We start from the raw sequence: 56,696 nt of genomic DNA, 5'->3' as shown, positions 1-56,696 counted from the left end.
ATGTATCCTCTTTGGAGGAGCGCATTGAGATGGTTCAGGAGAACTATGCTGAAGGCGAGCAAACAAGGATTGCAAATGAGCTTTCCAGACTAAATGAGAGAAAGGCATCACTTGATTCCAAAATGACTAGCATAATGGCTGAATTTAGAGAAAAATCATCAAAGCTTGCATCCCTTAATGCTCAAGAATCAAAAGAAGAGAGCACAATACGTAACCTTAATGATGAAATTTTAACATTGGAATCTGAAAAACAAGATTTAACATCACGAATTGCAAATCTTGAACAAGAGAAAGTTGCAAAGAATGAATCCTTAATCAAACTAAGAGAAAAAGAACAAGAATTAATTTCTACTTCTGGAACATCTGTGTCTCAACTAAAAGAATATGATGATAAATTAAAAGAACTAAACGATCGTGACCGTTCATTGACTAAAGACATCAATTCATATGAACGACAAACTGATTCCCTATCTCGTGATCTACGCGACCTAACCGAAAGTGAAACCAAACTCAATAAATTATTAGAAACATTTGGTTTTGATGAGAGTATCTCCACATTTGATGTAGAGCCTCTACTCCTCGCATTATCTTCGGAACAAAGATCATTAACAGCATTAAATGCAAAAGCACCTGAAACATACATTGAAGTATCTGATGGATACCGTTCAATGTCTACTAGAAAGAATTCCTTAGAACAAGAACGTAACTCCATTGTAAAATTCATTGAAGAAATTGAAAAAGACAAAAGACAAACCTTCCTTGATGCATTTGATAAGGTGGATAAGGAAATACGTCACATATTTACAAAAATGACTGGAGGAAATGCTTGGTTAGAGTTACAAAATGAAGATGACATATTTAATACTGGAATTTCTTACCTTATCCAATTCCCAAACAAGCCAAAACGTGAATCAACATCAATCAGCGGTGGTGAAAAAACACTTGCTGCAATTGTATTTGTTTTGGCATTACAAAAACTAAAACCTTCTCCGTTCTATCTATTTGATGAAGTTGATGCACACCTTGATGCTCCAAACTCAGAAAGACTCTCTAAAATTTTAGAAGAGCGTTCCAAAGAAAGTCAATTCATTATGGTATCTTTGAAAGACTCTGTTGTACAAAAGGCCCAACTAATCTATGGTGTTTATCCAAAGAATGGTGTTTCTCAAGTGGTCACTTACAAAGACAAACGATTACCATCAATGGCCAAAACCTAGATTTCAACAAAACAGGCCACTTTGCGACCAAATTTTGATTCTAATTTAGGTTCATCCTTGCATTTTTCAATTGCATATGGGCATCTTGAACGAAATCTACATCCGTGATATTGCTCAATCTTTCCAACTGGTTCATTGATGCGAATTTTTTTCTCTTTGTGAAGGTTTTCTGGATCTGGTTCTGATATTGCATCAATTAATGCCTGGGTGTACGGATGTTTTGGGTTCAAAAGAACTTCTTTGATTGGACCTTGTTCAACAATTTGTCCCAAATACAAAATTGCAATTGTATCTCCAAAATATTTTGCCGTTGCTAAATCATGTGTAATGTAGATAAATGTAATCTCATATTTTTTCTTGAGTTCCTCCATTAGCTCTAACATTTCTGCTCTAATGGAAACATCCAACATAGATACAGGTTCATCTGCAATCAAAATTTTGGGCTTTAATGCCAAAGCCCTAGCTAAAACAATTCTTTGTCTTTGTCCACCTGATAACATATGGGGATATTTATTAACAATATTTTCAGCAGGTTCCAATCTGACTTCTTTTAAAACTTGTAGCACCCTTGCTTCAATCTCTTTCTTGGTTCCAAAATTATGTATCTCTAATGGTTCTGATATAATATCTAAAATTTTCATTCGTGGATTAATTGAGTCATATGGATCCTGATGGATCATTTGACATTGCATTCTAATTTTATTGATACTTTTTTGTTCATCAGTGATTTGCTGTGATTGAAAGATGACATTTCCTTCATCTGGATGAATTGATTTAAGAATTAATTTTGCAATTGTTGTTTTTCCGGAACCTGATTCTCCTGCAAGAACAAACACTTCTCCTTTTTTTACTTCAAATGAAACGTTATCTACTGCGTGTACCGTCGATGACTTTGAAGTAAAAACACTCTTTTTGGTAAAATATTTTTTTAAATTTTCAACTTGTAATATGTAACTCAATATCATGTGTATATTTTTGCAGTATATCAAGAAATTGTACAAAATTTAGGATAAGGCATTTATTTACAAAAAAATTCACTTTGAATACTTGCACTCAACAATATTACAAGAATTAGGCTACAATCTGCATGAGGTTAATCCTAGATTACATTATTTTAAGCCAAATACATCAAAAACAGAAAAAACATTTGCTGAAGAGATTTCGTACAGTTTAACCCAAAATTCAAAATTTATTCATCCAAAATTCTTCTATGATCAAACCGGCTCGCGTCTCTTTGAGCAAATCTGCCACCTGCCAGAATACTATTTGACCAGAACTGAAATTTCAATCTTACAATTTCTTAAAAATGAACTACCGCAGTTCTTAGATAAATCCTATAGGTTAGTTGAATTAGGCAGTGGCTCATCCACCAAAACAAAACTATTGTTGGACATATTGCATGATTTACAAGAACGTGTAGAGTATTTTCCAATAGATATATCTGATATTCTAAAAGAAGGCTCTCAATCTTTATTGGAATCATATGAAAATTTACACATTACTGGGATAATTGACACATACGAGGGTGGCCTAAAATTTATCAAATCATTTGATGATACACCAAATCTAATTGCATTCTTGGGTTCTAGTTTTGGAAATTTTGAATATGATGATAGCATAAGATTCCTTCATGACGTAAATTCTACAATGAAACAATCCGATTTGTTTTTAGCTGGAATTGATCTTGTCAAGGATAAAAAAATACTTGAAGATGCATATAATGATTCACTTGGGGTTACTGCACAATTCAACCTCAATGTTTTACAGAGAATCAACAATGAACTTGATGCAAATTTCGATATTGACAAGTTTTATCACAAGGCCGAGTTCAATGAGAAAGAAAATCGAATTGAAATGTATCTTCGCTCAAAAGAAGTACAATCTGTAAATATTCCTAAAGCAAACTTGAGTATTGATTTTGTTAAAGATGAGTTAATTCACACTGAACACTCTCACAAATACACTGTATCTCAAATCGAAAACATGATGGATGCAACAAATTTTGAAATTAAAAAAATATGGCAAGACCCTTGCCAAAATTATTCTATGGTTCTTGCATCAAAGATTTTCTAAATATCTTGAGCGCATCTAAATCCTGAAAACAACCATCTTTCATCTAGTCTGAAAAAATTCCTGTAACTAGCTCTGATTGACATCTTTGGCGTACCAAAAGAACCCCCTCTGAGAACTTTTTGATTTGTAAACCACTTGTCATTATATTCATCAAATCCCGATTTGAATCCTGGATATCCTACAAATTCTGATGATGTCCATTCCCAAACATCGCCTATCATCTGATAGCATCCATAGTGACTTTTCCCTAATTCAAATGAACCAATTTCTGTAGTATTCCATATGTATGACTCTAGCAAATTTGCGTGATCTTCTGTTGGCTTTTCATTCCCCCATGGAAATAGTGTTTTTCTTTGTTTGTTCTCATCCCAACAAGCTGCTTTTTCCCATTCTGCTTCAGTTGGGAGCCTTTTTCCTGCCCATCTGCAATAGGCATCAGCTTCATAGAAGCTTACATGGCATACAGGTTCGTTTGGATTAATTTTTCGTTTTCCCAAAAAATCATGAGTCTTCCACTCTCCTTCCTCGTGTAACCAGTACATTGGCGCTGTCCAATTATTCTCTTTTACTTTTTCCCAACCATCAGATAACCATAATTTGAAATTTTGATACCCGCCATCTTCTATGAATTTGATATAATCTCCATTGGATACAGGCACTGAATCGATTTTAAAATCATTAAGGTACACCTGGTGTTCAGGTAATTCAATATCATAACAAAACTCATGACCTGAATATCCCATAGTGTATAGTCCACCATCGATTTTGATGGACTCTTTTGTGACATGAGTAGAATTTTTAGGTATGTTTTTTTGAATTGGTTGATATGCATCTGCAAGTAGATGTTGTAAATCATATACCAATAATTCTTGATGTTGACATTCGTGGTTCAGACCCATAATAAACAAATTTTTGACTTTATCATCTGCAGAATTTTTTTCAAGAAAATCCGAAACGCGTTTGTTAATAATATGATAATACTGAATTATTTCATCTACCGTGGGTCTGGAAATAATACCTCTTTTGTCTTTATCATGTGGTTTTCCAAATTGTTGGTAATACGAATTGAGATACTCTGAATATTTTTTTGAATAAAACTCATAGTTATCAGTAATTTTGCTTAAGATCACTTCATACAACCAACTAACATGTCCCAAGTGCCACTTTGGAGGGCTCATGTATGGCGCAGTCTGCACTACATAGTCATCTTTTTCTAAATTTTTTACAAGATTTAATGTCCTATTTCTTGTTTCGATAAACTCATCTAATATTGAAATCTGTTCTGACTCTTCTGATACTACCGTCATGATTTTCAAAAAACCATTTCAGACTATATATTTTGGGTTAATATCCTCTGGCAAATAATGGCATCATCACGCTTTGTTCGTGACAAAAAATACATTTTTTTGTAGAATCTTCAGAATCAAAAGGAATCACTCTGATATCTGCTCCTGTTTCCTCTTTGATTTTCTCTTCACAGGACTTTTTTCCACACCAAGGTGCCTTGAAGAAACCTCCTTTCTCAATATTGTTTTTTAGCTCATCGTATTCTGAAATTGTCTTAATCATGGATTCTAGAATTTTTCTTCCTTCTTGGAGCATAGCATCTTGAATATTATCTAAAATTGCGGGAATTGAGTCAATAGCAGAAAATTCAACATCTATTTTTTCTTTATTGTGACGTTTTGCAATAACAACTTTATTCTTTTCAATATCTTTTGGACCTATTTCTATTCTGAGTGGTATGCCTTTTAATTCCCAATCATGAAACTTGTATCCTGGCGTGATCTCTTTTCTATTATCTACGTGAATTCTGAGATTTTTTTCTTCTAACTTTTCTTTTATTTCTGTGGCTTTGGTCATAACTTTGCTCTCATCCTCATCTGAATAATAAATTGGAACAATTACAATTTGTATTGGAGCAACCTTTGGCGGCAAAACTAATCCTTTATCATCACCATGTGTCATTATCATTGCCCCAATTAGTCTCCATGAAACTCCCCATGATGTCTGCCATGCATTATGTTCCACATTATCCTTGTCGGCAAATTTGACATCAAATGGTATAGAAAAATTCTGTCCGAGAAAGTGTGATGTTCCCATTTGGAGTGCTTTACCATCAGGCATCATTGACTCCATCGTTGTCGTGTACACAGCTCCAACAAATTTTTCTTTTTCACTCTTAACTCCTGTTATTACTGGAATAGCTAACTCTTCTTCTACAGTTTTTTTATAAATTTCAAGAATTGCAAGCACTTCTTTTTCAGCTTCTTGCTGTGTTGTGTGTACTGTATGCCCTTCTTGCCATAAGAATTCTGATGTTCTAAGAAAAGGTTTGGTAGCTTTAATCTCTGCACGAAGTGCAGTGTTCCAGAAGTTTATCTTCAAAGGAAGGTCTCTCCAACTTTTTATCCATTTTGAGTACAACGAGTATGCCAATGTTTCTGAAGTTGGACGTAATGCCAGTCTATCTCCAATCTCATTTTCACCAGAATGGGTTACCCAAAAAACTTCTGGGTTAAATCCGGAAAAATGTTTTTTTTCTTTTCCTAAAAGTGATTCCGGAATTAATACTGGTAGGAATCCATTGCGAATATCTCGTTTTGAGAATTTTTCATCAAAAGTTTTTTTTAATGATTCCCAAATGGCATAGCCATCTGGTCGTAGCACGATTAATCCTTTTACTGGAGCGTAATCTGCAAGATGTGCTTTCAGTACTACTTGTGTGTACCATTCACTAAAATCATCATTTTTTTTGGCAGTTATGCCTACTTCCTTGCTCAAGCTGTTTTTTGATGAGAATTTTCACTAATGAGCCTTTCGTGGATAGTTATGACTTTAGTTATTTCAGAGGGTCCCCTTTACAGAGTACGTTTCCCATAACCCTGCTCTGGAAATTTGAACAAACAAAACATTGTATGAAATGCGTACCGTCACCTAAAATTGGGCAGTCAACATATTCTTGTTTCATTCGTTTGAGCATTTTTGGACTAACTCCTTTTAACTTTAATTTTCCTTTATCGTCCATCATTCCGGATTCCTTTAATTCTGCTTTTACATTATCTGGAATCTTTTGTCTTTTCTCAGTTGATTTTACTTCCACTTCGTATTTGTGTTCGAGTTCATCCATGAAAAATAGCATAATTATGTTCGATTTATTACTAGCGGTCCCGATCCAAAATTGAATTTAAACTTTAATATAATTAATTTTTTGAGATGAAATCAGAAAACAATTGTTGGCAATTTTCGATGTTGAAGGCGTACTCTTTGATGCTGAATACTTGCCGATTCTCGCAGAAAAATTAAACAAAGAAGACGAAATTTGGGAAATTACAAAAAAAGGAATTCAAGGAGCTATTAACTGGGAAGAAGGTCTTAAGACTAGAGTTGAAGCATTACGTGGTTTAAGCTATGAGACATGTGAATCAGTTGCAAATTCTTTACCAATAATGACTGGTGCAAAAGAGGCTTGTAGAATTCTTAAATCTGCTGGATGGAAGATTATGGCAGTATCTGGCGGTTTTACAATAATGACTGATAGGTTAAAAGAAGAATTGGACCTTGATCATGTTTATTCAAATGAATTGATTTTCAAAGACGGAAAACTTGATGGTGTCAAGATTCATGTTGATTCTGATAAAGCCAAATCCGCCAGAATCAAAATTAGCGAATGGAATGAAAAAAAAGACGATATTGTTGTAGTTGTGGATGGTGCCAATGATATCAAACTGTTTGATATCTGTGGATTGGGAATAGCATTTCGAGCTCAGGATAAAGTTAAGGACCTTGCAACAACCACTCTTGAAGAAAAGGATCTGTCAAAGATTCTCGATATTATCAACAAACATTACAATATGAAATTAGAAACCCCGACTTTAGCATAAATCACATTTTATACTCTGAACTATTTTACAGATCATGCAAGTAATCCCGATAAAAATCAAGCATGAGATAGAAGAAAATGAAAATCTTGTTAATTTAATAAAAAATTTCAAGCCTGCTATAGAAGATGGGGATATCTTGATTGTATCGCAAAAAATTATTTCTAAAATGGAAGGACGTCTTATTCATCTTAACTCTGTAATTCCATCTATTCTTGCTGTAGGAATTGCATCTTCTTATGGTAAAGATCCTAAATTAGTTCAAATCATTCTCTCTGAATCAAAGCGCATTATACGCATGGAAAATGGAATTTTGATTGTAGAGACAAACTTGGGTTATGTCTGTGCAAATGCTGGCGTGGATGAGAGCAATATAGAAAAAGGATTTGCCGCCTTATTGCCAAAAAATCCTGATGAATCTGCAAGAAAGTTACGTGATGACGTACTGTCTGCTACAGGAAAAAATATTGGAATAATAATATCTGATACATTTGGTAGGCCTTTTAGAATGGGACAGACTGATTGCGCAATTGGTATCTCAGGTCTTGATCCAATAATTGATTATGAAGGAAAACAAGATTCATTTGGAAAAACTTTACGTGTTACTGCAATTGCAATTGCTGATGAGTTATGCAGTGCCGCAGAATTAGTTAGAGGTAAAACCCAAAATTGCCCTTTTGCAATAATACGGGATTTTAAGTATGAACAAACCAATGGAAACTCTTCTGGGTTAATTCGTAAAGAGAATGAGGATTTGTTCCGTTAAGTTCGGACAAAGATTATAACATATATGTACTGATTTTTTTTAAACAGACTATCTTGGAGCAATTAAGGGCCGAACTTCATTGTCATAATGAATTCTCAAATTTTCATGTTGGTAAACTTGATGCGCCGTATGATTGTAACATTACCATACAAGAACAAATTGAAAAATCATATCAGCTTGGTCTTGACTCTCTCTTTGTAACTAATCATAATACTTTGGATGGATACAGGGAACTACTAAATTACAAAAACGATCATGAAAAATTCAAAAATATTCAAATTTACCCTGCTGAAGAAATTTCTACTAACGATGGATCTCATATAATCGCATATGGAATATCTGAACCAATTAAATCTGGTTTATCATTTGAAGAAATTTTAGATGAAATAAAAAAACAAGATGCCATATCTTCTGCTCCTCATCCGTTTAGCCTTTTAGATGCGCTTCGGGATAAAGCACAAAATTGTGATTTGATTGAGGTATTCAATAGTAATAATGTTGATGTTTTGGCAAATACCAAAGCCACTATTTTTGCACAAGAGCACAACATTACAGGAGTTGCAGGAAGTGACTCACACGTCCTTTCAACTTTGGGTAGGTGTGTAAATGTGATTGAATCTGAGAATAACCTGGATTCCATTTTATCTGCGATGAAACATAAGAAAATATCTATTCAACAAACTGGTTATGCTACTGCTAAAGAAACAATTGATCACTTGCGGTACAAAATTGATAACTCTACTGAATTCATTCATGACTATATGACACAGTTTTATCCAAAATCAAAAAAAATTTTTTCATTACTGCTAGAATTATTTGAGCGAAATCCTAATAGCTACCTGTGGATTTTATTTTACAAATTTGCAATTTTTGCAATGAAGAGAATATCTCGTAAAATAAATTTCCAAGATTATGATCCTTTTCCTATGAAAGACAGAAACATCAGTTCAATGTTGAAGATGGCATTTTAATGTAGGACAAGCTAAACTCGAATAGATTTTAATATGACAAAACGTGATTAATGTTGTATAATTAACATGTCAGAATCAGAAAAAAAATTAGATGCCACTGGTTTGTTTTGTCCAGAACCTGTCTTTAGAACAAAAATTGAAATTGAAAAAATGCAAGTAGGTCAGACTCTTACAGTTTTGGCTGACGATCCTGCTGCAGAAGATGATATTTCCAGATGGGTTACAAGAAATGGCCATCAACTATTAAGTATGAAAAAAAACGATAATGTAATTGAATTCTCCATTAAGAAAGTGAAATAATAATTGGCAACAAAAACAGTATCTGATGAAGAAGTACTCAGTAGAGTTGGTAACACTCCTCTTGTAAAATTAGAATCTCTTTCATCTGAAAATAAAGATTTTTTTGCAAAACTTGAAGGTCATAATCCATTTGGTTCTGTAAAAGACAGAGCTGCGTATTGGATGATAAAAGATGGAGAAGAAAAAGGAATTCTAAAACGAGGTCAGAGTATAATCATTGAACCTACTTCTGGAAATACTGGAATTGCCCTGACTGGAATAGCAAATTTACTTGGATACAAAACCGAAATTGTAATTCCTGAAAAAGCTAGCAATGAAACTAAAGACATCATAAGATCTTTGGGTGCCAAAGTCTATGAGACAAGTGATGATCTATGCCCAAAGGTTGGTGCTGGAACTGATCAAAGCATTGCGTTAGCAACATCTATTGCATCATCAAGACCTGACACATATTATTCTCCAAACCAGTATGCAAATGAAGCAAATTTCATGGGACATTACAAAGGAACCGGTCCTGAAATTTGGAAACAAACTGAAGGTAAGGTGACTCATTTTTTCACTGGTGTTGGAACTGGTGGAACGATAACCGGCATTGGGACTTTTCTTAAAGAAAAAAACCCTAACGTGAAGATAATTGGCTGTCAACCCCAACAAAATCACCTGATACAAGGATGGCGAAATTTTGAAGAATCTGCAAAGCCTGACTTGTTTCTAAAACGTGAAAATGTAGTGGATGACTGGATATCTGTGACAAATGCTGAAGCCTTTGCAGTTGTAAAAGAAGTATTTCTTAAGGATAAACTCCTAATCAGCCCATCATCTGCAGCAGTATATGCTTCGATGAAAAAATATTCTATAGATGATAATGCATGCGTCGTTGGTATATTTGCCGATGATGGTAGAAAATTCAAGAGCATTTACGCTCAGCAGAATATAATGTCAGAAGATGAATTTGATAAAAACCTGACTCAGGCAAAACATCTTTCTGATATTGTCTATATGTGATTAGCTCCTTTCTAGTTTGTCTAGCATACTAGTAAGTGAAAATGGTTTTTGAAGCACTTCTAGTGATTGTTTGAGGTTTTCTGGCACCTTTAGTAAAGCGTCAATATCATATGCAGATGCAAAGATTATTCTTTGCTGAGGTGTCTTCTCAAGAATCTCTTTGGCAACCTCTGCACCGTTTTTCTTTGGCATGTTATTATCTAATAATATTGCGTCAAATGGAGGGTTTTCAATTGAATCAAATTCACTTAATTTTTGTTGGAATTTTTGAATACATTCTTCCCCATCTCTTGCCAAGGTAACATTGTGGCCATTTTTTTCAAGTATTTTGTGGTACTGTTGTGCAGTAAACAAGTTATCCTCAGCAACTAATATGTTCAATTCAACTTGTATCGTAAGAAAAATGCAAATTAATTAGAGTTTGTTTAGTTCAGACAGACAATCGAATCCATTAGTTTGGAATTATTTCCTGCTTGATTTCTTGTTTTATGGGAATGATTATTTCAAATTCTGCACCATGATCTTTTTTATTTCTTGCAGAAATTTTACCACCATGAGCTTCGATAATTCCTTTACACAAAAATAATCCCAATCCCGTTCCACTTTGATTTTCTGAATCTAGATTCTTTGTCACAAATTTTTCAAAAATGTTGGGCAAAATATCTTGAGGTATTCCTTTTCCTGAATCTGAAACTAGAATCTGCAATTCATCTTTTTCCTGATTGACATGTGATGTTATTTCAATGGTGCCTTTTGAAGTGAATTTCATGGCATTGTTGAGCAAATTTCTAAGAACCTGCTCAATTCTGACTCTATCCAAGTTTATCTCGATATTCTCATCTAATTTTTCTTTAATTTCAATTTCATTTTGATTAAGCTTGAATCCTTTTGTGACCCCTAAAATTATGTCATTTATTCTAAGCTTTTCTAAATGTAGGATTAATCGATTGCTTTCTAATCTACTAACATCTAAAACATCATTTGCTAGATCCTGAAGTTTTTTTGCAAGCTCAGTGACTCCATCCCATGCTTCATTTTGATCAATATCGCCAGATCTTGCAAGCTCTGCAAATCCAAAAATTGGTTGAATGGGGCTCTTTAATTCATGTGATGCAATTCCAATAAACTCATCTTTCATTCTGTCAAGCTTTTGGAGTTTTTCATTTGCATTTTTCAGTTCTAGTGTTTTTAATTCAACTTCCTTTTTCAAATCACTATTGATTCTGCTTAGAAGTAAGACCAATGTTCCAGCAATTGCTCCTACTATTGTAATTATGATTACTTGACCAAATAATGCATCAGATTCATTTTGTGAAATCTGCACAGTTGTATTATCTACATAAAATGAAATTTCATCGGACATGACCTCTAAATTCTTTTGAATGTTCTGACCTTGACTAATCAAATTCACTCTTGATGATTCTATCTCTTGAGAATTTAGGCTAGTGAGTTTTGATAATGTATTTCCGGCTTCAATATCATATATTATATGATCATTTCTTATCTCTCCAATTCTTTCATCTAAAATTTGGAAATTTAGATTTGATTCAAATGTATCTGTGGTTTTATGACCTGCTTGAATAATTTTTTTTGCTTTGGAAAATTCAGAATCTATTATTCCACTACTAAACCAAAACTCTTCTTTAGCTTTATTGACCAATTCTTCATTACCATTTAATGTATGTGTGAAAATTTTTTCTATGTTAGAGTCTTGACTTGCTTTTTGATGTCTGATATTTGATAACGTGTCTTGCAATGGTGAATAACTCTCTGCAATAGTAACTATGTCTTGACTTATTTTTGACATCTGATAAATTCCAAACATAATTGCAATGCCTAGTAGTAAAATCATGATTCCTATCATCCCTCCAATTTTAAAACTAGTTTTTGTGTTATTTGCTAGCAAACCTTAGATTACAAAATAACAAAAAATGGTATCTGTAGATGTTTGTTCTTTCTGAACACACTACGCTGAATTACTGAATTTTTGCTTACTCTTCACCAAGATATCTATCGACATCAATTGCTGCCATACAACCATAACCTGCAGCCGTAATCGCTTGTCGATATCTATGATCATGAACATCTCCAGCAGCAAAGACTCCTGGAATGTTTGTCTCTGTCCTATTTTTTAAAATAATGTAGCCTTGCTTATCTAAATCAATTTGATTAGTAAATAATTTTGTGTTAGGATCATGGCCTATTGCTACAAAGACAGCTCCTGCAGTTATTGTTTTATTTTCATTATTTTTGGAATTTTTCAGAGTTACTTGCTGAACTTTTTGGTCTCCCTTGATCTCTTCTATCTCTGAATTAAAATGAAAATTGATTTTTTCATTATCAAATGCTCTCTCTTGCATTACTTTACTTGCACGCAATTCCTCTCTTCTGTGAATGATGTGTACTTTGGTAGCAAATTTTGTTAGAAATGTTGCTTCTTCCATTGCAGAATCTCCACCTCCGACAACTACTATCTCTTGATTTCTAAAAAATGGCCCATCACATGTTGCACAGTATGATACTCCCTTTCCAGAAAATGACTGCTCACCTGTTACTCCTAATTTTCTTGGACTTGCCCCTGTAGCAATTATTACTGCTTTTGCTTCATACTCTTCAGTTGCTGTTAAAACCTTGAATGGTTTGTGTTTGAAATCAACATTAACTACTTCATCATCTATGATTGTAGTTCCCATTCGTTCAGTCTGTTTTCTCATTGTAATCATTAAATCTGGCCCCATGATTCCATTTTCAAATCCTGGATAATTCTCTACATCTGTAGTGTTGACTAGCTGTCCTCCCGGTAAAATTCCTGAAAGAATTAGCGTGTCATGTCTTGCACGAGAACAATATATTCCTGCAGTGTATCCTGCAGGTCCCGCACCGATAATTATTACATCAAATTTTGTCTTTTTTTTGTCAGGCATCTTTGGGGAATCTTCTTTTCGTTCTAAAACTGTGGAACCAGAAGAATCTGACATCATGTTTCAACGAACTTTTTCATTAATTTAAGTCATTCACAAATTTTCTAGTATTCTTTGATGCTTATCACAAAATCTTCCTACTTCTAATTGTGAATATAGGAGGTCTTTTTGCCAATGGGCATTGTGTAACCTACATTCAAGTGAATCACAAAATGCCTCACCTGTGATATAGTAAAACATTGCTTGCAAAACATACCCCTCTACAATCTTATCAAGACGCTTATCGTGATATTCTAGATATCTTCCAGAATATTTTCTCTTTACTGATTCCAAGTTTAACCCCTGTGTCATATTGGAAATTAATTCCATGTAATACTCTCTAGGTTTTGCAGGAGCTTCAATAATTCCAGTTGTCGAGATAATTGATGGATTCGAACCAATCAAGGCTCTTCCATGATATCTATAATCATTGTAATCATAAGTACACATTAGCTTATTTGTAAACGCAATGTGTAGGTTTTCAAAGGTCTGCTCTTCTTTAGGAATTAATTCTGAAATAATATTCTGAAACTCAAATCCATCATACATGATTATGTTTTCTGTAGTGGCAGAATCTGATTCGTTTCTTACCTCGAACTGTATTTCTTCCTGAGTTGGATAGTGTCTTTGAAAAGGTCTTCTTGGATTAAAAACTCTACACGAAGCAATTCTTTCTGCAATAGTATCATCTCCAAAACTTAGAATGTTTTTCTGAATTTTTACATCAATGCCAAATAATTCTTTGATAAAATCTGAAATGTGTTTTATGTCTATCTCAGGAACAGAAGGTTCATCATAAAGAAAAACTTGTGATATCTTCAACCTAAATTATACTGATTATGTTCCTAATTCTTTTATCTTTGCTGCAGTTATCTCTGCTGCTCTCTTGCCTGAAAATAACATGGAGCCAAATGTAGGTCCCATTCTTGCTAGTCCGTGAGTTTCAGTAACTGACATTCCTGCAATCACCAGTCCTGGAAATATCTCACCAGTCTTTCTAACTACTGCATCTTCACCTTCTGCCACATACATGGGATTCATTCCTTTCCATTCTACTAAACCCCTATCAACTAGACGTTTTACAGCTACTGAATCATGACCTGATGCATCAATTATCATCTTTGCTTCAAGTGCAACAGGATCAACACATGTGATATTTCTTGGTAATGCAGATACTGGCATCCAGTTAACTACAATTCCAGCTACTCTTCCGTCTTTTAAAACAAGATCATCAAATTTTGTAAGATTCAAAAATTTAACACCTGCATCACATGCACCTGCAATTAATTTTGAGACTGCGTGTGGGCCTGGCGTTAGATACAACCCTTCCCCAACTTTTTTGTATGGAATTCCTAATTCGTCCCAAACTTTTTGTGCTGGTTCTCTGACTGTAACTGGGTTCATCATGTATCCTCCCAACCAGTATCCTCCTCCAAGATAGTTATTTTGTTCAATCACTAAAACTTTGAAACCCATATTTGATAATTCCCTACTTGCTGTTAGTCCTGCAGGCCCTGCACCGATAATTATGACATCAGACTCTGCTCTGTCCATGAAAACTGAATTAAATTCTGCTGCTATTGCTCTGGTAATGTCTACTTCGCGAACATCGGTAAAGATCTTTTCATCTTTTTGAGCACTAGTAGCTTCTTGCATGAAAATTTACTTTAGTCAAACACATTAATACTTTCGCAAAGATTTTTGAAAAAAATTAGGTTCTACTAAGATGTAATTCCTTCTGGTGACTAGTTGTAGGCAAATAAAGTGCAAATTTGAACTCATTCAGGCTAAAATTCCTCGTTTCAAAAATTTATATCCAAACTCAAAGCAGTTGCCATTAGTATTGACAGTATCTAATCTAAAACAATCTAGACCCGAGTCAACCTTACCTAAAATTAACTGGGCTAGAATGGAAGAAGCTGATAATTTTGCAAAAACTGTAAAATTATTCAGACAGGGAAAATATGATGAAGATAGTTTCAGACGCTTCAGATTACAACATGGTGCATATGGTACTAGGATGACTAGCGATTATGCCATGGTTCGAATAAAACTCCCTGCAGGAGAAGTTTATCCAAATCAACTCGATAAAATTGCAGAACTTAGTGAGGCGTTCTCAATTGGAAGTGCACATTTTTCCACTCGTGAAAACATTCAGCTACATTGGGTTGTTTTAGAAGATGTATCTGAAATTATGCGTGGATTAGCAGAAGTTGGATTAACTTCTAGAGAAGCATGTGGTAACTCTGTAAGAAATGTAATGTGTAGCCCACTTTCTGGCGTTTGTTCTTCAGAAGAGTTTGATGCAACACCGTATGCACTAGCAACTGCAAAATTTTTACTCCGAAATCCCATGAATCAAAACCTTCCTCGTAAGTTCAAATTCAATTTTACTTGTTGTGAAGAACATGGAATGGTACGAATGGTAGATGTAGGATTAATTCCACAAATTAGAGAAATTGATGGAACAAAGCAGCGTGGCTTTAAAATTTTCTTAGGCGGTGGTCTTGGCAATAGATCCTTTGTTGGTCATCAATTAGAAGACTTTACTCCTGAAGATGATTTGCTCTACACTTCGATTGCCGTTATTCGAATTTTTGATAGACTTGGAGATAGGAAAAATCTTGCAAGGAATAGAATGCGTTATCTTGTTAATGACATGGGTTGGGAAAACTTTCAAAATCTTGTTCTAAAAGAAAGAGCTATTGTTCGCGCCACTCAATCAGTTATTGTTGATCTTGATGTGGATACAACTCCAAATGAAATCAAATCTCCTATACGAGTCAGTGATGAATCTGGAACTCCAAACTCTGATGGATATGCAAGGTGGTACAAAACAAATACCTTCAAACAGAAACAAGATGGATTCCGAACCGTATTTCTCACACTCGAAGCTGGTGATATTACCGCAAATCAACTTCATGCTATTGCTGATATCTGCAGAAACTTTTCCTCAGAAGGAATGGGACGTGCAGGATTTAATCAAAACATTGCATTTCGTTATGTGCGCGAAGATGATCTTCCTCGATTGTACTCAAAATTACTTGAAGTAGGATTGGCAAACTCTGGTGGTCTAACTATGGCTGCCCCAATTGGATGTTCAGGTACAACCTCGTGTAATTTGGCACTGACTAATTCCCATAGGCTTGCAAAAGAGATTCAACGTAAATTCTTAGAACTAAAATTTGATGAAGATAATGATCTACGTGATTCTACTATTAAGATAAGTGGATGCCCTAATTCATGTGGGCAACATGGGATTGCAACTATCGGATTTTTCGGTGGTGGAGGACGAGTTGGAAAAGACATGTATCCGAATTATCAGATGTCCCTTGGCGGTCGTTCTGATGGTGAAACAATGCTTGGCGTTAACTGTCTTCGCGTTCCTGCAAAACGAGTTATTCCTGTTATTTTAAAGATAATTGAGATCTTCAAGAAAAACAAAAAAGACAATGACACTTTAAAGTCGTGGATACACCGTGTGGTGTCCGGCAATGAATCATCTGAGATAAAGTCTGTAAATGATATCAAAAATGCATTATCTTCTCTTATTGCTCCTCCTACAAAGAATGAGGATGCAGACTTTTACTCTGATTACGGAAGTGGTGAGAACTATCACACCAGAACCGGTAAAGGTGAATGTGCTGCTTGAGTCAACAAAAAAACACTCGAATTACAATCGACTCTGATTCGTTGCGATCTGAGATTCGTGATAAAAGTGTAAGAGTAATTGACGTAAGACGAGAAGAGGACTATAAACAAAATCATATTCCGTCATCAGTAAATCTCCCTCTTGCAAATTTATTATCTGATGATTCTCCTGAACGCGTTTTAAAATTATTTCAAAACATGGGCATTGATGATGAGACTCCAGTTGTGGTGTATGATGATACATTTGGCGCACTTGCATCTCGTGTTGCTTGGACATTGGAGTATATCGGACACAATGAGGTTTCACTTTTAGATGTCACATATGGCCAATGGAAATCCCTTGGTCTTGAAAATGACTCTCAAACTCCATCTGTATCATCAAAATCACACAAATTATCACTGCGTCCAGACATTTTGGCAACAGCTGACTATTTGGAGAAATCCAAAGAAAAATCCGATGTAACACTATTGGATAATCGTGAGCGACTAAACTATTTAGAACAACATATTCCAGGAGCAATTAATCTCCCTTATAGAACACTTGCGACAAAGGAAAAAATTCTCCGTCCAAAAGATGAAATGAAAAGATTACTTGAAAATCGAGGAGTTACTCCAAATTCTGAGATTATTACTTATTGTGGTAGTGTTGGCACTTTGTCTGGTTTGGCGTACTATGCTCTCAAATCAGTAGATATGCCAAATGTAAAGTTGTATGTTCGCTCTTTTAAAGAATGGAAGAGTTTGGAAAAACCTATTTCAAAACAAGAATATGCAAATTACTGGGATCTTTCAGCCGAGTAATTAGGCAATCTCATTTCTGAGTTGCTTTGTAACTGATACTTCGATATTATCAAACATTGTTAGCATTTTTGTTTTATTATCTTTGATGTAATCTAATCCATGATCTTTTAGTCTGATTTTCCAGAGACGAATTTCTCTATGCTCTTCAAAGAACTGTTCAATCATTTGCTGTCCGCATTTGTCTGTGTTGATAAACGAATCAAAAATTTCTAGCGTCTTATCTACATCTTCTTCTTCAATTGATGCCTTTACTTGTTGAATTGCTTGACTAAGCTCTTTGAGATTTTGCACAGCACCTGGCAGCTTCTTCCTTTTAATTCCAAGCAAACTTTTCTTTTCTGTTCCAACTTTACTGGCAATTTCCGGCGCTAAATCATACATTGGTATTTTGTGTAATCCTTCTCGTTTTTCATTTTTTACAATTAATCCTTTTTCTAATAATTTTCTTAATGATTCTTCTGTGTCTGCTTTGTTTAGAAATGTCGTCCAAACTATTGAACCAATTGTATGGTATCCTTGTCTAATTGATTCTAAAACTACAACTTCGATTATTCTTCTAAATCCTTCCTCGACTCTGACATTTGTAAAGTCTTTATCTTTGACTGCTTTTCTTGCATTCTTTACATCAATCTCTATCGAACGCTTTAGTGCATCAATTGATTCTGGTATCTGTGACAACAATGACAGAAAACATGCTTTGTTGTACCATGCCATACCATAAGTTGGATCTGACTCAATAGCTTTTTCAACACTGTTCAAAGCTTTTGAATAATTCTTTTGTTCATAATGAACCAAAGCTTTTAGATTCCATGCTTCTGCATTTGTTACATCAATATCTAAAATTCGATCATAGACCCTTAATGCTTCGGCATGATCATCTAGATGGAATCTAGCATATCCTAATTTTAGTAATGTTTCTACATGATTGGGATCAAAACGTAATGCCTGCTCAAATGCTAGTGATGCCTCCTCTAACTTTTCATCTGCCATTAGATTGATGCCTTTTTTGAATAATTTGCGTCGTTGATAGTCAGAATCTGTGAGACTGGTCTCCTCCTTGTTTGATATCTCGTTCTTATCTGGCAGCTCTGGCTTGGATTTTTTTGAAAAAGGCTTTTTCATTCGAGACTAGAAGCCATTTTTCTAGTTAAATACCATTACATGGGTTTTTACAAAATTTAGCCTTAGAATACTCAAATCCTGTTTGAAAATACAGAAATACTTCATATTTACATCATCGATAGTGTCTAGATCTAACGATAAATTAGAAATTCAGGGTTCTGCACCATTTAGGCAATCTGGAGTATTTGAAGTAACTATCTCATTAACTGATTCAAAACCTTCTGAAGAAAGTATTCGTGCTAAAAATTTCCCTACTCTCTGGAAAGATAACTATCACTTGCGAGTAAAGGATGGTCAATTTACTGAAACGTTAGGAACCTCATCAAAACCCATTCCGCAATCTGTCCTTGATTCTGAATCCGTTTGGGTTGTCATAATGGATCAATTCTCCTCTTTGCACACCGTTTTTGAAGTTAAAGTTGGCAAAAGTGATTCAAAGAAAACAACTGATGAGCCAAAACCCGAACCAAAACCATCAACTCCATCCTCAAAACCTACTCGTTCTAGTTTTTCAGAAAAGACACTTTCTGATTCATTTAGTTTATCAAGTGACAAGACTATTTCAAATCAACGAGGTTTACCCGGTGGAAAAGGACCATCTGGTCCACCTGGTCCACAGGGTGACAAGGGTCCAACGGGACCATCTGGTCCACAGGGTGACAAGGGTCCAACAGGTCCTCCAGGTGAACGAGGATCTACTGGTCCACCTGGTCCACAGGGTGACAAGGGTCCAACCGGTCCAAAAGGAATTACTGGTGATAAAGGAGACCGGGGTGACAAGGGTCCAACCGGTCCACCTGGTCCACAAGGTGAGAAAGGTCCGATAGGACCTGCAGGTGAACGCGGTCCAACAGGTCCACGAGGTCCAATTGGAGAGAAAGGTGACAAGGGCCCACAAGGTTCATCTGGAGAGAAAGGTCTAACAGGTGAACGCGGTCCCCAAGGTGGTAAAGGAGAAACTGGTCCACAAGGCCCATCTGGTGAAAAAGGAATTCAAGGCCCACCTGGTGAAAAAGGACCTAGAGGTCCTGATGGCCCAATTGGAGAGAAAGGCCCACAAGGTCCACCAGGTCCATTAGGTGAACCCGGTCCTGAAGGCCCACAGGGTGTAGCTGGTGACAAGGGTCCACAAGGTCCACAAGGTCCATCTGGTGAGAAAGGTCTAACCGGTGTTCCTGGTCCACAAGGAGAGAAAGGCGAGAAAGGTCCACAAGGACAGCAGGGAGAGAAAGGCCCACATGGTCCACCTGGTCCACCGGGTGACAAAGGCCCACAAGGTCCACAAGGTCCACAAGGTGAACGCGGCCCACAAGGTGCACCTGGAGAGAAAGGCCCACAAGGTCCACAAGGAATTCAAGGTCCACAAGGTGAACGCGGTCCGTTGGGTCCAATTGGTCCTGCAGGTGAACAAGGTCCACGTGGTGAACAAGGTCCAGTTGGTCAGGCAGGTCCTAGGGGTCCACCTGGTCCACCGGGAGAGAAAGGCCCCTCGGGTGGTATGTCTTCTGAACAAAAAGCATTATTCAAAGAACTATTGGAAATTCTCACAAACAAGAATATTATTACTACTGAGGAACAAATCAAACTGATGAGCTACCTGTACTAGTGGTCATCTTAAAATATCAAAACGCTTTTTACAAATCATGAGTGAAAACAAAGAAAAAATTGAATTTAAGATGCTTGATTACTCAAGACTCGAAAATGAATTTGTATCCTTTAAGCTTGAAGATGGGACTATTGTTAAAGTCAAAGTAGATCTTGACAGAGTTGGGAAAGCAACTAATTTTACAAATCCTGATGGAACGCCACACTATGCAATTAACACATCAGTGAAACTATCTATAATTCCATCTGAAAGAAAATTCTCTGTAGAAAAAACTTCTGTGAAAGGAAAACAATCGAATCCACCTGGTCAGATGTTTAGTTAAAAAACAATTAAGAATTTAGAAAAAGGTAAACAAATCGTCAACTAATTGACGATTGTTAATTTTTTGACGAATTTATCGTCGTCTTGCTCTTCTTTTTGGAGCAGCTTTCTTTTTGCCACCAGTTGACTTTCGTCTCTTAGCGCCGCCTTTCTTTGCTGCGGTTCTCTTTTTACTGGGTGCTTTTCTTTTAGTAGCTGCTTTTCGTTTTGGAGCTGCTCTTCTTTTTGGAGCTGCTTTTCTTTTTGTAGCCATTGAGATTTCGACATTTTCATTACTTTTCTATAGTTAAAATGAAGAAAATTACACAAAATGATAACAATTTATCAACGAAATTTTTTTGAAAAACAAATTTTTTTGATCGTAAAATGATCAATAAACACTTTCAGCTGATGGACGACGACCTGGTAACCAACTTGTATGGCCACAAATTGTGCATTTGAAACGCCTTTTACGTTTGTAAGTTGCCATTTCAGGTAGAAAAATCAGTTCTTGTCGTGTTGTATCGATGCAAAACTTACACCAACGTTGTTCAAAACTCTGATCCATCTTATCTTCATTTTTCTTATCTTGATTACTTTTTTCCAAAATAATTACCGTGATTTGATAATTGTTAAAACATCTTCATCTTGTAAGACATGAGTTATTCCAACACGTTGACCGCCAAACTTTACACTTTTTCCCCATACCATTGCATAACGAAAATCTTTTCTCATGTTACGATGAAGTTTATCACAAATATCTCCAATCGTGGAACCGTCTCTTGTGATTAAAGGTTCTTTAAAGTCTGTTTCTCCACCTTTTGGTCTCATGTAAATTCTAATGAAACGGAGTTTTTCATAAATTCGCTCTTTTAGCAAATCAATGTTTACATTGGAATCCGCTGAAACCTCAATAAAGTCTGATTTAATTTTAGTTCTTAATTCCTTTAGAAATGTCTCATCTACTAGGTCGATTTTGTTGATGATTGTTAGGGCCTTGGAATATGTTTTACTACCTGAAATAAAATCAATTAACTGCTCTGATGTGATATCTTCCCTGATGACTACCCTTGCACTAGTCATTCCATAGACATTCAAGATGTCCTTTAGAAGTTTCTCAGACATTTTTGTGAGTTTAATCTGTTGTGCAACTGCTATACCTCCGGTGTGAGTTTTTTCTACAACAATATTTGGGGGGTCTTGATTCAGTCTGATTCCTATATTGCCCAATTCGTTTACAAGCACATCTTCATGATATGGTTGAAATACATCTAAAACCAAAAGAACCAAATCCGCATTTCTTGCTACCGACAAAATTCTTTTTCCTAAACCCTTCCCACTTGATGCTCCTTTAATAATTCCAGGTAAATCAAGTACTTGTATGCGTGCACCTTTGTATTCCATCATTCCTGGTACTACTGTTAATGTTGTGAATTGAAATGCACCTACTGCAGATTTTGCACCCGTAATTCGATTCAGTAGAGTTGATTTTCCAACACTTGGTAATCCGATAAACACAACTGTCGCATCACCAGCTCTTCTTACATCAAACCCATCTGTGGTTGAGCCTTTTTTTGATTTGCCTTCTTCTTGTTCTCGTTTGAGCTTTGCAATTTTTGCACGTAATAATCCCAAGTGATGTTCAGTGGCCTTGTTGATCTGAGTCTTTGCCATTTCGTCTTGAATGGCCTTGATCTTCTCTGGAATTCCCATTAGTTGTTTGACCTCCTTTGAAATACTATTTTGGATTTTCGAATTACAGTTTTTATTCTTGATGCCGGAATTGATTGAAAATTATTTGATTCTAAAATAAAATCATCTAAATTCATCTCTATGTCTTGATTGTAATCTCTGTAAATCACTTTGTAAATGGAAGGTTTATCTGAAAACCTAGCTTTACTAAAAATATCATCAAGAATTCCTTTTTTTGTCATGTTAAACATATCTTTTTTTTAGTTTTGAATATTTCTTTACGTAGCAAATATTATCTTCTTTAATTTTAGTCATCCTATGACTCGCAAAACTTTTGCAGTAGATATTGACGGAACTATTACTGAAAATGGAGGGGGAATAATCCATTTGGAGGCACTAAGTGCACTAAGGCACCTAAAGAATCAAGGGCATAATGTGATCTTTGTATCTGGTCGTTCCTCCGTAGAAGCATATCTTTTATCAGTATTTGGTGGAACGACTAACATTGCTGTAGGAGAAAATGGAGGTTGCATCACGACTGGCTCAAATAAGCACATATTGTTAGGTGACATCAAAATATGCAAAGATGCATTGTCATTAATTCAGTCAAAAATTGAAAATGTAGTTGAAAAACCAGTTTTTCCACGATTAACTGAAGTAGTACTTCAAAGAACATTTGATATAGAATCTGCTAAAAAAATTCTTGCAGAAAATAACTTTGATGTGATATTATCAGACAGCCAATATGCATTTCATATTAATTCGCATGGGATAAACAAGGCTACGGGATTTGAGAGGATTATGAAAGATTTGGACATAAAACCTAATGATGTAATTGCAATTGGCGATAGCGAAACCGATATACCGCTATTTGATCTTGCACACACTAGTATAGCATTGGGAAATTCTTCTGAACTTGTTAAATCAAAAGCGTCAATAATAGTGTCTGGAAAATCCGGAGATGGTGTCATTGAGGCATTGGATAAACTAGCGCCAACATTTACGGAGTCTTGATATTGTCTATGAGAAAAATCCTTGAAGAAATTGAATCCACTCTTGGAGTAATAATAAAAAAACTTGGATTTCCAAATGTTTCATTTAGTGTGGAGCCTGCAAAGCCAGGCTTTGGAGATATCTCATCCAATGTATCCTTCTTGCTAGCAAAGGAGTTGAAAAGAAAACCATTTGAAATATCTCAGACTATTTCTCAAGAATACAATAATTCCCCTGGAAATTATGTATCAAAAGTTGAACCTCATCCATCTGGTTTTGTTAATTTTTTAATAAAACCAGAACAACTTTGTAAACTAGTTTTAAAAAATTCAACCACTTCTGATTATGGGCATATTGACATCGGAAAGAAGCAACGGATAGTTGTTGAACATACGAGTGTCAATCCAAACAAAGCACTCCACATTGGACATGTTAGAAATATAATCATAGGAGATTGTGTTTCTAGGATTCTCAAAAAAGCAAATTATTCTGTAAGCGTTCTTAATTATGTTGATGATTCTGGACTACAGGTTGCAGACATTGTACTTGGGTTTACCAAATTAGGATTTCCAATTGAACCTCCGTCTGGGCAGAAATTTGACCATTATTGTGGGGATGAAGTATATGTAAAAACTACAGAAAAATACCAAAATGATCCAAAGCTAGAGGAAGAGAGAAAAAACATACTAAAAGAGATTGAAGAGGGTGTATCTGATACTGCTAGCTTTGCTGATTCTGTGACAAAAAAAGTTCTCGCATGTCAACTTGAAACATGTTGGAATATGGATGTATACTATGATTGTCTAAACTTTGAATCACAAATAATTCGTTCAGGTTTATGGAAAAAAATATTTGAAAAATTACAAGAATTAAAACTAATTGAATATGAAAACGATGGAAAAAACAAAGATTGTTGGGTAATCCGTGGTGATGGTAAAGAAGAAGACAAAGTAATAGTACGAAGTAATGGCACTGCCACATACATTGCAAAAGATATTCCTTATGCAGCATGGAAATTGGGTTTGCTTGATGATCCATTTTACTATGAGAAATATCCTGTACCACAAACAAATGATAGAGTCTTGTGGCAAACTACTCTTTCCAAAAATAATAATCAAAAACAGAGCTTTGCTGGAGATAAAGTAATTACAGTAATTGATTCACGGCAATCCAGATTACAAAATATCATCACTTCACTAATGTCACAATTCAAATCAAATCCTGATGCATATGTTCATCTGGGTTATGAATCGGTGACATTAAGCTCTGATACTGCAAAAATCTTGGGAATTGATACTCAAGGAAAACAAACACAGATGTCAGGCCGAAAGGGTCTGTATGTTAGTGCTGATTCTGTATTGGAATTACTCCAAGGCAAAACATTTGAAGAAACAAAAAAGCGAAATCCTGATCTTGATGAGAAAAAACTCGATGAAATATCTAAAAGCGTTGCCATCGGAACTCTGCGATATGAGATGATTAAACAGGATCTTGATAAAATCATAACTTTTGATCTCACAAAATCCCTTAGTCTTGAAGGTGATACTGCACCATACATCCAGTATGCAAATGCTCGCGCTGTTAGAATTTTAGAAAAGTCCGGCATGAAACCTGATTTTGATGTCTCTTTTGATGATCTTTCCAGTCCATATGAGGTTGAACTTGTAAAGAAAATTGGAATGTATGATATTCAAGTTCGTGATGCTGCCAAAAACTTTTCACCTAAGGTAATAGCTCGTTATTGCTACGACTTGGCTGTAACCTTTAATGGCTTTTATGAAAACATCAAAGTCCTTGATTCTCCCGATTCAGGAATAGTTAATCAAAGACTTTGTCTGGTTGAATCATTTAGGAACACAATATCAAACGCATTGGGTCTTTTGGGAATACCTGTTACCCAAAAAATGTAAGTGTTGAATCTGTCCAGATTGAACAAACTAGTAGATAATATTTGAAATTGGAGATTTATTTTGTTATAAAATGGTGGACACTGGCCAGTTGATGGTGCAAAGAGATTCATCTGTGAAGAGATGCTCATTTTGCAATGATTCCTTAGAACTAAAAGAAGGTGTAGCGTTTTTTGATAGAAAATGGTATCATGATTTGTGTTGGTCAAAACTTGAGACGAAGGGTGTTTCGACTTGACTAAAGTAATTGTCGTCGATGATGACCGAGACACAGTTGAAGTTTTTTGTGAATATCTTGGCATAAAGGATATTCAAGTATTGGGAAAAGGATTCAGTGGAAAAGATGCTGTCACTCTTTACAAAGAACTTAAACCTGAAGTTGTTTTACTTGATGTAATGATGCCAGATTATGATGGATTTTATGGTTTACGAAATATTCGCGAATTTGATCCTCAAGCAAAAGTGATCATGGTAACTGCAGATTTAACATCTGATACTGAAAAGAAACTACAAGAACTAAACGCATCTGCAATTCTGTACAAACCATATGAAATTGATAGTGTAGTTTCTACTATCGATAGAGTGAGCAAAGGCGAAATGTTACTAGAAACAATATAATTAGAAAAATCCTAATAACCTTGACTAATTTAGTAAAGTAATAATGAAAATTCTCATTGCTGAAGACGAACCAGACTTACTGGTTCAGTATAAGACAATTTTAGAAGATAATGGACATAATGTGATAATTGCAGAAGACGGTCAAATAGCAATTGACTTTTACAAAAAAGAGTCTAGCAAGTTGTCTTCTGATGATGAGGATCAAACCCCCTTTGATGTAGTGATTTTGGACTATCAAATGCCTGAGAAGAACGGATTGGAAGTAGCACAATACATTCTATCATCTCATCCAAATCAACGTATAATATTTGCATCAGCTTATGTCCAAGAAACTTTGGTTGATTCCATAAAGAATCTAAAACAGATAGTTGAGCTTCTGCAAAAACCATTTGGATTACAAGCTCTTGTTGATACTATTGAGGATAAAGAAATCTACGATGAGCTTGCAAAGCTTAACGTTGATGTGAAAAACCTAAAGGACCTAAATCCAACTCATGCTCAAATTCGTGATTATCTGACTGCCTTACAAAAACTCCAGAAGGGTAGAACGTTTTAGCACAATCAGTAGGTTCTTATCTAAAAAATAGTGGCAAAAAAATATGAAGATTAAACAAAAGTCTTTGGTTTTGTTTTACTATAATCCCTCCAAAAAATGGCTGGCAAAGATTTCAAAAAATGAACAACTTCATACCCACATTGGAGTCATAAAGCATGCAGATGCAATTGGTAAAGAATACGGTGAGCGACTAGTCACAAACAAAGACAAGTACGTGTACCTTCTTGAGCCTACCACGCATGATCTTATTATGAAATTTCAGCATGGTACACAAATCGTGTATCCCAAGGACCTAGGATACATTGCCGCTCGTTCAGGTCTAAAAGATGGGCAAAAGGTAATTGAGATTGGAACTGGAAGTGGTGCACTCACCACATATGCTGCAAGTATAGTAAAGCCACGTGGACATGTCTATACCTATGATGTAGATGAGTCATTCATGAAAATTGCAGAGAAAAACATCACAAAGGCTGGCATGTCAAAGTATGTTACTATGAATAAACTAGATTTGAAGGTAGCCAAAAAAGTTCCTGTCATTGATGCTGACCTTGCACTAGTTGACCTTGGAGACCCTTGGACCGTTATCCCGCAAGTAAGAAAGATGCTAAAGGGAAGTGGCGCTGTATTTTGCATCTGTCCAACCATGAATCAACTTGAAAAGCTTACAATGTCATTAGTAGAAAACGAATTTACAGATATTGAATCAAGTGAACATATTTTGCGTACAATTGATGCACGCGAAGGAAAAACAAGGCATTCATTCCAAGGGATTGGTCACACAACATACCTATGTTATGCAAGAAAGGCATTTTTTGACAGAAAGGCACGAAAGACTAGCAAAAAGTAATCTTTCCTAGACTTACATCATGTCTGTACGATTCAGACAAACTAATCCTAATAGAATTTTATAGGTATTCTAAATTAATCCGAATTGTCTGAACAAAAAGATTCTCGTATTGGTTCTTCAGGTTTATTGACTCAGATTGATCGTAAGATAAAATCACTTGCAAAAACAAAGGAAGAATTAGACAAGAAATCACAACAAATTCCAAGACCAAGCTTGATAACCGCTCGTGATCTGGAAAGAATTGATTTCTCTGATGAATTATCTAAAATAAAAGAAGTTCAAAGAGAGCGACTCTTAGAGGATATGTCTCAAATTCTCAATGACAAGATTAAGGAGTTGGAACAAAAAGAAAATGCGGAATTAGAAAAAGAAAAGGTCTTGGAAAATCTAACTAATGCTTTAAATGAAAAAGTTTTCCAACTTGAAATCTCTAATCGACTCGTTTTGGAGCAAAAAAAACGCTCAGATGAATTAAACTTACAATTACAAGAAACCATAAAAAAACTCAATGATGCTGAAAAAGAGCTCAAAATCGAAAGAGATTGGTTAGCAGACCAAGTTGAAAAGAAATCCCTTGAGGTATTAACAACCATTGATCAATTAATCAAGGCTGAAAACAAGTAAAAAACAAGATTTATTCGTACACTGTATATTCCAAATACTATTGGTCTCAAAAAACATCCAGGCAGCTGCTGTAAAAAAATTCATCCCTGCTAGAAATTCTAACTCTAGGAAAGGCGATAATGGAACAGTACTAGTCGTTGGGGGAAGTTACATCTATCATGGTGCACCAATTCTGTCTTCACTTGCTGCATTACGTTGTGGAACTGATCTAGTTTACACTGCAATTCCAAAAGTAAATGTTCAATCTACCAGAGCAATATCTCCAAATCTCATTGTTATACCACTAGTTGATCAAAAATTAACTCGTGGTGCAGTAAGAAAACTACTTGGTCAAATTCCAAAAAGTTTGGATTCTGCTACAATTGGAATGGGCTTATCTGTTCAAGACAATGAGGCACTCAAAATTTTAGTAAAGTCCCTTATCGACTCAGATGTGAGATTATCCCTTGATGCCAGTGCTTTAGTTAGTGATGTTCTTCCATTAATTTCAAATACAAATTCCGTAGTGACTCCACATGTAGGTGAATTCAAACGACTCTTTGGAGATTCTCCCCCATCTAATCTAAAACAAAGAATAAGCATGGTGGAAAAATTTGCAAAGGAATTTTCAGTAACCATTCTTCTAAAGGGCTCTACTGATGTCATTTCTGATGGCAAGAACACATACCTAAATCCAAAAAAGACTCCTGCAATGACAGTTGGCGGAACCGGTGATGTATTATCTGGATTAGTAGCAGGAATGCTATCAAAGAACAGAAATTCACTAGAGTCTGCAGTTGCAGCCACCTACATCAATGGGCAGGCAGGAAAGATTGTTCAACGAAAAGTTGGACTACACATGACATCAATGGACCTAATTGATGTATTGCCTCAAGCAATGAAACCATTTGATCGAATAAAGTGAAGAACATGAAACCAATTTTACAACAAGTTGATTCTGGAATGAATTCATTGATATCTGATTTACAGAAACTAATTCGCCAACCAAGTGTTTCTGCAAAAAATGAAGGAATAGAAGAATGTGCAAAATTATGCAAAAAAATACTTGAAAAACATGGGATAAAATCAGAGTTATTACGTCTTGGAAAGGGAGTGGCACCAATTGTGTTTGGAGAAATTAAATCCAAAAAAAATCCAAAAAAAACACTACTGTTTTACAATCATTATGATGTCCAACCTGCAGAGCCCTTTGATTTGTGGGAACATCCTCCATTTAGTGGTAAAAAAATAGGCAACAAAATTTTTGGTCGTGGCTCGTCTGATGATAAAGGCGAATTAATCACCAGAATTAAGGCAGTTGATGCATTTTTAAAAAAAACTGGTGATGTACCTTGTAATATTAAATTCCTCATTGAAGGTGAGGAAGAAACTGGAAGTGCAAACATTGATGCATATCTAAAAAAATTCAAAAAGAAATTTGCCTGTGATGGTGTAATCTGGGAATTTGGTTATGTTGACTCTAAAGATAGGCCAATTGTTGGACTCGGCATGAAAGGACTCTTGTATGTAGAACTTTCAGTTAAGGAATCCATTAGAGATGCTCATTCTAGCTTGGCTGTTTTAATAAAAAACCCTGCTTGGAGATTGATTGAAGCAGTACACTCTTTGCGTGACTCTAATGGAAAAATTCTCATCAAAGATTGGTACAAAGAGGCTGAACCACTATCAAAGAATGACATCAAACTGATTAATTCTGAACCTTTTGATGAAAATTCCTTTAAGAAGGAATTTGGAATAAAGTCATTTCTAGGAAACAAGTCTGGGCTTGAAGCAAAAAAGGCTCTTGTTGGTGATCCTACCTGTAATGTGGCGGGATTCATATCTGGCTATACTGGAAATGGTGCAAAAACTGTACTGCCAGGTGAGGCAATGGTAAAGATTGATTTTCGACTTGTTCCAAAGATGAATCCGAAAAAACAAATTCAACGATTAAAATCTCACTTGAAAGCAATAGGATTCTCAGACATTTCTGTTAAAGTATATCATGGTGAGGCAGCTGCACGTACTAGTCCATCAGATCCTTTTGTCAGTCAAGTGATTGATGCAGCAAACAAATCTTATGGCAAATCTATACTGAATGTATCAAATGCTGGAACGGGACCCATGTACTCTTTTGTAAATGTGTTAAAGGCACCCTGCATATCTATCGGAAGTACTTACATGTTTGCAAGAATTCATTCACCAAATGAATTTACAAGAATTGATTTGTTAAAAAAGACTACCAAATGCATTTGTCACATAATGGAAAATTTTGGAAAAAATTAATGGATTGGTCTTGGAATTTTTTTGATAATGTTTGCTAGTGAGACTCTTCCCGGTCCTGCTACAATAATTACAAGACAAGATGCTAGTAAGATTAGATCAATCTCAAATCCGCCGTCTCCAGTTAAGCTCTTTGCTCCTTTGACGTGAAATATTGCACCCATCATGATAATTGATAGCATACCTGCAGAAATTCTCGATAGCACTCCAATAATCAATAGTATTCCTGGAACCACTTCAGCTAGTGCAATTGGAATTTGCATCTCTGCTGGCAATCCCATGTTTCCTAAGAATCCGGCAAAACCCGGATTGAATTTCATCATTCCATGAGCGATGAAGATCACCCCAATTGCAGATCTTAGGCCCATGAAGGCAATATCTGCAAGCTTGTTTTCACGAAATGCTGCGTCTGTCATTAGTCTGCTAACGATTTAACAATCTATAAACCATTACTGCTATTTTTTTGGAAAATCTGAAAAAATGTAGAAAACCCTTTATTATGCTCCAAAATCACTTGTTTCATGTCATACATGTACATGCCAGGCGCTACTGCCGTTGGAATTACTTATGATTCTGGTGTTGTTTTTGCTAGCGAGAGAAGGATCGCTTATGGTAACTTTCTAGTCAGCAAAACTACAAAGAAGACATTCCAAATTACTCCCAAAGTCGGAGCAGCATGTGCAGGACTGGTTGCTGATATGCAAATTTTATCATTACAGATATCTGCCTTGGCAAAGATTCGCAAGATGGAACTAAAACGAGATGTTCCACCAAACTCTATTGCAAAGATGATGTCAAATATGATGTATGAGAGAAGATTCTTTCCATTATTGACACAAGTAATCGTTGGCGGTGTTGTGGACAAACCAATCATCTATACTCTTGACCCCTTGGGTTCGGTTTTGCCAGATGAATATGCCGCAGTTGGTACTGGTGCAGAGATGGCACTTGGTGTTTTGGATCCACAATTTAAGGAAAACATGTCCGAGCAAGAAGCAGTTGATCTAGCTGTAAAAGCAGTTCGTTCTGCTACAATGCGTGATTCATTTAGCGGTGATGGAATTGATGTCTTGGTAATTAACGCAGAAGGCTCAAAAGAGATTCAACATACAGCAAACTAGTTTTTTATCGCAGTTTTTCCAATTTCCCAGTACTTGTCAGAGATGTAATGGATATTTTTTACAACTTCTCCCTTCTTCATTGATTCCATTTCTGAGCTGTCTATCAGAGCTTTTCCTACTGCAAGAAACTTGTGTTGTGATTCTTCTATGACGCAAACAATTCTGTCTTTTTGAAATTCACTGTAACTTCTAATCCCTGGCCGCATGACATTTGCTCCATTACACATGAACTTGACTGCCCCCATATCGACCATCACATGTGGGAATTTTTCTAAAATTGACGTCTCTGACAGGAATGGGAGATACTCATTGCCTATCTTTAGTGCTACAAATCCTTCACCTGAAATTAATTGGGCATCATCCTGAATTTCATAAACTCGAAGGTTTTTTGATTTTGGAATGTCTATGTCCCATTTCTCTCGGATATCTGTCAGGATATCATTTGTTTCACTTTTTGATACTAGATTTGACTTCAAGCCCTTACAATCTCTTTTCTAATATCTATCAAGTCCCTTAGGATAGAACTGGCAGTCTCGATTCCTCCTGCTCCTTTTCCAATGATTGTCTGTGTTCCCGAATGCTCAGAGGTAAATGCAATTGCGTTTAGAGTTCCATTTACGCACAAAGGATCATCTGTAGATATCTCAACTGGGGCTACTTTCAAATCATTATCGCATGATGCAATCAATTTTACCGCACAGTTATTTTTCTCTGCATTTTTGATATCTTGCGTTGTCACGTTTCGTATTCCTGTTCTATTTACATCTGGTAACGTTACCTTCATTCCCATAATCCAATTTGCCAGTATCACAAGTTTTGCTGCAGCATCTAATCCATCCAAATCCAAGGACTCATCTGCTTCTACGTAACCCTTTGATTTTGCATCCTTTAGTGCTGTATCAAATGACATCCCATTTGCCATGTTTGTCAAAATGTAATTTGTAGTTCCGTTTAAGATTCCTGCAAATGATGTTATTCTTTCACCCCTGAGACTATTTTTTGCATAATCTAGAATTGGTGTGCCCCCACCTACTGTTCCACTAAACTTTAGAGATACTTGATTAAATGTTGCAAGCTCTAAGAGTGAAGGAAAAGCAAGTGCTAAAGGTCCTTTATTGACAGATATTACGTGCATCTTATGTTTCATTGCAGAAATTATGTGTGACATGCCAGGTTCTGCATCTTTGTAATTACTTGCAGTGGTTTCAATCATTACATCTGCATCTAAGCTAGAGATTAGATCCAATCCTGAAAGATTATTTTTTGTTTTACCATAATTTTTTACTGTTCCAAATTTCTTTTTTGTTTCGACAAGCTTACTCAAATTTAATCCTGCAGAATCCACCGCACTTCCTTTACTATCAAATACTCCAACAATTCTTGGTTTTAATCCATATTTTGCGTAAAGATCATCTGCACGTGATTCAAATAATTTTGCTAAACTCTGCCCAACTACTCCAAATCCACACAAAATTATTCGCATTATGTCACAAAATTATATCGCATTAATTAAGATTAACAACGCATCATTGTTCTGATTAATCTTTTTTCTCTAAATCCAAGGATGCAGAGTTGATACAATATCGAAGATTTGTTGGATTTGGACCATCATCAAATACATGTCCTAAATGAGCCCCACATTTCTTACAATTTACTTCAGTACGTACCATTCCATAAGATGTATCAGAAATATACTCGATATTCTCATCAGATACTGGTTTCCAAAAACTTGGCCATCCTGTTCCGGAATCAAATTTGGTATCAGAATCAAATAATTTTTCCCCGCAGCAAATGCACCTGTACATTCCTTTGTCTTTACAATCAAAATATTTGCCAGTAAATGGTGGCTCTGTTCCTTTGTTAACACAGACATCATATTGTTCTGGTGATAGTTTTTCTTTGAGCTCTTTTGGTGGGATCTTTACAGTCATGTTTGTAAATTATTAATAATTTTATTTAATGTTTTTTCGTTTTTCTTCTGTCCTTTTTTCTGATTCGAATCTTTCTAACTCGTATTCATTCATGTCTGCAAATTTAATTATCTTTGCAAGTGTTGGATGAGCTTTGTTAATTTGCTTGAACATGTCTTGAGCTACCTTTCTATAATCTACATGTCCTTGCGGAACAGTTCTTAGTTCTATTAGATGAGCTGCCTCTCTGAGATTTAATCTCATAAAGTATGGATAATTGTATGCAAAATTTACCACGTACTGAGCTTGTTCTGGATACTTTGTTCTGATTTTATTAAAAACATTTTTTGTTTTATCCATGCATTCTTTGTATTCCTTTTCCATATTTAGAATTGAAATCTCTTTTGGGGTAACATATCCGTGATCTGTGGTCAAGAGTTGTCTTTCAAGAGTTAATGCACGATGCCTGTGAAAATCTCTGAACATTCCAAAATTGTTTATCAGATCAAACGTATAGTTCGTCATCTCAAATGCTCTAGATGGTCTATGACGCCTATTTTTTCTTAATTTTGCTAAAGATTCTATGATCTTTTTCTTTTTTGTGACGGGTATCTTCTTTACTGCATCAAGTATTATTTTGTAAGTCAAACTTGGTGATTGTTCGTATAATGATGCAGAGATGATTTTATTCATTGCACTAGTCTCTGATTCATACTCTACAAGTTTTGTAATTGATTTTGTTGAGATATTTTTTTGAGATAATTCCTTTGCATTTTTCTTTGCTAATTTCTTAATATCATTTAGGTAATCTTGCAGTGCCTTACCATACTTGTCATTTGAGCGTCTGACAAATGATTTGATTGTAGTATCCAATTCTACCTTGATTTTTGAGGCTAAATCTTGCTCTTCTTTGAGATTTGAGCTGTAAAGAATTGTCAATAGATATTCAAATGCTCTTCCATTTCCAGTAATTCCAACATTTGTTAGCGTTGATGCTGGCAGCAATCCTCTAAGTATGTCAAGTGCTTTAGCTTTTGTGGAGCCATTGTAAATCATATTTGCAGATTTTATATCCTGTTCGTTTTTTAATTTTGAAAATAATTTTTCTTTTCCATCATTGGAATCTTTGAATGTGTATTTCTCAATTGGAAATTTTTCTCTAACGTATTTTATCATTGGCTCAATACTTTTGGAATACACATCAAAAGAAAAATTACATGCATCAATGTAATCGTCAGCAAATTTTGTTTTCATTAAATCTGGATCTCGATAAAATCTGTATTCTCCATTTACTTTTTTGTTCCATGTTACATATCGTGAAGATTTTTCCAAGTATGATAGACCAATTCTTCTATCTTCAATTTTTTTAACTGCAATATTTGATAGACCTTCAATTGCAATCTGTGCCTCACCAAGCTCTGCAACTGAATCGTCTCCGTACTCAATTAGCACTCTATTGTAAAATTCCTCTCCCCTGTTTTCATTTTTTAAAAACTCATCAAGAAAGACGCGTCGCATGTTTTTGTCAGTTCTACTATACCTTGACATTAGTGCACCGCGATCAACTTGTCTTGGAGTGATTATTGCAAAAACAGAATCGTCCGTGTTTGAAAAATGATCAGCTAGGATCTTTTTTTCTTTATCAGAAAACTCAGACAATACGACTTGAGAGTAATCTAATTATTAATTTCTATTTCTTTCCTATCTGGATCAGATCTGGTGCTTTTGTGCTTTGCATTCCTTTTGATTGCCATCTAAGTAATACTTCTTTGAATGCATTTGCATCCTCTTCACTTTCAGTATACATTAGCATAGTTACCCATCTCCCTTTACCAGCTTTTCCGCCAACTGAGTTCATCCAAAACTTGCTTGGCAATGTCTGCATAGCTTTGTTGTCTGCATCCTTGGAAATCTCTTTCCACCGATTTGCAACAAAATCCAGAATCTGGACTAGTTCATTTCTATCTATCATGGTTCATCTAAAACATCGAGGATTTTAATATCTTCCAGAAATTTTGATTTAGTTAAATTATTCTTACTAAAACTGGAAACCTTACTAACACAGTCTTGGTTATATGTACAACTAGAGTTTTGCGCATGAGCAATGACGATATCGAGATAATCGGTAAACAAGTCAAGGACATGTACGGTACCTCCATGGGAAAGGTAATCGGAACAATAACTGACATTGACGGAAGCATTCAAACAGTTGGCGTAGACTGTGGTTCACAAGGGCTCCAGCAAATTCCTTTTGAACAATTGGTTGCACAAGGCAATGTAGTTATTTTCATACCAAAATGGAGACTCGATTCACAAAGACTATTGCGCGAAAAAGGTCTAACCCTGCGTCGCCTCAAAGCTCTGATGGAAATTGTTTCACAAAACGATGAAATGAAGGATGATGCCGAAGTCATTCATGAAAAGTACAAGGCAAAACTTTTCACATTGGGTGAGACAGAACACGAAATCACAGCTAAACTAGAAGCAAGACTTGCAGAGTTAGATGAGCAAATGAAGGCAGTTAAGATGCTGGTCTTCGATGCTAAAGTGCAATACAAGAGCAACGAAATTTCTGAATCTGTGTTTGAATCAGTAAAGCGCGAAACTACTGATCTAATCGAACACATAACTCATGAGAACGCAGAAATTTCAAATGTTCAAAGAAGAATCAATGATCTTGAAATGGAGGTTCAACAAACACTGGAATCTCCAAAGCAACATTTGCAAGATTCAGCCGTCTCATATCTTGATGATAGCTCCAACATAGAGTCAAAGCTTCCTGAAGCACCAACACATGAACCAACAACTGCACCATCAGATACACCAAAAGAAGCTGAGCGTGCACCACAAATACCAAAACCACCCCAACAGGTGACACCAATCACATCTCAACAAAAAGCACCCCAAGACGACTGGCTTGCTAGAATGGAAGCACAATAGTTTTTTTTTAAACTATTTTTTTTAACATTTAGATAGTTTATTCTATAATCCATTTCATGGTTGAGACATTTAACATTGGTCTTGGAAATAATGACACTCAAACACGTAAACGCGCAGAATTTGACTTTTCTTCTTTTTGGGCAGAGCAGGCAAAGAAACTGGATTGGTTTGACGACTGGGATGTTACACTTGATTGGAATCCTCCGTTTGCAAAGTGGTTTGTTGGCGGAAAAATTAATGCTTCATACAATGCATTAGACGTTCATCAAAAGACCAAATCAAAAAAGACTGCAATTTTTTGGGAGGGTGAAGATGGAACTTCGAGAAATATTGCCTATGAGGAAATGTGGATCATGGTTCAAAAATTTGCAAATGCCCTCAAATCACTTGGCGTCAAAAAAGGTGATAGAGTCACAATTTACCTTCCTATGGTGCCTGAATTGCCAATTTCCATGCTTGCATGTGCAAGAATTGGGGCAACACATACTGTAGTGTTTTCTGGATTTTCTGCAACGTCTCTTGCAGACAGAATCGAGGATTCTAAATCAAAGATTGTAATTACTGCCGATGGTGGTTTTCGAAGAGGCTCTGTAGTTGAGCTAAAATCTGTAGTTGATGAGGCAATTGCAAATAATGATTCTGTGCAAAATGTCATCATTTTAGAGAGAACAAAAACTCCAATCAAAAAAAATCCTAGGGATTTACTGTGGAGTGATCTGATGAACTCCTCATCAGATGATTGCCCTGCTGAAAAACTAGACAGCACTCATCCTTTGTTTATACTATACACTTCTGGCACTACTGGAAAACCCAAGGGAGTCCTACATGGAACTGGGGGGTATCTCACTCATGTTCACTCTACATTTGGGTGGGCATTTGACATTAAAGACTCTGATGTCTTTTTTTGTACTGCAGATATTGGGTGGGTTACAGGGCACAGCTATGTTGCATATGGGCCTCTGCTACATGGTGCAACTCAAGTAATCTATGAGGGAGCACCTGATTATCCGTCTCCATCAAGAATGTGGGAGATATTGCAAAAATACAAAGTTACAATATTTTACACAACCCCAACTGCGTTGCGAATGTTTATGAAATTTGGAGATGACATTCCAAACTCCTTTGATCTTTCTTCCCTAAGACTACTTGGAACAGTGGGGGAGCCAATTAATCCTGAAGTTTGGAAGTGGTACTACAAAACTATTGGAAAGGAAAAATGTCCAATCATTGATACCTGGTGGCAAACTGAAACTGGTGGAATGCTGATCTCTCCATTGCCTGGGATAGAAACAATTCCACTAAAACCTGGTTCTGGTACGTTGCCAATTCCTGGAGTTGACATTGCAGTTGTTGATGAAGAAGGCAATGATGTAAAACCAAATACAAAAGGTTACTTGGTAATTCGTAAACCTTGGCCTGGAATGTTGCTTACTCTTTGGGGTGATGATACAAAATATCAAACAGTTTATTGGTCAAAATACAAAAACTGCTACTATCCTGGGGATTATGCGATAAAAGATGAGGATGGATATTTTTGGTTGCTTGGACGTGCAGATGATGTTCTCAAAGTTGCAGGACACAGAATTGGCACTGCTGAGCTTGAAAGCAGCATAGTTTCACATCATGATGTAGCTGAATCTGCAGTATGTGGGATTCCTGATGCAATAAAGGGTGAGGTAATCATTGCATTCGTTGTCCTAAAAGAAGGCATTTCAAAATCAGAGGATATACTGCGAAAGGAGATTGTATCTGAGATTCGAAATGGAGTGGGACCAATTGCTACTCCTGAGCAGATTTACTTTGTTTCTAAATTACCAAAAACTCGCAGTGGAAAAATCATGCGTCGATTACTAAAAGCAATAGCTAGTAAGGAAAAGATCGGCGATGTAAGTACACTTGAAGATGGAGCTGCGGTAAATGAAGTCCAATCTGCATTTGATGAACTCCAAAAATCAATTAACAAAAATTAATTTCAAAATTTCTGAGAATTTTTAGAGCTGTTCGTTCTGCACAAACATCATGTTAAACTTTTAGGGGTTACTAGAAAATATGAAAATCATTTTGGTCCTCTTTTTGGTTGCTGGAATGATTCTCATACCCGGAACCGCTTTTGGATGGAAATCCATCTCATATGAAAAACAATCCTGTTCAATAGAATGTAGTACCTCTATTCAGAGCATTGATCATGCGGCACCTATGAATTTCATTTTATTGGGAGTGTTTTCTGTGATAGGACTGGGAATATTCTATAAAATTTCTAGAACCGGCAAGTTTGATGTGTTTACTCTCAATTGCGATGAATGTGGGAGAAAGACTAATGGTCTAAAATGTCCATACTGCCAGGCAACAAACCAAAGATTATGAGAAATTTCTTATCTCAAATGCCAATTCTCTAGATTTTTCAAGAGCCTGTCTTAACTCTGAGTGAATCTTTGATAATTCATCTTCTGAAGCATCATATTTTTTCTTCATCTGGTATTTTTCTGCCAAGAATTCTACTTCTTCTATACTTCTACGTAATTCCCACTTTAGTCCCATGATTTTGTGCTTTATCCAGTCTTTGCCGTCTGTATTTGGGTTGACAAAATAATCCCCAATATCCATAAGATGTATTCTAGAATAATTTGATTTAAGTAATTAAGCCCAGACCTTTTCTCTAAAGGTCCATCTCTTATTTAGAATAAAGTTGCTAAACGCTGCAGTAATTACTGCTAATACTAGTGCAATTGGATATGATAATCCATTACTATCTACAAGATAAAACACCATACCAAGCTGAACTAGTGCACCAAATGAGCTAAACGCAACAAACTTTCCATATTGTGCTGCTGTTCTCTTTAATCCAAAGTCTCTATCTCCAAATGTCCATGCTTTGTTAAGGACAAAGTTTGATGTCATGGATAATGCAATTCCAATCATGTTTGCATGAAGATACCAAAGCTCTGATGGACCACTTGCAAATAGTAGTGATGCAATAAAGTTAACTGCAAGTCCTGATGCTCCGACTGTAAAGAATCTCGCAGCCTTTGAAAGGAATTTTACTGATGCTCTCTTTTCGTTTACTTTTTCTGGTTTTCCAAATCTGTATAACTTCCAAACATCACGAAGATAATTCAAGATTGTTAACGTACCAAGCTTGCTTGAGCCAAACTCTCTGTCAATAAACGTGTAGGGAATTTCGTGAATCTTTACTCCTCTTCGTTTAACCAAAATTTCTAAAAGCATTTTGTATCCTTTTGTGTCAAATTTTAATCCGTTTATGATATTTTTTCTAAATGCAAAGAATCCTGACATTGGATCTTGTGCATCAACCCCTAGTCCTGATTTTGCAATCTTTGTTGCAACTTTGCTCATGATCTTTCGCTTGATTGACCATCCTTGAATTCCGCCTCCTTTGGTGTATCTTGATGCAACAACTAAATCATATTGTGATTTTATTGATTCTATCATCTTTGGAATTAAACTAGGTGGATGAGAAAAGTCACTATCCATTACTACTATGGTGTCTCCCCTTGCATGCTGGATTCCGTTTAAGACCGCAGAACTCAAGCCCTCTTTTGCTTTTCTGTGAATTACGTTAATTGTATAATTTGTAAATCCTTTAATTGACTTCCAATAATCCTCGACAATTTTTCCAGTACCGTCTGGAGAATTATCATCAACTACAATTGCCTCAGTTAGAACGTTTTTTGGGATGTGCTCCCCAATAGACTTTAGAATTTGCCTAATGTTTTGCGATTCATTATATGTTGGAATAATGATTGATACTTGCGTTTCCTGAGCCATCCTATTATTCTGATGAGATTTTGAATAGAATTTAAACTGTTAATTTATCGATATGGTGCAAAAGGTTTCAATTTTCAAACAATTTGAGCACGATTTTGTATATTTTTATGATCTACTCTACAAAGTGGGTTCTTACTAGCTGGTCATAATACCTGATTGACTTCATGTTGACAAATTCTAGCATTCCGTATCTTGATAGCTCTCTTCCAAAACCGCTCTTTTTTACTCCTCCAAATGGAATTCGTGGATCAGAGACTAGTACATTGTTGACTGAGACCATTCCTGATTCCATTAATCTGGAGTACTTGTCTGCCTTTACAAGATCCTGTGTCCAAAGGCTTGCGCCTAATCCAAAGCAGGTGTCATTTGCATACTTGATTGCATTTCTTTCATCTTCTACAACTGTTATTGCTGCAACTGGTCCAAATGTTTCTTCGTATCCTACTTTCATCTCTTTTGTAACTCCTCCAACGATTGTTGGCTTGTAGAAGAATCCTTTATCTCCGATCCTTTCTCCGCCAGTCAAAATTTGTGCGTTATGTTTTCTTGCATCATCAACTTGTTCATCGATTGTTTCAAGGCCTCCTTTGTTGACTAGTGGTCCGATATCTGTGTCTTCAGATAGTGGATCTCCCACCTTTAGCTTTTCAGTATTTTTTACAAACTTTTCAATGAAACTATCTGCAACATTTTTTGCAACAAAGAATCTTTTTGATGCAACACAACTTTGCCCACAGTTTATGAAGCGTCCCTTTACTGCACCTTCGGCTGCCTTATCCACATCTGCATCACTACAAACAATGAAGGGATCACTACCTCCAAGCTCAAGAACACATTTCTTTAATCCACCAGCTGCCTTTTGGCCTACTTTGATGCCAACTTCGGTACTTCCAGTAAATGTAATTCCTGAAACATCTGAATCCAATATGTGTCCTGCAACTGAGGAATTTCCAACTGCAGTCTGAAAAACTCCTGATGGTACGCCTGCTTCAGCAAGAATGTTTTCAATTTCTATGCCGCATTGCAATGTTGCACTAGCTGGTTTTAGGACAATTGTGTTTCCTGCAGCTAGTGATGGTGCAGCAAATCTAAGAGCTTGCCAGTAAGGAAAATTCCATGGCATTATGCTGCCAATTACTCCTAATGGCTCAAATGCTATGATGCTTTTTCGTGCATCTGTGTTTAGGACTTCATCATTAAGAAAGACCTGGCCATTATCTGCGTAAAACTCCATTGCCCAAGAACATTTTATTAATTCGGAACGTGATTCTTTGATTGGCTTTCCCATCTCCTTTGTAGCAACTTCTGCCAGTTTGTTTGATTGCTTTCTTAATTCCTGAGAGACTATCTGTAAAATCTCAGTTCTTCTCTTCCAGTCTTTCTTCCATTCGCGGAAGGCATCCTTTGATTTTTTAATGATATGTGTAACTTGATCCTTTGAAATTGTTTCATATGTTGCTAGCTCCTCTCCAGTGGCTGGGTTTATCGTAGTAACGTTTGGTGCTTGACTCATTGTTGGAGTTTGTATTACTTTGATTTAGTCATATTAGTCTTGTTAAACTCTGCTAACATCTTGGCATAGTTTTCCATCATCATTTTCATGAAACTATCCCAAGTTCGTATTGTGTCTAATCTAACCTGTAGATGGTTCTTGAATAAATTACCATACACATCGATCTGAGATGTCATCAAGTTTGTGAAAGTTTTATTTGCCTCACTAAACATCTTTAGCACGTTTTTATCTAAATTTAGATTATCAAAGAACTCTTTTTCAGAGATATAGCATGTCCCAAAAACATTATCAAGTGAATGAAGATATTCTCTGTAATAATCTGAATACATCTGAATGTATAATGGAACTTGTGACTCTGCCTTCTGAATAATCTCTGAAGTGCTACTCTTCATTACATCGCAGATTGAGATTTTATCCTCTTTTGGTTTCGGTGTGGGCTTGTCTGTTACCAAGATATCTTATACCTCAAGATAATATTTAAGATGGTGTCCAAATTTCAAAGACGAAATTGGAACAAACCTGTTTTACTCATCCGATTCATTGATAAGATAAAGGATACTATACAAAGTGGGAAATGGGCATGAGTGATAATTCCAACATTGATGATATTGATGAAGAGTTTCGGCTATTAGCTGAAAAACGAAAAAAACTTGCAGAACTTACAAGGGGGTTATCAAACTCTATTCCACAGCATGAATCTGATACGCCATCTGATTCCTTAAATGAAATTCTTTCAGAGCCTGAACCAAAAGAGGAACCAATTGAGGACATTTCTTCTAGAGTTGAACAAGAAACTTTTGAGAATGAAGAGATTCCCAATGAATCAACCAACGATGTGTCCTCTGAGAAGGAGAATTCTACAAAATATGATGATGGCAAACTTGCTTTATCAAAAGACGAGATTCTAGAGTTTTGTGACAGGATAATTACAAAATGGCAAAATGATCCAACAAAGGATGCACGACATATCTTTGCAATGAATGCTGTAAAGACCAGCGTTATCTGGACTGAGGAGGAGACCCTCAAAGAGATCTGGAAGGAGATATTCACATGGGCCTTTGATATTTTATACAAAAATGCTATCGCTCAAGCAAAGGGTGAAAACATGAAGTGGTCTCAAATTTTAGACCAGATTGGAAAGAGCTAAACACCTAATTAGTAACTGAACCTGCAAGCATCTTTTCTACTTCTTCTTTATGCTCTTTGCAGTACAATCCTGACTGTTTGCATTTTGGGCAATTAAGATACTTTGTAAAGTCCATACTACGTAATTTTTGGTGATTGGATATAGATCTTTCTAATGATTCATCAGTATGCAAAACTTTTTGAAAAATTGTCTACTTTGAGAATTAAGAAACTCATTAAATAAAAGAAGAAAACGTTTACTGTATGGATGCCCCTGTCGATGACACTTATCATTTGATCATTCGAACAAAAAATTCAGATGATCTTCCTGATGTTGAAAATTATATTCGTGATCTAGATAGGAAAGGATACTTTAGAGATTTGATTAAACAGGGGAAACTGACAGTTGAGGAAGTACAGAAACTGCCTTTTGCAAAAATGTGTGATATTTTCTTTAGACGAGAGCATCAAACTCTAAAGAGTGGGGACATTAGAATTTTCAAGAACACCGGTGACTATTCAATATATTTTGATTCTGGGGAATAAACAAAAAAGAAAAACAGATTACCCGACTGTGTAATCTGCATAGTTGACCTCATTTAGAATTCGATCAATGATCTGTTTTTGGCCACCTTTGTTGTCAATTGTGACTAGCAGCAAGTTCCCACTTGAGAGTGGAATTGTCACTCTTCGAAGCTTTTCATAAACTGCCAATGTGTACAGTCCTTTTCCAATCTTGTCATAGTGACGCATTCGCGATTTCCATGCCTTTGCTGCATGCAGTAGTGTTTCCTGTGTTTCTTCTGGAGACAAATAAAGATCAGAGTTTCCTTTTGATTTTGACGTCATAATCTTTCCTTCCATGTCGCACACTGCCGCATATCTGATATTCTCGTCTAATGCCAAAACTCTCCCTAATTTTGTTTCATAATCAAGTTTCTGAGACATTGATTTAGAATTATTTGCGTTAAAGATAAAATGCAACTCAACAAAAATTAAAATTCGTTTATTATTTTCTTAAATTTCGCTCAAGTTTTTACTATGAAACTCTAGGGTAACTTTCCGCCTAGTTTGTATGATAATTCCTCTTTCTCTTGTTCTATTAATTTGAGCATCATGTCTTCTGATTCTTGATATTTTTTGATATTCTCTTCGGCTATCTTTTGAACTCCTGCCTCTTCTTCTGAGAATGGAAGTACCATCAACGATGCCACAGCTACAATAACTGCAACTCCTAGTATTACTCCAATCATGGTCTTTTTTGATGTCTCCATCAATTCCTGTATTAGTAAATTTTGAGATTAATCCTATGTTGATCATTTCGCACAAATCTGCTACTGTTTGTGAGGCTTGAATTGATAATCTTCCTATAGAACATGACAAAATCGACATTTTTTAGAACATAAAATAAAATACTCTGTCAAAGAATTATCCTTATGAATAGTATTATTCTAATTATTGCACTTTCGATAATTTTTAGTGGAGTTCCGTTATCATATTCTCAATCAATCGCATATTTTCCACCGCCAATGAAACAAATTCAAGATGGAGTGTTCCCATCAAGCATTACTTGCACTGAAGGATTAGAATTAATCTTCAAATTATCTAATGGTAATCCTGCATGTGTAAAACCTTCTAGTGTTGCAATATTGTTAGAGCGTGGATGGGGTGCTCATTCATTACCTGATGTAGCTCCAGATGCAATTCAAAACTCTGATGAAACAAAATACGGAGAATACAAAGTTACAACTAGTATGGTAAACTATGATGAATACTTGGGATTCCTTGCAAAACCCACTTCATCTGAGTCATTTCCTGGCGTCATTGTAATTCATGAGTGGTGGGGCCTAAATGAAAACATCAAAGAGACTGCTGAAAAACTTGCATCACATGGATATGTTGTCTTGGCAGTTGACCTCTTTGATGGAAGTGTTGCAACTAGTGCTCAGACAGCAATGGCTCAAGTCAGTGCATTTGATCAAGAAAAGGCAATAATGAACATGAATTCTGCAGTAGAGTATCTGAAACTTTCTAACGATGCTCAAATGGTTGGCTCTATTGGATGGTGCTTTGGTGGTGCACAGTCGCTAAATCTCGCACTGATAAATCCAGAAATGGATGCTACGGTAATTTATTACGGCAAGTTGGTTACTGCATCTGAGACTCTATCTGCATTGTCTGCCCCTGTACTTGGAATCTTTGGAGAACTTGATCAGGGAATACCGCCAAGTGTAGTAAATGAGTTTGAAAATACCTTGGATTCACTTGAAATCCAGAATGAAATTTACATATATCCAAATGTTGATCATGCTTTTGCAAACCCTACCGGTGAGCGATATGCCCCTGAAGAAGCAGATGATGCATGGGAAAAGACGCTAGAATTTTTGGAATCAAATCTTAAAGGATAATCTCAATCGAAAATAGCATACCACAAGTTGCACGGTATGCACTAATATTTTACTCACGTAATTGTTTCATGAGCCAACTACTCTTAAAATCAAGGCAGTCCCAGCATGAAGAAACTCTGGTTGAAAGTGTGCCAGTAAAAGAAGGGCAAAAACTTTACAACAAATGCATACTTTGTTCAGGCCAAAAACATGTTATGCTAACATGTGGAATTTGTAGCAAACCCATAACATTGCAATGTGTACGTTGTGGCAAAGGATCTTGGTCTGAAGAGAATCACAGTTCTTGTATCTAGTATGAAACAAGAACTATCCAATTCTCTTAGAATTTAATTGGAAGATTTTACCTCATACCAAAATTTCTTACAATTATAACACTGCATCTTCCATTTGCTAGAGTCATTTTGTCTCTTCATATCTATTGTCCCAAAGTTCTTTGAACCACATGTGGGACATCCTTCATCTCTCATTTTGAATCACTCATTCGCTTTGAATAGTCATATGAGAAAATCCTCCTTGGCGTAATCTCTATTGCAACTTCATTTTCAGAATTTTTTCTTAAAAATTTTGCCAACTTTGATTCTTTATTTTCCAGGTATCTGTCAATTAATTTATTCAAAATTTCAATTCCGGTGTCTCTTCTAATTTTTGCCACTCCGTACCCCCTAATTCCTCTGTATGGTGGGGTGTCAGCTGCAATCTCAAATGCACATGAACTATTTTTTTTCAAATATGTTACAATTTTTGCTGATTCCTGTGTTGCACAACACAGCTTTCCATCTACACAAATAAACCACAATGATAGTACACAAGGAAACCCATTTGGCATTATACATGATAATCGAACTGGAATCTTTGTGCTGTTAATTAGAGAATCTACATCTTTCTGAATTAGAACTTGCAATCTAATCCCTCAAAACTCTTCTAGAGTAGCAGTAATCACAAGACCACTCTTCAAAACTTTTTCCACATTCCCTGCATTTTTGTAATGCTATCAGACTCATACTTATTCATGCTCGTTATAGTATATGAATAGTGATAAAGTAGATAGCTAGTGCCAACTTTGAAAAGTTTGTACCTCCTATATTAACAAACAAAACAAGAAAGAGCATGAATTCAAAAGTTTTAGTTTTAATAGTATTCATAATTGGATTTACACTTCAACCTGCATTTTCTCACAAACCACTTTCCACAACTGAAGAAAACATCTCAATTGAAAATGCATTGTTAATTCCTGACCATAAGATCTCTTGGGTTATTTTTGAAACCTTGGATGCAAATCAAAAAAAATTCTATACTTTTGAAGCAAAGGCCGGAGATTCTGTTTATTCTAGTATAGTTATTCCCAAAATTGACAGATACGAAAATTACAAGCCTTATCTTGCATTATTCAGCGGTACAGAAATTTCAGACACTAATGACATTGAAAAAATTATCCAAAGCGCAGGATTGATTTCCAAGTATGAGGGCGCAATACCATCAAATGAATTCTACGAGCCATTTGGTCAGGCTACGTACTGGGAACGCCAGGAAATTAACATCATTATTCCTCAAGATGGCCAGTACTATCTGGTAGTTTATGATTCTCAGGGAATGCAGGGCAAATATGCCCTTGCAGTTGGAACTATAGAGGATTTTTCAGCAGTTGACATTTTTACTGTACTGCCAATGGCATGGTTTGAGACAAAATACTTTTTTGAAGATTATTTATCAATGCTAATCCCTATTCCGATAATTTTGTTTATTCCATTACTTTACGTTGTGAAAAGAAAACTTTCATAGACCAAGGAACTACAAAAAAACTAATTCAAAATTTGTCTTCGATGATTACTTGTCTATAGTCTAATTGTCCGCCTCTAGGTAAGGGTGGATCCTTTGCTTTGCCAACACAGACAATCATCGCAATTAAATGGTCATCTGGCAAGTTTATGATCTTCCCAACCTCAATTTGATTAAAACCTATCATTGGGGCCGTGTCATAACCAAGGGATTTTGCAGCAATCATCAATGTTTGTGCAGCAATACTGCATGATCTTATAGCTTCCTCCTTCTGCATTTCTTCGCGGCCACTGTAAAACGCCTCAATCATTGGTAGCAAATTATTTCTATCTGACTCTGAAGCATTTTTCCAATATCTTCTAGGATCTTTCCTCCAGGCTTGAGTATCTCCGCAGATCACGACTAAAAGTGAGGCATCTGTTACTTTGGGTTGATTAAATGATACTGTTTTGATCTTTTCCCTCATCTGTTTATCTTTGACCAAGACAAAACGCCAATGCTGAATGTTAAATGAAGTAGGAGAGAGTAACACCGAAGAAAATAACTTTTTTTCAATGTCCTCTGGCATAATATGAGTAGGATCAAAATTTTTAATTGATCTTCTGGCTTCTATAGCTTCAAGTGTGTTCATATTTTCTGTCATCGTTTTTTAAGTATAAAATCTATTGCTGAAAATTATCTAGTGTCAATTATTATGAAAATTTTTTGAAAACTTGTTTTGTGTGGGAAGATTCTTCTTTATGATCTACAATGGGAGATGGATAGGAAATTTTTATCTCTACTTTATCCCAATTATGGATGTCCTTTACAGGTATATTTTCAAGTTCTGGAATCCATTTTTTGGTATACTTGCAATCAGGATCATACTTTTTTTGCTGTAACCATGGATTGAATATTCTAAACCATGGCTGTGAGTCACATCCCGTAGATGCAGCCCATTGCCAATTGCCTACATTCACTGAAGGATCATAATCGATTAGCTTTTCAGCAAAGTATCTCTCTCCCCACTTCCAATTAATGTGAAGATCTTTTGTTAAAAATGACGCAACAATCATTCTGATTCTGTTATGCATGTATCCTGTTGCATTAAGTTGTCTCATTCCTGCATCAACAATGGGAAAACCTGTTATTCCTTTACACCATTTTTTAAAATTCTCTTCATTCTTACTCCATGGGATTTTTGAATATTTTTTTCTAAATGATGAATTAAACGTGTAAGGATAATGATACATAATGCTGATAAAAAAATCTCTCCAATACAATTCGTTGATTAAGGTGTGATTCTTTCCTAATTCGTTTATAATTTTATGATAAATCTCCCTTATTGAACACGTACCAAACTTGTTGTGAGATGATAGATGAGTTGTTGCATCCATGTGAGGATAATTCCTGTCTTTATCATAATTTTTGAATTTTGAAAGATTATTCAGGATTCTTTTTGCTTGCTTTGTGCCCCCCTTGATAGGGGAATTTGTTTCTGGATATTTTTTTGAGAGGTCATCGAGGTTTTTCTCATCTGGACTACTTTTTTTAATGAAATTTTTGTATCTAAAGCACTGGGGTTCTCTGACTTTGACCAATCTGGCTTTTTTAAAAAATTGTGTATATACTTTGTAGGGGCTTCCTTCTGCAGTCCTAATTCGATCAAAATTTTGTAGCGTCAAATCTGCTAGGGCTACAAATTCCATATTCTTCTTTTTGCAAAAATCTCTGATCTCTTTATCTCTACACATACTTGCCTTCGTAAAATCTGTATTTGTAAAAACTGCATCAAAATCAAATTGCTTTTTTATCTTTTTGATGATTTGCAAACTTTTTCCTTGATATATTTGCAATCTACCTTCTGACTTTTTTAGCTGTGATTGCAAGTCCATTAGTGATTCAATTAAAAATCTGATTCTAAAATTAGAATTTTTGAAGGATTTCATTATTTCAGAATCAAAAATAAAACAAGGAATTACTTCCTTAGAATGCACGCAAGCATCTATTAGTGCTGTATTGTCCTCTAATCTGAGATCTCTTCTAAAAATAAAAAGGCTTTTTTTAAATTTCGACATAATTTTTCATTTCATTTATTGATTAAATATAAAAAAAATTTTTGCTGCCTACAAAAAGTTTGTAAACAGCACTAGGCCTACAATCACAGTTCCGACCATGACTGCAGCAATTAATCCAAAGAGTTTTTTTCCACTCATTGGTTCTTTTTCCTTTTGCATAGTGGGTTGTATGTTTCATTGCATATATACTGGTGACAATTTTTGCAATAGTGCCAACATTTCATGCTATGGCGTATTCTTTTGGTTTTGATAAGAGATCTTTGATTAGATCTTTTGGAAATGGATTGAATATTGTCTGATCTTGTAATTCCACAATTCCAAATCGTAAAACCCAAGAATACAACAGTGTAAAAATATGGGATGGCTGAATTATTCCATTATCATATTCCTTTACTATTTGGGTAAAATGCTGAGCCTCTGAGTCTGATATTTTTTCTTTTGTAAAATAATATATCTCATCTATGCTTTGTTTAACTCCATCTTTGGACGGAACTCTACACAGAATATTATAGGTAATCCTCTTGTATGTGGAACTCAATTCATCAAAATTTACCTTTGTCTTGTTTTTCAAAATTAAATCTAATTCCATTGTTAATTTTAGGCTGTGTTGAATAAACAAGACGTGATTATTCTTATGGAATTCTTCTAGTTCATTGAGTGAATTATTTTCTATAATTTTTCTCAATTTACACATCGCAAAGAGTCTTGTGAGAAAATTTTCACGGATGGTAAGGTTGTTCAGTCTTCCTTCATCTTCTCGAATAATTAACGGGAATTTTTTTATGACCATCTCAGCAAAAAGCCCACTTGATTTGTCATATGCTACATCCTTTTGGGTATTGTGATACATTCTCACATTATTGATTCCACATGTTGGGGATCCTCTTTTTAGGATAAATCCATCGATCTTGGAAATGGAAGAAGTAAACTCCTCTGTGAAATCCCTCATCTTCTGAGTAAGATTCGTGTCTGTTGAAGGCTGATAGAGGTTCTTTTCCTTTCCTATGCGCACCAATCTTATTGGTTTTCGTGGCGATCCTAGTCCTATTCCCATCTCAGGGCAAACTGGAATAAAATCTACAAATTCTTTTAACTTATTGACAAATGAATTATTCAAAAGCTTTCCGTCGTATCTACAGTTATCAAACTCTAAGCATTTGCTAACTCCAACAATCGGCCTGTAACGTTTTGACATTAATCATAATTTGTTTTGGACTATAAATGAACGAAGATACTTTTTAGCTAGTGGTAATTTATTTCTAAGATTTTATTTTTTAAAAATTGTAATGGATAATTCTTCTCGTAATTTTCATTTATAATAAAAATTATTCTATAATTTTTTTACAGATCTTTGTAATTATTTTAGCACTAGACTTTGAAACATTGAACCTTAAATACGGTCAACGACGAAAGGGTTGCAATGACGAATCAAAAAAGTTCGATTCTAGGAAAAGCAAAAGTTGGAGCAATGGCCGGATTAGTGGGCGGATTTGCATTATTTTCATCATTCTTAGCAATTGATGCGCAGCTTGATATCCCAAATGGTACTTTTTACAAAACGATTGGAATTGTAGCTGGCATTGACAGCACAAGTGCAATTGCATTTGGATTTATGTCACATATGGGCGCTGCAGCATTAATTGGTGCTTGCTATTCAATGTCTGCAAGTATATGGAGGGCATTTCGTATTGTTACTGTACCGAAGGGAATACTTACTGGTGCATTAACTGGAATAGTTGTTTTTACATTATTCTTCTTGCCGATTCATTACTTTGTAATGATGCCAAGTATGGTAGCCGAGTTTAATGTAATTGATGAATCCCGACTATCCGTTGAAGAGCTCGGAGGGCTGTATCACTTACTGCTTGAGACTGACCGTGTATTGTGGTTCTCATTATTCCTTCATGTGTTATTTGGAGTTGTGATGGGATTGATGACTGGGTTCATTCTCCATGAAGACTATGCCAAAGTTCCAAGGATAAAGGGATTCCTTTAGGTGAATAGAAATGTCTAGTCCAATAACAGAACTCTACAATTCATTTCGTAAAGAGGTAAAGACGCAAATTCCTCCAATAGAGCCCGACCTAGCAATAAAGATAATGAGAATTCAACGAAAACTGGAAAAAATATCTCCCACTAGGAGCAAACCTCACGTAAACTTGTATGTAAAGTACAAGGAAGGAATCGAATACCAAGAAAAAGTTGACCGAATTCGTGACAAATACCCAATACAGGCCTCAGTTAGTCGATGGAATGACGGAATAATTCTATCTGGATTGATGAGTATTGATAACGTTCAAACCATTTGTTCCGATCCTGATATCACTGAGGTAAATGGCGAAGCAAACTCTCGGCACAACTAAACTATTCTTTTCCATTTTATTTTTAAAATTAGCACTAGCCATTATTTTTACCACTAGTTAAATATCATCAAAGGCCAATTGAATTAATGAAACAAAGCCTTGAGCCGATATACGACCAATTCTACCAGCACATACTTTCAAGCACACCTGCATTGGATCCTGATCTTGCAATTAGGATAATGCAAATTCAGCGCAGTCTGAAAAAAATATCTCCATCAAGAAGCAAGCCACATGTGAACTTGTACGTAAAGTATCATGATGGAATAAAGCTTGATAAAAAGGTAGAAGAAATTCGTGACAAGTATCCCATCCAATCATCTGTTAGCAGATGGCATGATGGTGTTGTACTATCAGGACTGATGAGTATTGACAACGTTCAGACTATAGCATCTGACTCTGACATTGTTGAGATCAAAGGTCAAGCAAATGCTAGACACAACTAGCACTTTTTCTTTTTTAAAATAAAAAATAAAGAATCTATTCCTCGACTTTGTTAATGTCTATGTCTTCTTTGAGGATATAGTTTATGAGATCAATTGATGACTGAACAATCTTTGGGGACACAGAAAAGAATCCTCTGAAAGTTTCATCTGATTGTTCTTCAGCAACAAGCCCCATCGGGCCTGCTGGCCCCTTGGTTATTACGGCCCATACTGTACTTAGAGATGTACTATTACAGCTAATTGTCTTTGCATTACCTGGAAAATTCTGTGCAAGAAATGGGTTTTTGAAATTTCCAATTACCCATACGCGAGGAAGTTTTCTCATTAGCTCAAGATATCTATCCTCTGCATACTTGAATTTACCCTCGTCTTCAAAAGTTGCCAATAAAGCAGTTTTATTCTTCTTTGCAAACATTTCAATAAGTATACTTAATCTTACTAGCGGCTTTTTTGATGCTTTGAAGTTGATGTATCCTTTTTTGATTAATTCATCAAGGGATATCTTCATGAATTCATCTTCATCTGTGTTGGGAACTTTCTTTAGCGTCTGATATTCTTCATATACATTCTCTATGTAGCTGGTGTATTTTTGCTCCATTGTTTTGACAGCATTTTTTTTGTATTAAAATAGTAACAAGCATTAGTTCTAGTGCTAAATTACCACTAGGATGTGGTTCTTACTTCTTTTAAATACTAAAAAATACCCTAGGGACTCATGGCAGAAGAACAAGAATGGGCAAATTTGCTTGCCGAAGTTTTTGACAAACTAACTGAGAAACATGCCGCTATAACCTACGTATTTGATGACCTTGAGATGTCAGGTAAAGTAGAACGTGGTGGTAAGCATGTCCCAACAGGAACAGTTTCCCTTACTGGGAAGTTGACTATTACAACAAAGTAGGTGTAGGAGAAAATGACAAAATCTAATCTCCAAGCCAATTTTTTAATATCTCTTGCAAAGGGTGATCTCAAAATTCAATGCGATGATCAACCTGCAATAAATTTTTCATCCACAAAAAACACAAGAACAATTGATATTCTTGACATCCCAATCAAGGTGTCTGGAAAGCCTGGTCTGATTAAGCAATTAAGTGAGGCAAAAAGTTTGGCAAAAAAACTCCGTGAAGAAAAAGTCACACTTGATATAAAATACAAGGGAGATTTAGTTTTGAGATTAGGAGAAAAGGCAAATCCAAAGCTTGCAAGAATTGTGACTCTCAGTAAAGATATTGAGATAACTGATTTGAAAAAACTCAAAGAACTCGGAAAATCATTTTAGAAACCAATTAGGACCACGTCAAGATTTCGTTTTTATTTGGTAAAAAACCAGCAAACATGTTCAAAGTAATTCGTAACTTTTCACCTACTACTGGTTGAATTCTATGATACAAATTTGGATTAATAACCATCAAATCACCTTTGGTGGGACTGATTTTTACTGATTCCACATTTTGCATGATGACCTCATCATAGTAGCCAAAGTCAACTCTCCTAAATTTTTCATCTTTTTCCTTCCACCTCTGATGAAATAACTGTAATTCTCCACCTTTATCTGGTGATTGAAATGGTAGTACGAATGAAAGTTGACTTTTAAGATTGCTTACCGAGAAGTGTGGTGCCTCAAAACTTACATTGTCTCTATGTAGTGATGATTCTGATTCTTTATCGTGAATTCGAATTACTCCACAAGCATATCTTGAGTCTTTTTCTTTTGCAATGCTTATGTCATCTATATTCAAAATTTCTTTTAATTCTGAATGAATTTTTTTTCTAGGATCTTGCATGCCATGAAAAATATTTCTAATTACAGACCTTGCTGCATCTGCCATTTTAAAGTAGTTTTCTTTATCGTTACGCAACGATACAAGCGATATTCCAATTTTTTTATTATTCCCACATTTATTTTTTGAAAAATATTCCGTAACACGACTTGAAACTATATCGCAAGATTCTTTAGGAAAAAAATTTTTCAGTACTAATGCTGGGGTATCTGCTGATTTGAGTAGATTTAATGCATTTCCTAATTTTTTGTCTTTTACTGATATTATGATTGGATTCCACAATTCTAATATCCGCCTTGACCAGAGTGTGATACATCTGCAACAAGCAAATTGTCCTTTTTTTGCTTTATCTCACACTTTACGAATTGGTTCATCAAACCCTGCTCTAGATTAGAAGCTGTTCTTTGATTTGGTTCAACTGGAATGGTTACAATGTCTGTCTTGTCGATCTCTATTCCTTGAGTTTCCGGATACTGCTCATCATTACCATCCTTTTGGTGCGTAACATTTAGCTCAAAAGTATTACCTGATAGAATTCTTACCACGTTTCCCCAGATGATGTCTGTCAACTCTTAGCACCCATTTTATCTGCGACCTTCTTTAGTAATTTTGCTCTTTCTCTAATTGTTACTGCACTGATTCCAGAAACTTTTGAAATATCGACCTGTGAGACAGATTCTCCATGTTTTGCTGCAGCCAAATATACTGAGGCTGATGCTAGTCCTACTGGATTCTTTCCTTCACAGAGTCCCAATTTTATTGATGTATCTAGAATTTCAATGGCTAGTCTTCTTGATTGCTCAGATGCATCAACATGGTATGATATCTTATTGACAAAGTCCGTTGGGCTAAACGTTTCTGGTTTAACATCTAGCTCCCTTAGTAGCATTCTGTAGATTCTCTGCAATGCTTTTTTCTTGATATTTGCAGCTTCTGAAATATCTTGTATAGAGCGAGGAGTGTTGCTTAGCCTACAGGCTAGGTACACAACAGAGCACAATATCTCTGCAGTTGATCTGCCGATAAGTACTCTTTTTGCCACACTCTTTCTGTAAAGAAGAGCAGACTTTTGTATGACTGACTCTGGAAGGGAAAGTTTTGTCTTGAGTGAATCTAAAAGTGTAAATGCTTTGGCGTATGATGCATTATGGGACTTACTTACTGAGCGTTTGTCCCAAATTCTTAATCTATGGAATATTCGCTTATTCTCGCCATTGAGAAATTTTCCAGTCGAGTCCTTATTTGCAATACCTATTTGTGTGGACAGGCCCATGTCTGCAAACTTGATGCTAGTTGGCGGTCCTGTTTGATTGATATCAACACCATCGTCATTTGTTTTAAAACTGGATGCAGATTCAATTGGTTTTTCATTAAGCACAGAGCCACAATTTTTACAATTTACTTCGCCAGTTCCCGAATCTGTAATTAATTCTAGTCTAGTACAATCTTCTTTATGATTCATTTTTTTCACCTTACTCAAAAAACATAGTTGTTCCGCAATTCTCGCACGATAAGCTAAATTCTGTTTTGTCCACTTCATCATATCCACAATTGATGCAGATCTTTAGGGTTCTATTAACAACAATGTGATTCTCATCATCAAACTTCTGTGCTAAAACATGTGAACTGTTCATACCTAACTGTACTCTATTATTTATTTAAAACAAAACTACTTTTTTCTCTAGTGCTAAAATAAATCACCTTCTTTTCCTATCCTCTAAATATTGTTGGCACCATGAATTTCTAATGAATCATTTTAAAAACACACATGAATTATTCTACTTTATGAACGGTCGTGAAAAGTTTTGCCTCATGTAGTATTTGATAAAAAGATTAACCTCCAAGAGTTGTATGAAAAATTTAATCCAATTATGCAAAAAGAACCTTACTTGATTAAGGTAACTGAGGTGTATATCGATAATGAAAAGCGAAAGATGCTTCTTCCAGCAGTCGTTATAGATGAGAAGCATCAAGATTTTCTCATTGAAATTTCAACAAATGAGCAAAAGACCACCGTGCGGTTGTACCCTGGGACTGATCCTGAAAAGACCAACGGTGTAAAATCCTCATTGGGGATTGTTGCATCATTTATTGACAAAACCATTCCTGGGCTGAAAGTCTCTAAGACTAACATCTCTGACTTTATTCCTAATTAGTTGGGCACTAGATATTCACATTAGCACTATTTTAAATAAAATAAGAGCACCAATTCCACTATGAAGCAAAAGCAATTCAAAAGAATACCTCAAACTGATAACTGGAGAGAGACTTAGTTGGATAAGGTGCTGATTATCTCTGGAGTTTCACTCTTGGGTCTTGCTGCAAGCTTTTTTGCTGCAGGGGCACTCGATCCAAATCTAATATCTGCATTTCAAGCCGGAGGAGTACTTTGGTTAGTAATCGGTGGAATCACTACTGGTTTAGGACTAAAGGCAAGGAAAGCCAAGATTGCAAAACTTGAAGCGATGAGATAAAATGGAGCAGCAGTCTACCCAGCAACACATGCAAAAAAAGCCCTACAACATTCTTGTTACTGGGGCAACTGGATTTATTGGTGCGAGACTCATCAAAACTCTTTCTGAAAATAATTACACCATAAAGGGAATGTCAAGGAGAAAACTTTCTGATGAAAAAAACGTAAAATATGTACAGGCTGATGTCTTTGATATCGATTCCTTGACAAGTGCAATGGAAGGAATTGAAGTTGCATTTTACCTACTTCACTCAATGGAGGGAAGTAAATCTGATTGGAAGGATTTTATCAAACGTGAAAAAACACAAGCTCAAAACTTTCTAAAAGCTGCAACACGTGCAGGTGTCAAAAGAATAATCTATCTTGGCGGTCTTGTAAATGACAGTCTTGAACTGTCTCCACATATGCAGAGCAGAAAGGAAGTGGGTCAAATACTTGCATCTGGAAGTGTTCAAGTAACAGAACTTAGGGCTTCTTTGATTATTGGTGCAGGGGGAGGCTCCTATGCTATGTTACGATATTTAGTTGAACGACTACGAATAATGGTGTGCCCAAAATGGGTCAAGTCACTTGCCCAACCAATTGCAGTTGATGATGTGGTGTCGTATCTTGTTGGCTGCATGGAACATCCAGAAACAGCCGGAAAGATTTTCGAGATTGGTGGACCTGACTTGATGACATACGAGGAAATAATGAGATCATATTCTGCTTATTTGAACAAAAACTTGTTTGTAATTCAAATTCCATTTTTAACAACAAGGCTTTCATCTTATTGGGTGGACTTGATAACTCCAGTAAAGGCTTCCTTGGCAAGACCATTAATTGATAGTCTTGTTCATGATACTGTC

70 protein-coding genes (2 of these 70 cut by a window edge) are annotated in these 56,696 nt (G+C 35.8%); 35 read left to right on the top strand and 35 right to left on the bottom strand.

Features of this window, described 5'->3' with window-relative positions:
* Window positions 1-1,217, top strand: part of the annotated coding region (locus C6988_RS07475) for a chromosome segregation SMC family protein (RefSeq protein WP_182134428.1) (this coding region is incomplete at its 5' end). 2,216 nt of the annotated region lie to the left of the window's left edge; 1,217 of its 3,433 annotated nt are in view.
* Here C6988_RS07475 and C6988_RS07470 read toward each other — a convergent pair.
* On the bottom strand, window positions 1,214-2,176 hold the full coding sequence (locus tag C6988_RS07470) for an ABC transporter ATP-binding protein (protein ID WP_182134427.1): 963 nt from the start codon (window positions 2,174-2,176) through the stop codon (window positions 1,214-1,216). The genes C6988_RS07475 and C6988_RS07470 overlap by 4 nt on opposite strands.
* Before the next feature lie 88 nt (window positions 2,177-2,264).
* Between C6988_RS07470 and egtD the strand changes: the two genes are divergently transcribed.
* Complete coding sequence (gene egtD, locus C6988_RS07465; RefSeq protein ID WP_182134426.1) at window positions 2,265-3,290, top strand: L-histidine N(alpha)-methyltransferase; 1,026 nt, start codon at window positions 2,265-2,267, stop codon at window positions 3,288-3,290.
* Here the strand turns inward: egtD and egtB are convergent.
* From egtB to C6988_RS07450, 3 genes are read right to left on the bottom strand one after another with little or no spacing between them, the layout of a single operon-like run.
* Window positions 3,287-4,597, bottom strand: a complete 1,311-nt coding sequence (gene egtB, locus C6988_RS07460; RefSeq protein ID WP_182134425.1) for an ergothioneine biosynthesis protein EgtB — start codon at window positions 4,595-4,597, stop codon at window positions 3,287-3,289. The genes egtD and egtB overlap by 4 nt on opposite strands.
* Window positions 4,598-4,634: 37 nt before the next feature.
* Window positions 4,635-6,074: a proline--tRNA ligase gene (proS, locus tag C6988_RS07455; RefSeq protein WP_182134424.1), complete on the bottom strand. Its 1,440-nt coding sequence runs from the start codon at window positions 6,072-6,074 to the stop codon at window positions 4,635-4,637.
* 58 nt (window positions 6,075-6,132) lie between these two features.
* Complete coding sequence (locus tag C6988_RS07450; protein WP_182134423.1) at window positions 6,133-6,420, bottom strand: hypothetical protein; 288 nt, start codon at window positions 6,418-6,420, stop codon at window positions 6,133-6,135.
* A gap of 103 nt (window positions 6,421-6,523) precedes the next feature.
* Between C6988_RS07450 and serB the strand changes: the two genes are divergently transcribed.
* The 5 genes from serB to C6988_RS07425 all read left to right on the top strand — a co-directional run bounded on the left by serB (window position 6,524) and on the right by C6988_RS07425 (window position 10,213).
* Window positions 6,524-7,174, top strand: a complete 651-nt coding sequence (gene serB / locus C6988_RS07445) for a phosphoserine phosphatase SerB (RefSeq protein WP_182134422.1) — start codon at window positions 6,524-6,526, stop codon at window positions 7,172-7,174.
* Between the two features lie 34 nt (window positions 7,175-7,208).
* The gene (gene cofE, locus C6988_RS07440; RefSeq protein WP_182134421.1) at window positions 7,209-7,937 is read left to right on the top strand and encodes a coenzyme F420-0:L-glutamate ligase; all 729 of its coding nucleotides are present in this window, start codon (window positions 7,209-7,211) and stop codon (window positions 7,935-7,937) included.
* 53 nt (window positions 7,938-7,990) lie between these two features.
* Window positions 7,991-8,908, top strand: coding sequence for a PHP-associated domain-containing protein (locus C6988_RS07435; protein WP_182134420.1), 918 nt, complete (start codon window positions 7,991-7,993; stop codon window positions 8,906-8,908).
* Between the two features lie 66 nt (window positions 8,909-8,974).
* A complete protein-coding gene (locus C6988_RS07430) occupies window positions 8,975-9,208 on the top strand; it encodes a sulfurtransferase TusA family protein (protein WP_182134419.1) in 234 nt (77 codons plus the stop codon).
* A gap of 3 nt (window positions 9,209-9,211) precedes the next feature.
* Window positions 9,212-10,213, top strand: a complete 1,002-nt coding sequence (locus C6988_RS07425; RefSeq protein WP_182134418.1) for a cysteine synthase family protein — start codon at window positions 9,212-9,214, stop codon at window positions 10,211-10,213.
* Here C6988_RS07425 and C6988_RS07420 read toward each other — a convergent pair whose 3' ends face one another.
* The 5 genes from C6988_RS07420 to C6988_RS07400 all read right to left on the bottom strand — a co-directional run bounded on the left by C6988_RS07420 (window position 10,214) and on the right by C6988_RS07400 (window position 14,829).
* Entirely contained in the window at window positions 10,214-10,594 is a 381-nt protein-coding gene (locus C6988_RS07420; RefSeq protein WP_182134417.1) for a response regulator, read from the bottom strand.
* Between the two features lie 70 nt (window positions 10,595-10,664).
* Entirely contained in the window at window positions 10,665-12,065 is a 1,401-nt protein-coding gene (locus C6988_RS07415; protein WP_182134416.1) for a sensor histidine kinase, read from the bottom strand.
* A gap of 139 nt (window positions 12,066-12,204) precedes the next feature.
* Window positions 12,205-13,194 carry a thioredoxin-disulfide reductase gene (gene trxB, locus C6988_RS07410; protein WP_182134415.1) on the bottom strand — a complete coding sequence of 330 codons (990 nt, stop codon included), beginning with the start codon at window positions 13,192-13,194 and terminating at the stop codon, window positions 12,205-12,207.
* Window positions 13,195-13,227: 33 nt separating this feature from the next.
* Window positions 13,228-13,995, bottom strand: a complete 768-nt coding sequence (locus C6988_RS07405; protein ID WP_182134414.1) for a DUF6775 family putative metallopeptidase — start codon at window positions 13,993-13,995, stop codon at window positions 13,228-13,230.
* 15 nt (window positions 13,996-14,010) lie between these two features.
* Window positions 14,011-14,829 carry a sulfide-dependent adenosine diphosphate thiazole synthase gene (locus C6988_RS07400; protein WP_182134413.1) on the bottom strand — a complete coding sequence of 273 codons (819 nt, stop codon included), beginning with the start codon at window positions 14,827-14,829 and terminating at the stop codon, window positions 14,011-14,013.
* 187 nt (window positions 14,830-15,016) lie between these two features.
* Here C6988_RS07400 and C6988_RS07395 point away from each other — a divergent pair, with 187 nt between their 5' ends.
* Window positions 15,017-16,825: a nitrite/sulfite reductase gene (locus C6988_RS07395; protein WP_182134412.1), complete on the top strand. Its 1,809-nt coding sequence runs from the start codon at window positions 15,017-15,019 to the stop codon at window positions 16,823-16,825.
* On the top strand, window positions 16,822-17,625 hold the full coding sequence (locus C6988_RS07390; RefSeq protein ID WP_255464383.1) for a sulfurtransferase: 804 nt from the start codon (window positions 16,822-16,824) through the stop codon (window positions 17,623-17,625). Before C6988_RS07395 ends, C6988_RS07390 begins: the two co-directional genes overlap by 4 nt.
* Here the strand turns inward: C6988_RS07390 and C6988_RS07385 are convergent, their stop codons facing one another.
* On the bottom strand, window positions 17,626-18,747 hold the full coding sequence (locus tag C6988_RS07385; RefSeq protein ID WP_182134410.1) for a tetratricopeptide repeat protein: 1,122 nt from the start codon (window positions 18,745-18,747) through the stop codon (window positions 17,626-17,628). It abuts the gene before it with no gap.
* 121 nt (window positions 18,748-18,868) lie between these two features.
* Between C6988_RS07385 and C6988_RS07380 the strand changes: the two genes are divergently transcribed.
* Both C6988_RS07380 and C6988_RS07375 read left to right on the top strand, forming a co-directional pair.
* Window positions 18,869-20,353: a collagen-like domain-containing protein gene (locus C6988_RS07380; RefSeq protein WP_182134409.1), complete on the top strand. Its 1,485-nt coding sequence runs from the start codon at window positions 18,869-18,871 to the stop codon at window positions 20,351-20,353.
* Between the two features lie 37 nt (window positions 20,354-20,390).
* Window positions 20,391-20,675, top strand: coding sequence for a hypothetical protein (locus C6988_RS07375; protein WP_182134408.1), 285 nt, complete (start codon window positions 20,391-20,393; stop codon window positions 20,673-20,675).
* Between the two features lie 72 nt (window positions 20,676-20,747).
* On the opposite strand, the gene C6988_RS07370 is transcribed toward C6988_RS07375, so the two are convergent.
* The 3 genes from C6988_RS07370 to C6988_RS07360 form a co-directional block, all read right to left on the bottom strand.
* The gene (locus C6988_RS07370) at window positions 20,748-20,927 is read right to left on the bottom strand and encodes a hypothetical protein (RefSeq protein WP_182134407.1); all 180 of its coding nucleotides are present in this window, start codon (window positions 20,925-20,927) and stop codon (window positions 20,748-20,750) included.
* 338 nt (window positions 20,928-21,265) lie between these two features.
* Window positions 21,266-22,366 (bottom strand): OBG GTPase family GTP-binding protein, encoded by a 1,101-nt coding sequence (locus tag C6988_RS07365; RefSeq protein WP_182134406.1) that lies wholly within the window; start codon window positions 22,364-22,366, stop codon window positions 21,266-21,268.
* The gene (locus C6988_RS07360) at window positions 22,366-22,587 is read right to left on the bottom strand and encodes a DUF504 domain-containing protein (protein WP_182134405.1); all 222 of its coding nucleotides are present in this window, start codon (window positions 22,585-22,587) and stop codon (window positions 22,366-22,368) included. The genes C6988_RS07365 and C6988_RS07360 overlap by 1 nt, the downstream gene beginning before the upstream one ends.
* 76 nt (window positions 22,588-22,663) lie before the next feature.
* Here C6988_RS07360 and C6988_RS07355 point away from each other — a divergent pair, with 76 nt between their 5' ends.
* The 8 genes from C6988_RS07355 (at window position 22,664) to C6988_RS07320 (ending at window position 30,155) form a co-directional block, all read left to right on the top strand.
* Window positions 22,664-23,359: a phosphoglycolate phosphatase gene (locus C6988_RS07355; RefSeq protein ID WP_182134404.1), complete on the top strand. Its 696-nt coding sequence runs from the start codon at window positions 22,664-22,666 to the stop codon at window positions 23,357-23,359.
* 2 nt (window positions 23,360-23,361) lie between these two features.
* Entirely contained in the window at window positions 23,362-25,248 is a 1,887-nt protein-coding gene (argS, locus tag C6988_RS07350; protein WP_182134403.1) for an arginine--tRNA ligase, read from the top strand.
* Window positions 25,249-25,479: 231 nt separating this feature from the next.
* On the top strand, window positions 25,480-25,863 hold the full coding sequence (locus C6988_RS07345; RefSeq protein ID WP_182134402.1) for a response regulator: 384 nt from the start codon (window positions 25,480-25,482) through the stop codon (window positions 25,861-25,863).
* A gap of 43 nt (window positions 25,864-25,906) precedes the next feature.
* Window positions 25,907-26,419, top strand: a complete 513-nt coding sequence (locus C6988_RS07340; protein WP_182134401.1) for a response regulator — start codon at window positions 25,907-25,909, stop codon at window positions 26,417-26,419.
* Window positions 26,420-26,462: 43 nt separating this feature from the next.
* Window positions 26,463-27,266 carry a tRNA (adenine-N1)-methyltransferase gene (locus tag C6988_RS07335; RefSeq protein WP_182134400.1) on the top strand — a complete coding sequence of 268 codons (804 nt, stop codon included), beginning with the start codon at window positions 26,463-26,465 and terminating at the stop codon, window positions 27,264-27,266.
* A gap of 84 nt (window positions 27,267-27,350) precedes the next feature.
* Window positions 27,351-27,890, top strand: coding sequence for a hypothetical protein (locus tag C6988_RS07330; protein ID WP_182134399.1), 540 nt, complete (start codon window positions 27,351-27,353; stop codon window positions 27,888-27,890).
* 40 nt (window positions 27,891-27,930) lie between these two features.
* Window positions 27,931-28,794 (top strand): NAD(P)H-hydrate dehydratase, encoded by an 864-nt coding sequence (locus C6988_RS07325; RefSeq protein ID WP_182134398.1) that lies wholly within the window; start codon window positions 27,931-27,933, stop codon window positions 28,792-28,794.
* A 5-nt stretch (window positions 28,795-28,799) separates the two neighbouring features.
* Window positions 28,800-30,155 (top strand): M20/M25/M40 family metallo-hydrolase, encoded by a 1,356-nt coding sequence (locus tag C6988_RS07320; protein ID WP_182134397.1) that lies wholly within the window; start codon window positions 28,800-28,802, stop codon window positions 30,153-30,155.
* Here the strand turns inward: C6988_RS07320 and C6988_RS07315 are convergent.
* The gene (locus C6988_RS07315) at window positions 30,152-30,568 is read right to left on the bottom strand and encodes a DoxX family protein (protein WP_182134396.1); all 417 of its coding nucleotides are present in this window, start codon (window positions 30,566-30,568) and stop codon (window positions 30,152-30,154) included. The two genes, C6988_RS07320 and C6988_RS07315, sit on opposite strands and share 4 nt — an antisense overlap.
* 105 nt (window positions 30,569-30,673) lie before the next feature.
* On the opposite strand from C6988_RS07315, the gene C6988_RS07310 reads away from it, so the two are divergent.
* The gene (locus C6988_RS07310; protein ID WP_255464379.1) at window positions 30,674-31,273 is read left to right on the top strand and encodes an Ntn hydrolase family protein; all 600 of its coding nucleotides are present in this window, start codon (window positions 30,674-30,676) and stop codon (window positions 31,271-31,273) included.
* Here the strand turns inward: C6988_RS07310 and C6988_RS07305 are convergent.
* Genes C6988_RS07305 through C6988_RS07285 form a run of 5 tightly spaced genes read right to left on the bottom strand, consistent with a single transcriptional unit; the run spans window position 31,270 to window position 35,155 of the window.
* Entirely contained in the window at window positions 31,270-31,749 is a 480-nt protein-coding gene (locus tag C6988_RS07305; protein WP_182134395.1) for a PUA domain-containing protein, read from the bottom strand. The two genes, C6988_RS07310 and C6988_RS07305, sit on opposite strands and share 4 nt — an antisense overlap.
* Window positions 31,746-32,756, bottom strand: a complete 1,011-nt coding sequence (locus C6988_RS07300) for a homoserine dehydrogenase (protein ID WP_182134394.1) — start codon at window positions 32,754-32,756, stop codon at window positions 31,746-31,748. Before C6988_RS07300 ends, C6988_RS07305 begins: the two co-directional genes overlap by 4 nt.
* A 55-nt stretch (window positions 32,757-32,811) precedes the next feature.
* Window positions 32,812-33,204, bottom strand: coding sequence for a peptide-methionine (R)-S-oxide reductase MsrB (msrB, locus tag C6988_RS07295; protein WP_182134393.1), 393 nt, complete (start codon window positions 33,202-33,204; stop codon window positions 32,812-32,814).
* A gap of 21 nt (window positions 33,205-33,225) precedes the next feature.
* On the bottom strand, window positions 33,226-34,842 hold the full coding sequence (locus tag C6988_RS07290) for an FAD-dependent thymidylate synthase (RefSeq protein ID WP_182134392.1): 1,617 nt from the start codon (window positions 34,840-34,842) through the stop codon (window positions 33,226-33,228).
* Between the two features lie 31 nt (window positions 34,843-34,873).
* On the bottom strand, window positions 34,874-35,155 hold the full coding sequence (locus C6988_RS07285) for a hypothetical protein (RefSeq protein WP_182134391.1): 282 nt from the start codon (window positions 35,153-35,155) through the stop codon (window positions 34,874-34,876).
* A 125-nt stretch (window positions 35,156-35,280) separates the two neighbouring features.
* Between C6988_RS07285 and C6988_RS07280 the strand changes: the two genes are divergently transcribed.
* The 3 genes from C6988_RS07280 to C6988_RS07270 all read left to right on the top strand — a co-directional run bounded on the left by C6988_RS07280 (window position 35,281) and on the right by C6988_RS07270 (window position 38,487).
* Window positions 35,281-36,123: a CdvA-like protein gene (locus C6988_RS07280; RefSeq protein ID WP_182134390.1), complete on the top strand. Its 843-nt coding sequence runs from the start codon at window positions 35,281-35,283 to the stop codon at window positions 36,121-36,123.
* 56 nt (window positions 36,124-36,179) lie between these two features.
* Window positions 36,180-38,093, top strand: a complete 1,914-nt coding sequence (gene acs, locus C6988_RS07275; protein WP_182134389.1) for an acetate--CoA ligase — start codon at window positions 36,180-36,182, stop codon at window positions 38,091-38,093.
* Window positions 38,094-38,172: 79 nt separating this feature from the next.
* Entirely contained in the window at window positions 38,173-38,487 is a 315-nt protein-coding gene (locus tag C6988_RS07270) for a hypothetical protein (RefSeq protein WP_182134660.1), read from the top strand.
* Here the strand turns inward: C6988_RS07270 and C6988_RS07265 are convergent.
* The 4 genes from C6988_RS07265 to C6988_RS07250 form a co-directional block, all read right to left on the bottom strand.
* Entirely contained in the window at window positions 38,482-38,727 is a 246-nt protein-coding gene (locus C6988_RS07265; RefSeq protein ID WP_182134388.1) for a hypothetical protein, read from the bottom strand. The genes C6988_RS07270 and C6988_RS07265 overlap by 6 nt on opposite strands.
* 33 nt (window positions 38,728-38,760) lie before the next feature.
* Window positions 38,761-39,909 carry a glycosyltransferase gene (locus C6988_RS07260; protein ID WP_182134387.1) on the bottom strand — a complete coding sequence of 383 codons (1,149 nt, stop codon included), beginning with the start codon at window positions 39,907-39,909 and terminating at the stop codon, window positions 38,761-38,763.
* A 112-nt stretch (window positions 39,910-40,021) separates the two neighbouring features.
* A complete protein-coding gene (locus C6988_RS07255) occupies window positions 40,022-41,422 on the bottom strand; it encodes an NAD-dependent succinate-semialdehyde dehydrogenase (RefSeq protein ID WP_182134386.1) in 1,401 nt (466 codons plus the stop codon).
* A gap of 14 nt (window positions 41,423-41,436) precedes the next feature.
* On the bottom strand, window positions 41,437-41,874 hold the full coding sequence (locus tag C6988_RS07250; protein WP_182134385.1) for a hypothetical protein: 438 nt from the start codon (window positions 41,872-41,874) through the stop codon (window positions 41,437-41,439).
* Window positions 41,875-42,002: 128 nt separating this feature from the next.
* Here C6988_RS07250 and C6988_RS11200 point away from each other — a divergent pair, with 128 nt between their 5' ends.
* On the top strand, window positions 42,003-42,569 hold the full coding sequence (locus C6988_RS11200) for a hypothetical protein (RefSeq protein ID WP_255464376.1): 567 nt from the start codon (window positions 42,003-42,005) through the stop codon (window positions 42,567-42,569).
* Window positions 42,570-42,811: 242 nt separating this feature from the next.
* Complete coding sequence (locus C6988_RS07240) at window positions 42,812-43,093, top strand: hypothetical protein (protein WP_182134384.1); 282 nt, start codon at window positions 42,812-42,814, stop codon at window positions 43,091-43,093.
* Window positions 43,094-43,111: 18 nt separating this feature from the next.
* Here C6988_RS07240 and C6988_RS07235 read toward each other — a convergent pair whose 3' ends face one another.
* Together C6988_RS07235 and C6988_RS07230 are read right to left on the bottom strand one after the other, a co-directional pair.
* A complete protein-coding gene (locus C6988_RS07235; RefSeq protein WP_182134383.1) occupies window positions 43,112-43,495 on the bottom strand; it encodes a hypothetical protein in 384 nt (127 codons plus the stop codon).
* Between the two features lie 101 nt (window positions 43,496-43,596).
* Window positions 43,597-43,821 (bottom strand): hypothetical protein, encoded by a 225-nt coding sequence (locus tag C6988_RS07230; protein WP_182134382.1) that lies wholly within the window; start codon window positions 43,819-43,821, stop codon window positions 43,597-43,599.
* A 162-nt stretch (window positions 43,822-43,983) separates the two neighbouring features.
* Here C6988_RS07230 and C6988_RS07225 point away from each other — a divergent pair, with 162 nt between their 5' ends.
* On the top strand, window positions 43,984-44,955 hold the full coding sequence (locus C6988_RS07225; RefSeq protein ID WP_255464373.1) for a dienelactone hydrolase family protein: 972 nt from the start codon (window positions 43,984-43,986) through the stop codon (window positions 44,953-44,955).
* 326 nt (window positions 44,956-45,281) lie between these two features.
* Here the strand turns inward: C6988_RS07225 and C6988_RS07220 are convergent, their stop codons facing one another.
* Window positions 45,282-45,422, bottom strand: coding sequence for a hypothetical protein (locus C6988_RS07220; protein ID WP_182134381.1), 141 nt, complete (start codon window positions 45,420-45,422; stop codon window positions 45,282-45,284).
* Window positions 45,419-45,856, bottom strand: coding sequence for a hypothetical protein (locus C6988_RS07215; protein WP_182134380.1), 438 nt, complete (start codon window positions 45,854-45,856; stop codon window positions 45,419-45,421). The genes C6988_RS07220 and C6988_RS07215 overlap by 4 nt, the downstream gene beginning before the upstream one ends.
* Before the next feature lie 206 nt (window positions 45,857-46,062).
* Here C6988_RS07215 and C6988_RS07210 point away from each other — a divergent pair, with 206 nt between their 5' ends.
* The gene (locus tag C6988_RS07210) at window positions 46,063-46,734 is read left to right on the top strand and encodes a hypothetical protein (RefSeq protein WP_182134379.1); all 672 of its coding nucleotides are present in this window, start codon (window positions 46,063-46,065) and stop codon (window positions 46,732-46,734) included.
* Window positions 46,735-46,759: 25 nt separating this feature from the next.
* Here the strand turns inward: C6988_RS07210 and C6988_RS07205 are convergent, their stop codons facing one another.
* The 3 genes from C6988_RS07205 to C6988_RS07195 all read right to left on the bottom strand — a co-directional run bounded on the left by C6988_RS07205 (window position 46,760) and on the right by C6988_RS07195 (window position 49,983).
* Entirely contained in the window at window positions 46,760-47,362 is a 603-nt protein-coding gene (locus C6988_RS07205; protein ID WP_182134378.1) for a nitroreductase family protein, read from the bottom strand.
* Window positions 47,363-47,423: 61 nt separating this feature from the next.
* Complete coding sequence (locus tag C6988_RS07200; RefSeq protein ID WP_182134377.1) at window positions 47,424-48,788, bottom strand: cryptochrome/photolyase family protein; 1,365 nt, start codon at window positions 48,786-48,788, stop codon at window positions 47,424-47,426.
* Window positions 48,789-49,008: 220 nt separating this feature from the next.
* A complete protein-coding gene (locus C6988_RS07195) occupies window positions 49,009-49,983 on the bottom strand; it encodes a YbgA family protein (RefSeq protein WP_182134376.1) in 975 nt (324 codons plus the stop codon).
* A 225-nt stretch (window positions 49,984-50,208) separates the two neighbouring features.
* Between C6988_RS07195 and C6988_RS07190 the strand changes: the two genes are divergently transcribed.
* The 3 genes from C6988_RS07190 to C6988_RS07180 all read left to right on the top strand — a co-directional run bounded on the left by C6988_RS07190 (window position 50,209) and on the right by C6988_RS07180 (window position 51,594).
* On the top strand, window positions 50,209-50,784 hold the full coding sequence (locus C6988_RS07190; protein WP_182134375.1) for a hypothetical protein: 576 nt from the start codon (window positions 50,209-50,211) through the stop codon (window positions 50,782-50,784).
* Between the two features lie 10 nt (window positions 50,785-50,794).
* Window positions 50,795-51,151 (top strand): hypothetical protein, encoded by a 357-nt coding sequence (locus C6988_RS07185; RefSeq protein ID WP_182134374.1) that lies wholly within the window; start codon window positions 50,795-50,797, stop codon window positions 51,149-51,151.
* Between the two features lie 86 nt (window positions 51,152-51,237).
* A complete protein-coding gene (locus C6988_RS07180; protein ID WP_182134373.1) occupies window positions 51,238-51,594 on the top strand; it encodes a hypothetical protein in 357 nt (118 codons plus the stop codon).
* 34 nt (window positions 51,595-51,628) lie between these two features.
* Here C6988_RS07180 and C6988_RS07175 read toward each other — a convergent pair whose 3' ends face one another.
* The gene (locus tag C6988_RS07175; protein WP_182134372.1) at window positions 51,629-52,192 is read right to left on the bottom strand and encodes a hypothetical protein; all 564 of its coding nucleotides are present in this window, start codon (window positions 52,190-52,192) and stop codon (window positions 51,629-51,631) included.
* 117 nt (window positions 52,193-52,309) lie between these two features.
* On the opposite strand from C6988_RS07175, the gene C6988_RS07170 reads away from it, so the two are divergent.
* On the top strand, window positions 52,310-52,495 hold the full coding sequence (locus C6988_RS07170) for a hypothetical protein (protein WP_182134371.1): 186 nt from the start codon (window positions 52,310-52,312) through the stop codon (window positions 52,493-52,495).
* A 12-nt stretch (window positions 52,496-52,507) separates the two neighbouring features.
* Window positions 52,508-52,873, top strand: a complete 366-nt coding sequence (locus C6988_RS07165; protein ID WP_182134370.1) for a hypothetical protein — start codon at window positions 52,508-52,510, stop codon at window positions 52,871-52,873.
* Between the two features lie 7 nt (window positions 52,874-52,880).
* On the opposite strand, the gene C6988_RS07160 is transcribed toward C6988_RS07165, so the two are convergent.
* Genes C6988_RS07160 through C6988_RS07145 form a run of 4 tightly spaced genes read right to left on the bottom strand, consistent with a single transcriptional unit; the run spans window position 52,881 to window position 55,009 of the window.
* Complete coding sequence (locus C6988_RS07160) at window positions 52,881-53,657, bottom strand: 2OG-Fe(II)-dependent halogenase WelO5 family protein (protein ID WP_182134369.1); 777 nt, start codon at window positions 53,655-53,657, stop codon at window positions 52,881-52,883.
* Window positions 53,658-53,659: 2 nt separating this feature from the next.
* Complete coding sequence (locus C6988_RS07155) at window positions 53,660-53,944, bottom strand: hypothetical protein (protein WP_182134368.1); 285 nt, start codon at window positions 53,942-53,944, stop codon at window positions 53,660-53,662.
* Window positions 53,941-54,837: a transcription initiation factor IIB gene (locus tag C6988_RS07150; RefSeq protein WP_182134367.1), complete on the bottom strand. Its 897-nt coding sequence runs from the start codon at window positions 54,835-54,837 to the stop codon at window positions 53,941-53,943. Before C6988_RS07150 ends, C6988_RS07155 begins: the two co-directional genes overlap by 4 nt.
* Window positions 54,838-54,847: 10 nt before the next feature.
* The gene (locus C6988_RS07145) at window positions 54,848-55,009 is read right to left on the bottom strand and encodes a hypothetical protein (RefSeq protein WP_182134366.1); all 162 of its coding nucleotides are present in this window, start codon (window positions 55,007-55,009) and stop codon (window positions 54,848-54,850) included.
* 171 nt (window positions 55,010-55,180) lie between these two features.
* Here C6988_RS07145 and C6988_RS07140 point away from each other — a divergent pair, with 171 nt between their 5' ends.
* The 3 genes from C6988_RS07140 to C6988_RS07130 all read left to right on the top strand — a co-directional run.
* Window positions 55,181-55,531: a hypothetical protein gene (locus tag C6988_RS07140; RefSeq protein WP_182134365.1), complete on the top strand. Its 351-nt coding sequence runs from the start codon at window positions 55,181-55,183 to the stop codon at window positions 55,529-55,531.
* Window positions 55,532-55,648: 117 nt separating this feature from the next.
* Window positions 55,649-55,849, top strand: a complete 201-nt coding sequence (locus C6988_RS07135; RefSeq protein ID WP_182134364.1) for a hypothetical protein — start codon at window positions 55,649-55,651, stop codon at window positions 55,847-55,849.
* Window position 55,850: 1 nt separating this feature from the next.
* Window positions 55,851-56,696, top strand: partial view of an NAD(P)H-binding protein gene (locus C6988_RS07130; RefSeq protein ID WP_182134363.1) — the 5' portion only. The gene runs 531 nt beyond the window's last position; only the first 846 of its 1,377 coding nucleotides appear in the window; it begins with the start codon at window positions 55,851-55,853; the stop codon falls past the right edge of the window.

This window comes from Nitrosopumilus sp. b1, from assembly GCF_014078545.1.
In the GTDB taxonomy this organism is placed as follows: Archaea; Thermoproteota; Nitrososphaeria; order Nitrososphaerales; family Nitrosopumilaceae; genus PXYB01.
Note: the sequence above shows the minus strand (reverse complement) of the source record. Positions and strands in the feature narration are given on the sequence as shown.

Excerpts from the sequence above, each read along its gene's own strand:
- egtB (WP_182134425.1), bottom strand. The coding sequence starts at position 4,597 with ATGACGGTAGTATCAGAAGAGTCAGAACAGATTTCAATATTAGATGAG.
- C6988_RS07450 (WP_182134423.1), bottom strand. The coding sequence starts at position 6,420 with ATGGATGAACTCGAACACAAATACGAAGTGGAAGTAAAATCAACTGAG.
- cofE (WP_182134421.1), top strand. The coding sequence starts at position 7,209 with ATGCAAGTAATCCCGATAAAAATCAAGCATGAGATAGAAGAAAATGAA.
- C6988_RS07430 (WP_182134419.1), top strand. The coding sequence starts at position 8,975 with ATGTCAGAATCAGAAAAAAAATTAGATGCCACTGGTTTGTTTTGTCCA.
- C6988_RS07415 (WP_182134416.1), bottom strand. The coding sequence starts at position 12,065 with ATGATTTTACTACTAGGCATTGCAATTATGTTTGGAATTTATCAGATG.
- trxB (WP_182134415.1), bottom strand. The coding sequence starts at position 13,194 with ATGATGTCAGATTCTTCTGGTTCCACAGTTTTAGAACGAAAAGAAGAT.
- C6988_RS07400 (WP_182134413.1), bottom strand. The coding sequence starts at position 14,829 with ATGCAAGAAGCTACTAGTGCTCAAAAAGATGAAAAGATCTTTACCGAT.
- C6988_RS07385 (WP_182134410.1), bottom strand. The coding sequence starts at position 18,747 with ATGAAAAAGCCTTTTTCAAAAAAATCCAAGCCAGAGCTGCCAGATAAG.
- C6988_RS07375 (WP_182134408.1), top strand. The coding sequence starts at position 20,391 with ATGAGTGAAAACAAAGAAAAAATTGAATTTAAGATGCTTGATTACTCA.
- C6988_RS07370 (WP_182134407.1), bottom strand. The coding sequence starts at position 20,927 with ATGGCTACAAAAAGAAAAGCAGCTCCAAAAAGAAGAGCAGCTCCAAAA.
- C6988_RS07365 (WP_182134406.1), bottom strand. The coding sequence starts at position 22,366 with ATGGGAATTCCAGAGAAGATCAAGGCCATTCAAGACGAAATGGCAAAG.
- C6988_RS07360 (WP_182134405.1), bottom strand. The coding sequence starts at position 22,587 with ATGACAAAAAAAGGAATTCTTGATGATATTTTTAGTAAAGCTAGGTTT.
- C6988_RS07355 (WP_182134404.1), top strand. The coding sequence starts at position 22,664 with ATGACTCGCAAAACTTTTGCAGTAGATATTGACGGAACTATTACTGAA.
- C6988_RS07340 (WP_182134401.1), top strand. The coding sequence starts at position 25,907 with ATGAAAATTCTCATTGCTGAAGACGAACCAGACTTACTGGTTCAGTAT.
- C6988_RS07335 (WP_182134400.1), top strand. The coding sequence starts at position 26,463 with ATGAAGATTAAACAAAAGTCTTTGGTTTTGTTTTACTATAATCCCTCC.
- C6988_RS07320 (WP_182134397.1), top strand. The coding sequence starts at position 28,800 with ATGAAACCAATTTTACAACAAGTTGATTCTGGAATGAATTCATTGATA.
- C6988_RS07315 (WP_182134396.1), bottom strand. The coding sequence starts at position 30,568 with ATGACAGACGCAGCATTTCGTGAAAACAAGCTTGCAGATATTGCCTTC.
- C6988_RS07310 (WP_255464379.1), top strand. The coding sequence starts at position 30,674 with ATGTCATACATGTACATGCCAGGCGCTACTGCCGTTGGAATTACTTAT.
- C6988_RS07300 (WP_182134394.1), bottom strand. The coding sequence starts at position 32,756 with ATGCGAATAATTTTGTGTGGATTTGGAGTAGTTGGGCAGAGTTTAGCA.
- msrB (WP_182134393.1), bottom strand. The coding sequence starts at position 33,204 with ATGACTGTAAAGATCCCACCAAAAGAGCTCAAAGAAAAACTATCACCA.
- C6988_RS07285 (WP_182134391.1), bottom strand. The coding sequence starts at position 35,155 with ATGATAGATAGAAATGAACTAGTCCAGATTCTGGATTTTGTTGCAAAT.
- C6988_RS07280 (WP_182134390.1), top strand. The coding sequence starts at position 35,281 with ATGAGCAATGACGATATCGAGATAATCGGTAAACAAGTCAAGGACATG.
- acs (WP_182134389.1), top strand. The coding sequence starts at position 36,180 with ATGGTTGAGACATTTAACATTGGTCTTGGAAATAATGACACTCAAACA.
- C6988_RS07270 (WP_182134660.1), top strand. The coding sequence starts at position 38,173 with ATGAAAATCATTTTGGTCCTCTTTTTGGTTGCTGGAATGATTCTCATA.
- C6988_RS07265 (WP_182134388.1), bottom strand. The coding sequence starts at position 38,727 with ATGGATATTGGGGATTATTTTGTCAACCCAAATACAGACGGCAAAGAC.
- C6988_RS07260 (WP_182134387.1), bottom strand. The coding sequence starts at position 39,909 with ATGGCTCAGGAAACGCAAGTATCAATCATTATTCCAACATATAATGAA.
- C6988_RS07255 (WP_182134386.1), bottom strand. The coding sequence starts at position 41,422 with ATGAGTCAAGCACCAAACGTTACTACGATAAACCCAGCCACTGGAGAG.
- C6988_RS11200 (WP_255464376.1), top strand. The coding sequence starts at position 42,003 with ATGAGTGATAATTCCAACATTGATGATATTGATGAAGAGTTTCGGCTA.
- C6988_RS07240 (WP_182134384.1), top strand. The coding sequence starts at position 42,812 with ATGGATGCCCCTGTCGATGACACTTATCATTTGATCATTCGAACAAAA.
- C6988_RS07235 (WP_182134383.1), bottom strand. The coding sequence starts at position 43,495 with ATGTCTCAGAAACTTGATTATGAAACAAAATTAGGGAGAGTTTTGGCA.
- C6988_RS07230 (WP_182134382.1), bottom strand. The coding sequence starts at position 43,821 with ATGGAGACATCAAAAAAGACCATGATTGGAGTAATACTAGGAGTTGCA.
- C6988_RS07225 (WP_255464373.1), top strand. The coding sequence starts at position 43,984 with ATGAATAGTATTATTCTAATTATTGCACTTTCGATAATTTTTAGTGGA.
- C6988_RS07220 (WP_182134381.1), bottom strand. The coding sequence starts at position 45,422 with ATGAGAGATGAAGGATGTCCCACATGTGGTTCAAAGAACTTTGGGACA.
- C6988_RS07210 (WP_182134379.1), top strand. The coding sequence starts at position 46,063 with ATGAATTCAAAAGTTTTAGTTTTAATAGTATTCATAATTGGATTTACA.
- C6988_RS07205 (WP_182134378.1), bottom strand. The coding sequence starts at position 47,362 with ATGAACACACTTGAAGCTATAGAAGCCAGAAGATCAATTAAAAATTTT.
- C6988_RS07200 (WP_182134377.1), bottom strand. The coding sequence starts at position 48,788 with ATGTCGAAATTTAAAAAAAGCCTTTTTATTTTTAGAAGAGATCTCAGA.
- C6988_RS07195 (WP_182134376.1), bottom strand. The coding sequence starts at position 49,983 with ATGTCAAAACGTTACAGGCCGATTGTTGGAGTTAGCAAATGCTTAGAG.
- C6988_RS07190 (WP_182134375.1), top strand. The coding sequence starts at position 50,209 with ATGACGAATCAAAAAAGTTCGATTCTAGGAAAAGCAAAAGTTGGAGCA.
- C6988_RS07185 (WP_182134374.1), top strand. The coding sequence starts at position 50,795 with ATGTCTAGTCCAATAACAGAACTCTACAATTCATTTCGTAAAGAGGTA.
- C6988_RS07180 (WP_182134373.1), top strand. The coding sequence starts at position 51,238 with ATGAAACAAAGCCTTGAGCCGATATACGACCAATTCTACCAGCACATA.
- C6988_RS07175 (WP_182134372.1), bottom strand. The coding sequence starts at position 52,192 with ATGGAGCAAAAATACACCAGCTACATAGAGAATGTATATGAAGAATAT.
- C6988_RS07170 (WP_182134371.1), top strand. The coding sequence starts at position 52,310 with ATGGCAGAAGAACAAGAATGGGCAAATTTGCTTGCCGAAGTTTTTGAC.
- C6988_RS07165 (WP_182134370.1), top strand. The coding sequence starts at position 52,508 with ATGACAAAATCTAATCTCCAAGCCAATTTTTTAATATCTCTTGCAAAG.
- C6988_RS07150 (WP_182134367.1), bottom strand. The coding sequence starts at position 54,837 with ATGAATCATAAAGAAGATTGTACTAGACTAGAATTAATTACAGATTCG.
- C6988_RS07145 (WP_182134366.1), bottom strand. The coding sequence starts at position 55,009 with ATGAACAGTTCACATGTTTTAGCACAGAAGTTTGATGATGAGAATCAC.